The sequence below is a fragment of the uncultured Cardiobacterium sp. genome, assembly GCF_938028825.1.
Lineage (GTDB): Bacteria > Pseudomonadota > Gammaproteobacteria > Cardiobacteriales > Cardiobacteriaceae > Cardiobacterium.
Genome location: NZ_CALIZP010000018.1, coordinates 1 through 57,671, shown reverse-complemented (window position 1 = coordinate 57,671; position 57,671 = coordinate 1). Strand labels below are relative to the sequence as shown.

Here is a 57,671-nt window from a genome sequence, read left to right as displayed (position 1 = left end):
GTAGTTGTGGCCGGTATCGACGTGCAGCAGGGTGAAGGGCAGCTGCAGGGTGCGGCCGGGTATCCGGAAGGCTTTGACGGCAAGCGCGAGCAGGACGACGGAGTCTTTGCCGCCGGAGAAGAGCAGCGCCGGGTTTTTCGCTTCGCTGATGACTTCGCGGATGATGTAGATGGATTCGGCTTCGAGCCGGTCGAGGTGTTGGTTCTGGATGGTCATAAGATTCCTTGGTTAAGCCGGACCCGGAAATCAGGTCGGCAAGGCGGCGTGGCGCAGGCGATACGCTTTTGTACGGCAAGGCACGCCGACACCGCCGGATGGTTTCCCGAGGTCGGCGTCATTTGTGGAGGCCGCATTCTTTGCTGTCGCGACTTTCCCACGCCCAGCGGCCGGAGCGGATGTCGTCGCCCGCTTTCACCGGCACGGTGCAGGGCTCGCAGCCGATGCTGGGATAGCCTTTGTGATACAGCGGGTTGAGCGGGATGTCGTGCGTCTGGACGTAGGTCCACACATCATCGTCTTCCCAGTCGCAGATGGGATTGAATTTGGCGATGTTGCGCGCGCTGTCGTGTTCTTCGTAGGGCAGTTCGTGACGGGTGACGGACTGGCTGCGCCGCTGCCCGGTGAGCCAGGCGGGAGCATCTGCCAGGGCGCGGTTGAGCGGCTCGATTTTGCGGATGTGGCAGCAGAATTTGCGCAGGGCGACGCTTTTGTACATCAGCCCTTCGCCGTGTTCGGCGACCATCGCGGCGGCGGCGTCCGGGTCGGGATAGAAGCGCTCGATGCGGAGGCCGTAGCGGTCTTCGGCCTCCTGAATCAGGGCGACGGTTTCGGCGTGCAGCTTGCCGGTGTCGAGGGTGATGATGCGCAGCGGCAGCCGGGCGGCGGCGATATGCGCGGTGATGATCATGTCCTCGGCGGCGAGGCTGCTCGCCAGCACCGCCTGCGGGTAGTTTGCGGCAATGTCGCGCAGACGCGCGGCGAGCGTCGCACTCTTCTCCGGCAGGCGCGCGGCGGCAGCGGGATCGGGTGGGGGAAGCGTCCAGAATGTTGGTCGCTGTAACATGGATTGCCTCGTGTTTATTGTGATTGCGCCAGGCCGCTATCGTGGCACGGGCGGAGGCAAACGGGAAATAGCGGTTTGTTCTCGGCTTATAACCAATGCGTGGCTATCGCCGCCCGGCGTAATTCATCAGCCACATGCCGGCGACGACCATCGTGCCGCCGACAAGCAGTGAAGCATGCAGCGGTTCATGCAGCCACAGGGTGGCGATGGCAATGCCGAATACGGGGACGAGCGCCATATACGACGTAGCGGTACCGACGCCGAGGTGACGGATACCGTCGAAGTACCACAGGTAGCAAAGCATGGTGCCGCCCAGCGCCAGCGCGGCAAGAATACCCCACGTCCGCGCCGGGGCATTCAGGGCTTGCTGCCGGAAGGCGCTGCCGTCAAAGGCAAGTGCGAGCGCGAGCAGCATCACCGCGCCGATGAGGACGGTTATCGTGGTGGTGGTCAGCGGGCTGATGCCGCGCAGCAGGACGCGGCCGATGAGGGCGTAGCCTGTCCAGCAGAGGACGGTGGCGAGCAGCAGGTATTCGCCCACGCCCACGCCGCCCGCGAAAACGGCAAGCGGGTTGCCGCGTGCGATGGCGGTCAACGCACCGAGGACGGCCAGCACCATGCCGCAGAGAATGCCGCCGTTCAGCTTTTCTTTGAACAGCCACGCGGCAAGCAACAGCGGCGGCACGGGGTTGAGGGCGACGACGGTCGCCGCCTTGCCCGCCGGGACGTATTGCAGCGCCAGCATGAAGAAAACGGCATAACCGCAGACACCACAGGCTGCCGCAGCGGTCAATCCCAGCCATTGCCGTGCATTGAGCTGCATGAGGGGTGCGCGGCCTTCGCGATAGAGCAGCCAGAGGGTGAGCGGCACGGTGGCAAGCAGGAGGCGCAACGCGGCAGCGGTGAGCGGCGGCAGGGTTTGCACGACCGCCCTGCCCCACGACCAGGTCGCGCCCCACAGCAATGCCATGGCGATGAGTTGCAGGTGGCAGCGGATATTGGCGGTCATGCGGTTTCTCCGGTAAAGGGGGGGAAGGGGATATTTTTAGGGGATGGCTTGCCTTCCGCATCATCCGGTGATGAGCGGGTTTCATCCGCAAGAGGGTGATTATGTCGTTCGGCAAGGTTTCCTGCCAGCCGTTATTTCTGCTCACGGCGGACAGCCGACACGTCTTTGACTTGCGCGATGCGGTCAATGACGCGCGAGAGCTGTTCCATGTCGGTAATTTCGAGGGTGAAGGTGCCATAGATACGGTTGCGGTTGTCCTGCCGCATTTTGACGTCGAGGATGGTGATTTTTTCGTTGGCCAGTATCTGGCTGATGTCGCGCAGGAGATGCGGGCGGTCGAAGGCTTCGATGGCGATCGCCACGGTGAAGAGGCCGCCGGCGGTTTCGTTCCAGTGCACGTCGAGGATGCGTTCGGGGTGCGCCGTGGCGAGGTGTTGCAGGTTGGGGCAGTCGGCGCGGTGGATGTTGACGCCGCGCCCCTGGCTGATGAAGCCCTTGATGGCGACGGGCGGCGCGGGCTGGCAGCAGGTGGCGTAGTTGACGAGGAGGTTATCCACGCCGTTGATGTCAATGTTTTGCCGGCTCTGTTTGCGCGGCGCCTTGACCGGGATACGCGCGAGGCGTTCGTCCAGGGTCAGCTGTTCGGCGCTTTTCTGCTGGCGGGCGCTGAGTTCGTGGAGGATGTTAAGGACGCCGATGTCGCCGAAGCCGATGCCGGCGTAGAGGTCGGTGATGCTGTGGACGTTACTTTGCCGCGCGATGTCTTCGAGCATTTTGTTGTCGAGGGTGATGCCGAGGCGGCGGCTTTCGCGTTCGAGCATTTCCTGCCCGGCCTGGACGCTTTTTTCTTTTTCGAGTTTTTTGAAGTAGCTGCGCACTTTGGCTTTGGCGCGGCCGCTTTGCAGGTAGCCGAGGTGGTCGTTCAGCCAGTCGCGGCTGGGGTTGGCTTCTTTTTGGGTGAGGATTTCGACGCTGTCGCCGTTTTTGAGGGCGGTGGTGAGCGGCACGATTTGGCCGTTGATTTTCGCGCCCCGGCAGCGGTGGCCGAGCTGGGTGTGGATGTGGTAGGCGAAATCGAGCGGGGTCGCGCCTTCGGGCAGATCCACGACACGACCCTGCGGCGAGACGACGTACACGCGGTCGCGGAAGGCTTCGTTTTTGAACTGGTCGAAGACGATGTCGCCCCGGCTGTGGTCGCCGCCTTCGATCATGCGGCGCAGCCATTCGATTTGCTGTTCGAACTGTTTGCTGTGGCGGATGCCTTTTTCTTTGTAGAGCCAGTGCGCGGCGACGCCGAGTTCGGCGTGTTCGTGCATTTTGCTGGTGCGGATTTGCACTTCGATGACGCGGTTGTCGGGGCCGATGAGCGAGGTGTGCAGGGACTGGTAGCCGTTGGCTTTGGGGTGGGCGATGTAGTCGTCGAATTCGGCGGCAATCGGTTGCCAGAGGTCGTTGACGACGGAGAGGACGCGGTAGCAGTCCGCTTCGGTCTCGACTTCGACGCGCACGGCGCGGATGTCGTTGAGTTGTTCGAAGCGCAGGCCCTTGCGCTTCATTTTCAGGTAGATGCTGTTGATGTGTTTGACGCGGCCGTAGAGGCGTTTGACGTGGACGCCAGCGTCGGCCAGTTTGTAGCGCAGCAGGTCGATGATGCGGTTGATGTAGCGTTCGCGGTCCACACGTTTGCCTTCGAGTTCGCCGGCGATTTCCTGGTAGATGTCGGGTTCAAGGACGCGCAGGGCACGGTCTTCAAGTTCGCTTTTGAGTTGGGCGATGCCGAGGCGGTTCGCCAGCGGGGCGAGCAGGTCGCGGGTTTGCAGGGCGAAGCGTTGTTGTTCTTGCGCGCTGTATGCGCCGAGGTTGCGCATGAGGACGACTTGCAGCGCCAGTTTGAGGATGACGGCGCGCATGTCGCTCGCCATGGCGAGCAGCATTTTGCGCAGGCGTTCGAGGTCGCTTTGTTCTTGCTCGTGCAGTTGGTCGATAAGGGCGAGGTCGTCAAGGGCTTGCAGGAGGCCGATGACGCTGTGGCAAGGGCTGGCAGCAAGGGCTTCCAGGTCGAGTTGTTTTTTGCGCCACGGTTCGACGAGGAGACCGGCGGCAAGCATGGTGACGTCGCTGCGCAGGTTGAGCAGGAGTTTGACGAGGGTACGGCTGCGTTCGTCAGGTGGGGTGGGCGTGGCCGCCGCGATGGCGTAGGCGGCGCTGAGTTGTTCGCGCGCGCCGCTGTCGGTGTAGTGTTCTTGCGCCTCCCGCAACCATGCGGGTTGCTGGGTGGTATTCATGTCAATCCACGTTGCAGGCGTTCGAGGATTTCGCGCACGTCCACGCTGATGCCGTCCACGGCGGCGAGGCTTTCGAGTTCGGTTTTGACGTGGGTTTTGCGCACGTTGTCCAGGCGGCTGACGATGGCGTAGCCGTTCAGCATCCGCGCCGCCAGTTGCGGGTTGCTGATGAGGACGCGGCGGATTTGCCCGGCGGCAAAGCGGTAACCGCTGCCGTCGGCGGCATGAAAGATGACGGGGTTGGCCTGCATGAGGGTGCCGACGAGGGCGCGGAAGCGGTTGGGATTGTCCACCCGGAAGTCGGGGTGTCCGGCCAGGGCGCTGATGCGTTCAAGCGCGCCTTCGCTTTCGTCTTTGGCCTGGATGGCGAACCATTTGTCCACGACGAGCGGCTGGGCACGGTAGTGGTCGTAGAAGGCGGCCAGCGCGGCTTCGCGGTAGTGGTCGTGCCGGGTGTTGAGTGCGTGCAGGGCGTTGATGCGCACGGTCATGTTGGCGGCGTTGTTGTGGGTATCGAGCAGTTGCTGGCGGTAGGGTTCGTCTTCAAAAAGGGCGAGGGTTTTCGCCGCCAGCCCGCGCAGGCGGCGGATGCCTGCGTCCTTGACGCTGTATTTGGGCGAGGCGGCTTGTGGCGCGGATTCAAGCCAGTCCAGCCAGTCGCGCCGCATTTTCAGCGCGAGGATGCGGGTGATGCGCTCGTAGGCGGCGATGGCGGCGCTCATGTCGATGGGGTCGGGCAGGTTGTTGAGCAGGGTGGCAAGCGTTGGGATGTCGAGTAGCAGAGCTTTTTCGCCTTCGCTGCGTTTGTCGTGCTTGAGGACAGTCTGCATGATGTCGCTCACCGCATTGCTGTTTTCGCGCAGTTCGCGCGGTTTGTACAGCGCCTGTTCGAAGAGGCGGCGGTAGAGGGTCTGCATGGCTTCGAAGCGGGCGAAACCGTCCGGCGCGTGGGCGGCGATGGCGGCGAGTTCGTCGTTGTCGTAGCGGTGCTGGTAGTACACCGGTGCCGAGAAGTTTTCCATCAGCACCGGGATGAGGTCGGCCTCGGCGCGCTCGAAGGTCCAGGTGGCGCTGGTTTTGTGCAGGATGAGGGTTTGTTCGTGGCTGCCGTCGGGGAAGCGGTAGGCGCGGCCGTTTTTGCTGATGAGGGCAAGGCGGATGGGGATGACGAGCGGGCGCGGCGGGTTGACGGCGCCGGTGTCCTGCATGGCGGCGATGGTGATGCTGCGCTCGCGCTGGTTCCAGGAGGAGGTGAAGGTGATTTTCGGCGTGCCTTTGGTGGTGTACCACTGGAAGAACTGGCCGGTAAAGTCGTAATCGCCGCCGTCGCTCATCGCACGGGCGAAGTCTTCGATGCACACGGCCTGGCCGTCATGGCGCTCGATGTAGCGTTTCATGCCGTCCTGAAAGGCTTTTTCACCGAGGATGGTGTGGTACATGCGGATGATTTCCGCGCCTTTTTCGTACACGGTGGCGGTGTAGAAGTTGTCGATGGCGGCATATTCCTGCGGCTGCACGGGGTGCGACATCGGCCCGGCGTCTTCGGGGAATTGCAGGGCGCGCAGGCGGATGACGTCGCCGATGCGTTCGAGCGAGCGCTCGCCCATGTCGGCGGAAAATTCCTGGTCGCGGAAAACGGTCAGCCCTTCTTTCAGCGAGAGCTGGAACCAGTCGCGGCAGGTGATGCGGTTGCCCGTCCAGTTGTGGAAGTATTCGTGGCCGATGACGGCGCGGATGCCGTGGAAGTCTTCGTCGGTGGCAGTGTCGGTGTCGGCGAGGACGAAGCGGGTGTTGAAGATGTTGAGCGATTTGTTCTCCATCGCCCCCATGTTGAAGTCGCTGATGGCGACGATGTTGAACTGCTTGAGGTCGTAGCTGAGGCCGAAGCGTTCTTCGTCCCAGTGGATGGCATCAATCAGGGACTGCATGGCAAAGGCGGTCTGGTTGATGAAGGCGGGTTCGGTGTAGATGCCGAGGCTGATTTTCCGCCCTTTCGGCGTGGTGATGCGGCGGTTGACGTTGGCAAGATTGCCGGCGACGAGGGCGAAGAGGTAGCTCGGCTTGGGGTGCGGGTCGTACCACTGCGCGTAGTGCCGCCCGCCGGGCAGTTCGCCTTGCGCTTCGCGGTTGCCGTTGGAGAGCAGGACAGGGTTGGTTTTCTTGTCGGCTTCGATACGCACGCGGTAGGTGGCGAGCACATCGGGGCGGTCAAGCGTCGGGGTGATGCGGCGGAAGCCTTCGGCTTCGCATTGGGTGCAGTAGATGCCGTTCGAGCGGTAGAGGCCGGAGAGTTCTTTGTTTTCGTCCGGTTTCAGGCGCACGACGGTACGCAGGTTGAAGTTGCTGCCGACGTTTTTCAGGCGCAGCAGCAGGCCGTCGTACTCGTATTGCTCGGCAGCAAGCGGTTTGCCGTCAATTTCGATGCTTTCCAGCGCGAGATGCTCGGCATGCAGGACAACATGCTTGTCTTGCGGCAGTTCCCAGCCGTTTTCGTCGTGGCTGGGCTGGCAGCGCACGATTTTCTGGATGTGGCTGACCAGGACTTCGCCGTTGTTTTGCAGCTCGAATTTGAGTTCGTGGTGCTTGACTGTGAATGCCGACGGGCGGTAGTCCGCCAGCCGGGTGATGTTGAGTGCAGCCGTCATCTCGTGCCGTCCGTGTTGGTAGGGGGTTACAGGGATTTAATACCGCTTTTTGCCATTTGCGCTTCAACGACGGCGATGGCGGCCATGTTGAGGATGCGGCGGGCTGTCGAGTTGTTGGTCAGGACGTGCACCGGCGCATCGACGCCGAGCAGCATCGGCCCGATCATGGTGGCATCGGTCGCGGCTTTCAGCACGTTGAGGCTGATGTTGCCCGCTTCGAGGTCGGGCATGATCAGCAGGTTGGCCATACCGCTCAGGCGGTTGCCGGGATAGACTTCGTCGCGCAGTTGCGGGATCAGCGCGTAGTCCGCCTTCATTTCGCCCTCGATTTCGAGTTCGGGGTACGAGGCGCGGATTTTCGCCAGCGCTTCGCGCATGTTGATGGAGCTGGGCAGATCCATGCGGGTGCCGAAGTTCGATGCCGACAGCAGCGCAATTTTCGGGGTGATGCCGAAGAGTTCGACGGCGCGCGCGGCGCGCAGGGTGATGGCGACGAGCTCGTCGGCGCTGGGGCGTTCGTGCACCTGGGTGTCGGTGATAAAAATCGGGCCTTTCGGGGTCAGCATCAGGCTGAGGGCTGCCGGCTGCTTCATGTCCGGCTGCATGTCGAAGACACCGCGCACGCGGCGCAGGTGGCGGTGATACTGGCCGAGGACGCCGCAGAGCATGGTATCGGCATGGCCGAGCTTGACCAGCATGGACGCCAGCGCGGTGGTGCTGGTGTTCATTTGCAGGCGGGCTTCGGCAGGGTCGATACCTTCCCGCGCGCGCAGCTCGTGGTAAGCGCGCCAGCATTCTTCGTAATGTGGGTTGTTCATCGGTTCGATGATTTCAATGCCCGGCTCAAGTTGCTGCTGGTTTTCCGCCAGACGTTCTTCGATGCGTTTGCGGCGGCCGATCAGGATTGGTTTAGCGATACCTTCCTGCACACAAGCGGTAGCGGCGCGGATGACGCGGATGTCTTCCCCTTCGGCGAAGATGACTTTAAGCGGGTTCGCACGGGCGCGTTCGATGATGGGTTTCATCACGAAGCCGCTCTTGTTGAAGAGGCTAGCCAGCTTGTCGCGATAGGCTTTCAGGTCTGCAATCGGACGGCGGGCGACACCGCTTTCCATGGCTGCTTGGGCGACGGCGACCGGAATGGTGGAAATCAGGCGCGGATCGAACGGTTTGGGGATGACGTAATCCTTGCCGTACACCAGCGACTGTCCGCCGTAAGCGGCCATAACCTCTTCACCCGCCGGAGATTTGGCCAGATCAGCGATGGCGCGCACGGCGGCCATTTTCATCGCTTCATTGATGCTGGTCGCGCCCACATCCAGCGCCCCCCGGAAAAGATAGGGGAAACAGAGGACGTTATTCACCTGGTTCGGGAAATCGGAACGACCGGTGGCAACAATGGCGTCATTGCGCGCCGCATGTACTTCTTCCGGCATGATTTCCGGCACGGGATTAGCCAGAGCCAGCACCAGCGGTTTGTCTGCCATCGTCTTCACCATCTCGCCGCTGAGCAGCCCCGCTTGCGAGACACCGAGGAACACATCTGCGCCGACCAAGGCTTCTGCAAGCGAACGCGCTTCCGTCTTGGCGACAAATTCCGCCTTGCGCCCATCCAGCTTGCCGGGGCGGCCTTCATAAATCGGGCCCTTGGAATCGCAGACGATGATGTTTTCTTTCTTCACGCCGAGGTTGACGAAAAGATCCAGACAGGCCATACCCGCTGCCCCCGCGCCGGAAGCAACCACACGCACCTTGCCAATATCCTTGCCTTGCAGGTTCAGGGCGTTTAACAACGCGGCAGAAGCGATGATGGCGGTGCCGTGCTGGTCATCGTGGAAAACAGGGATATTCATCCGCTCTTTCAGGCGGTTCTCGATTTCAAAACATTCCGGCGCCTTGATGTCTTCGAGGTTGATGCCGCCGAAAGTCGGTTCCAGCGCGGCGACGGCTTCGATGAATTTTTCCGGATCAGTCTGATTGACTTCGATGTCAAACACATCAATGCCGGCAAACTTCTTGAAGAGCACGCCCTTGCCTTCCATGACCGGCTTGCCAGCGAGTGCACCGATATTGCCAAGACCGAGCACAGCGGTGCCGTTGGAAATGACGGCAACCAGATTGGCGCGCGAAGTGAGAAAATCCGCTTGCAGCGGGTCGGCTTCGATGGCCTGACAGGCGTAGGCGACACCGGGGGAGTACGCGAGCGACAAGTCGCGCTGGTTATCGAGGGTCTTGGTCGGGGTTACCGACACCTTACCGGCGGTGGGGAAACTGTGATAACGCAGTGCTTCTTCTTTTAGCGAATCGCTCATGACTGAATACTCCGATTAAGGTTGAGGAAAAGTTGCGGCAGTTTAACAGAATGCCACAGGGGTGGCGTGCCAATTCAGGCAAACAACCGCTGGCGACGCGCTTCAAACAGCATCACGCCGCAAGCAACGGAAACATTCAGGCTTTCCATCGCCGCATCAATCGGGATACGCGCGAGGAAATCGCACTGTTCGCGCAGACCGTGGCGGATGCCTTCTGCTTCATTGCCGACGATGATGGCAAGCGGCAGGTTGAGGTCAGTGGCATAAATCGTTTGCGCCGCTTCGCCCGCACCGCCGACCACCCAAATGCCTTGCCGCTGCATCGCTTCGACTTCGCGGCGCAGGTTGCTGACTTTGTAGATGGGCAGCACGTCCGCCGCACCGCAGGCAACTTTTTCCACCGCCGGGGTGATGTCGGCGGCGCGGTTGTTCGGAATCAGCACGGCGTGCACGCCCGCCGCCAGCGCGCTGCGCAGGCAGGCGCCGAGGTTGTGCGGGTCCTGGATGCTGTCCAGCACGAGGATAAGCGGTTTGTCGATGCCCGCAATGGCGTCCTGCCAGCCTGCCGCCTGTGCCTGGCTTTCGCTGAGGGCGGCGATGCCCTGGTGGCGCACGCCGGGCAGCATCATGTCGATTTCGTAGAGGGCGACGGTTTCCACCGTGACCCCGCGTGCGCGGGCGTCGGCGACCAGCGCGGCGACGTTTTTCGATTTTTTGTTATCGGCGACGAAGAGGCGGCGCACCGCGCCGTCATCAAGGAGTTGCCGCACGGCGTGGACGCCGCCGGTGTATTTTTCGCGAGACATGAATCTGTATCCTGTGAAAGAAAGCCACGCATCATTCAAGGTAAAATCCGTGGCTTTGTGTGGTTTTGCTGTGATTTGCCGTTGTTATTAATCATAACAGTGCGTATTATAACGCCTGCCTGATATTCAGATTACATGGGGTACACAACATGGGAAATTACCAGTCCGAACGCGCATCGACACAACTCGGCGGCAGCAGTGCCGCTTACATTGAAGCGCTTTATGAACAGTATCTGGACGCGCCGGAAAGCGTCAGCGCCGAGTGGCGCGCCTATTTCGACGGCATCCGCGCCGGCGCAAGCGACGAGACGCCGCGCCTGCCGGTGCAGGAGCGCTTTGAGGCGATGGCCGATTTGCCCGACCTGCCGGGCGGCGAGGCCGATCCGGAAGCGATTGCGAAGCAGGTGGCCGTGCTGGGGCTGATTTCCGGCTACCGCACTCGTGGCCACCAGGCCGCCGACCTCTGCCCGATTCACCTGCGCCCGCGCCGCGAAGTGCCGGACATCGATTACCGCTGGCACGGCCTGACCGACGCCGACCTTGACCGCACGTTTAACACCGGCACGCTGTTCAGCGGCGACATGAAGCTGCGCGACATCATCGCTTATCTGGACAAAGCCTATAAACACCACATCGGCGCGGAAATCTCGCACATCCACAACACCGAAGAACGCCGCTGGCTGCAAGAGCGCCTCGAACGGGCGGCGAAGGGCTACGGTTACAGCGATGAACAAAAGCGCATCTTCCTGCAACAGCTGGTCGCTGCCGACGGCCTGGAAAAATACCTGCACAAACGCTTCGTCGGGCAAAAACGCTTCTCGCTGGAAGGTGGCGACGGGCTCATTCCGCTCACCGATGTCCTCATCCGGAAACTCGGCGCGGCGGGCAGCAAGGAAATCGGCATCGCGATGGCGCACCGTGGCCGCCTCAATATGCTCATCAACATCCTCGGCAAGCGCCCTGCCGATCTTTTCGACGAATTTGAAGGCAAATACACCCCGCAGGGCGGGCGCAGCGGCGACGTGAAATACCACATGGGCTTCTCGTCCAGCATCGAAACCGCCGGCGGCCTCGTTGACCTGACGCTGGCCTACAACCCCTCGCACCTCGAATTCGTCAACCCCGTCATGCAGGGCTCGATGCGGGCGCGCATCGAACGGGTGCGGGCGGACGACCCCAACTACGCCGTGCCCATCCAGATTCACGGCGACGCCGCCTTTGCCGGGCAGGGCGTGAACCTCGAAACCCTGCAACTCTCGCAAGTGCGCGGCTACCGCGTCGGCGGCACATTGCACATCATCGTCAACAACCAGATCGGCTTCACCACCTCGAACCCGCTCGACACCCGCTCCGCCATGTACTGCTCGGACGCCGCCAAACTCATCCAGGCACCCGTGCTGCACGTCAACGGCGACGACCCCGAAGCGCTCGCCTTTGCCGGCGAAATCGCCGCCGACTACCTGCGCGCCTTCCACAAAGACATCTTCATCGACATTGTCTGCTACCGCCGCCTCGGCCACAACGAAGCGGATGAACCCGCCGCCACCCAGCCGATGATGTACAAAAAAATCCGCGCCCACGACGTGCCGGCCAAAGTCTATGCTGACCGCCTCGTCGCAGAAGGCGTGATTGCGGCGGGCGACTACGAAAAACTGCAAGACGACTACCGCACCCGCCTCGAAGCGGGCGAAGCCGTGACCCGCAGCCTGCCGCTGCGCGCCGACGACCCGCTGCGCCTCGCCTGGCAGGCACTGTCCAACCAGGACTGGGAGGCCCCGGTGGATACCACCTATCCGGCGAAAGACCTCACCCGCCTCGGCGAAAAACTCTACACCCTGCCCGCCGACTTCGTGGCGCACCCCATCGTCGCCAAACTCATGGCGGCCCGCCTCGACATGGTGCGCGGCAACGCCCCGCTTGACTGGGGCACCGCCGAAAACCTCGCCTACGCCACCCTGCTTGCACAACGCTACAGTGTGCGCGTCTCCGGCGAAGACTGCGGACGCGGCACCTTCTCGCACCGCCACGCCGTCATCCACGACCAGACCACCGGCGACAGCTACACCCCGCTCGCCCACCTCTACGACGGCCAGCCCTCCGTGCGCATCATTGACTCCATCCTCTCTGAATGCGCCGTGCTCGGCTTTGAATACGGCTACAGCACCGCCGAACCGCAAGGCCTCACCGTCTGGGAAGCCCAGTTCGGCGACTTCGCCAACGGCGCGCAAGTCATCATTGACCAGTTCATCACCTCCGGCGAAGCCAAATGGGGCAGATACAGCGGCCTCACCATGCTCCTGCCGCACGGCTACGAAGGCCAGGGTCCGGAACACTCCTCCGCCCGCGTCGAACGCTACCTGCAACTCTGCGCCGACGACAATGTGCAAGTCTGCATCCCGACCACGCCCGCGCAAATCTTCCACCTGCTGCGCCGCCAAGTCTTGCGGAAATTCAGAAAACCGCTCATCACCATCTCGCCTAAATCCCTGCTGCGGCACAAGCTCGCGGTGAGCGACCTCGCCGAACTCGCCGAAGGCCGCTTCCGCCCCATCATCGGCGAACAAGACCCGCTCAAACCCGCCGGCAAAATCCGCCGCGTCATCCTGTGCAGCGGCAAAGTCTATTACGACCTCCTGCAAAAACGCCGTGACGTGGGCATCGACGACATCGCCATTCTGCGCATCGAACAACTCTACCCCTTCCCGGCGGCAGAACTGGCCGAACTGCTCGCGCCCTACACCAACGCCGACATCATCTGGTGCCAGGAAGAACCGCGCAACCAGGGTGCCTGGCGGCAAATCTACGAATGGCTCGCCCCTGCCCTGCCCGCCGATAAAAAACCCCAATACACCGGCCGCGCCGCTTCCGCATCCACCGCCGCCGGCTACCTGAAAATGCACAACGCCGAACAGGCCGCGCTCGTCAGCGAAGCCCTCGGCATCCAGCAAAAACCGTGAGGACACACCATGACAACAGCAGTAACCGTACCCCCCCTTCCCGAATCCGTCGCCGACGCCACCCTCATCAACTGGAACAAAAAACCCGGCGACCCCGTGCGCGCGGGCGAAAATCTTGTTGACCTCGAAACCGACAAAGTCGTCCTCGAAATGCCCGCCCCCGTCAGCGGCATCCTCAAAGAAATCACCGCCCAGGACGGCGCGACCGTCACCGGCGGCGACACCATCGCCTACATCGAAGAAGGCGAAATCGCAGACGCCCCCGCCGAAACCGCTGCCACCGCCGCCCCGGCTGCCGCCGCCAAAACCGCCGCTGCCCCCGCCGACGACAAAACCCTGAGCCCCGCCGCGCGCAAAATCGCCGCTGAAAACGGTATCGCCGCCGCCGATGTGACAGGCAGCGGCAAAGGCGGGCGCATCACCAAAGCCGACATCCGCCAGCATCTTGCCGGCGGCAACCGCCGCCACGAAGAACGCGTGCCCATGACCCGCCTGCGCAAACGCATCGCCGAACGCCTGCTCGACGCCCAGCACAACGCCGCCATGCTCACCACCTTCAACGAAGTGAACATGGCCGCCGTCATGAAACTGCGCAAAAAACACCAGGACGCCTTCGTCGCCAAAAACAGCGTCAAACTCGGCTTCATGTCCTTCTTCGTCAAAGCCGCTGTTGCCGCGCTGAAAAAATACCCGGCGGTGAACGCCTCCATCGACGGCGACGACCTCATCTACCACAACTACTGCGACATCGGCATCGCCGTCTCCTCGCCGCGCGGTCTCGTCGTCCCCATCCTGAGAAACGCCGAACACATGGGCTTTGCCGACATCGAACAGGAAATCATCAACTACGCGGGCAAGGCCAAAGACGGCAGCCTCACCATCGAAGAAATGACCGGCGGCACCTTCACCATCACCAACGGCGGCACCTTCGGCTCCATGATGTCCACCCCCATCATCAACCCGCCGCAAAGCGGCATCCTCGGCATGCACAACATCGTCGAACGCCCGATTGCCGAAAACGGGCAGGTGGTGATTGCGCCGATGATGTACATCGCGCTGTCTTACGACCACCGCATCATCGACGGCCGCGAAGCGGTGGGCTTCCTCGTCGAAATCAAACAACTCATCGAAGACCCGACCCGCCTCGTGCTGGGACTATAAAACCGTGAGGCGGGCTTCGGTCCGCCAAAAAGCCCTTCCCCCGCAGCCGCCCCCCACAAAAACGCTCGCGTTTTTGTGGGGGGGCGGCTGCGGGGTTGGAGACTGGAACAGCTCGCGTCAGCGAGAAAGGGTCAAGAAAAACCGCGCAGCGACAAAACCCCGCCAAGCGGCGTAAACACCGGCTTCCCGCCGCTTGTTACCAAACGGGGCGCCCCCAAAAGAGGAGCCACCATGACCACAACCCTCGAACAAACCCTCAGCGCCCACGATCTGCACCACTACTGGCAAACCGTCAAACCGCTGGTGCGCAACGCCATCACCCTCACCACCCACAAGGCCGGGCACATCCCGCTTGGTGCCTCCCGCCTCGGCGGCGATCCAGACCTGCCGCCGCACATTGACTGGCCCTACAACGGCAAAACCCCGCTCAGTTTCATCGCGCAAATCAACTTTGCCGAGAGCAAACCCCATGACCATGACAACCGCCTGCCTGCCAGCGGCATCCTCTACCTCTTCTACGACTGCGAAGCCGAAAACTGGGGCTTCGATCCCAAAGACAAAAGCGGCTTCAACGTCCTCTACTACGACGGCGCCCCCGCCGCCCTGCAACCACGCCCCGCCCCCAACAGCGATTACAACTTCCCCGCCGCCGCCATCACCTTCGCCAGCCGGGCGGAAATCCCCAACCAGGCAAGCTGGCTGGTGCGCGATTATGAATGGACAGACGAAGAAAGCGACGCCTGGAACGAAGACATCCGCCACAAACTGCTCGGCCATTCCGACAACATCCAGGGCGATATGGAACTCGAATGCCAACTGGTCAGTCACGGCGAATACTGCGGCGACAGCCTCGCCTACGAAAGCGAACACGGCAAAACGCTGGCACCCGGCGCTGCCGACTGGCTACTGCTGCTGCAAATCGATTCTGACGAAGACAACTGCAACATGATGTGGGGCGACAGCGGCCGCCTCTACCTGTGGATACGCAAAAACGACCTCGCCGCCCGCACCTTCGACAAAAGCTGGCTGGTCTTGCAAATGCTACTGATACCAACCACCCGCCAAGCGGAACGCCCCACACGCGACAACCCCACACAAAGCCGGAAAAACACCATGAAAACCATCCCGCTTACTCTATCCCGATTACCGCAGCGGCGGACTGGACACCTACTACTTCGGGGCGCAACTCATGGCGCACATCCTGCCCGCCAACCCGCACCAGCCCCTGCTGAGCGTCAACCTGCCCCGCCTGACGGCAGGCCCGCCCCGTGCATGACGGCATTGCCGCCAAAGAAGAAGTCTTTGCCGGCATCCGCACAGCGGCGGACATCATCCGCGCTGAACAACCCGACAAAATCATCACCATTGGCGGCAACTGCATCGTCTCGCTAGGGTTTGTTGTCATTCGACTTGCACAGCGGATTTTTGCGGCAAAAACGGCAGGTGCAAGGCAAAAAGCGCAGTAAGGTTGGCTACCTTGCGAGCATTTTTAACGCAGCAGATGCCGGATTTTGGCGAAAAAACCGCCGCAATGTTGAGTGTCAACAGACCCTAACCCCTTCGACTACCTGCACGGCCTCTACCGCGCGCGCGGCGAAAGCGTCGGCATCCTCTGGATAGATCCCACCCCGACGTCTCCATTCCGGCAAACGGCTACCCCAACGCCCATGCCATGATCCTCGGCGCCCTGCTGGGGCAGGAGGACAACCCGCTTGCCGCCCTGCGGCAAAACCCCGCCTTCACCGCCGGCCAGGTGCTCTACATCGGCTTGCAGGACCTCCACGATTACCAGGCGGCATACCTCGACCGCATCGGGGTGGATTACCGCATCCAGACCCGGACCTTCATTGACCACGCCGCCATCACCGCCTTCATGCGCCGCTTCGACCATGTGCTGGTGCACCTCGACATTGACGTGCTGGACGCGGCACATTTCCATTCCACCTACTTCGCCAACCCCCCGCATTGCTCGGCGACGGCAGCGGTGCCGGCAGAATGCGCCTGACAGAACTGGGCGACATCCTGCAACACATCTCGGACAACGGCGATATCGTCGGCTTCACCATCGCCGAATACCTGCCGTTCGACGAACACGCCCTGCACGCCCAACTCAAAAAGGTACGCCTGCTGAGTGAATAGCCCGCCGCCAAGCGGGTTAGGGTCTGTTGACGCTCAACATTGCGGCGGCCTTTTCGCCAAAATCCGGCATCTGCTGCGTTAAAAATGCTCGCAAGGTAGTCAACCTTACTGCGCTTTTTGCCTTGCACCTGCCATTTTTGCCGCAAAAATCCGCTGCGCAAGTCGAATGTCAACAGACCCTAGTCTCCCGCTTGTGCGGTGATTTTCCACACGTGGTGGATGTTCGGGTGGCGGGTGTAGTCGAAGTCGATGGTCTCCGCGCTGATGTCTTCGCAGTGGTAGCGCGCGGTGATGGCGGGATCGAGTTTGAAGCTGCGGTAGTTGTTGGAGAAGTAGAGGGTGCCGCCGGGGGCGAGGCGCCGCATGCAGCGTTCGATGAGGGTGACGTGGTCGCGCTGCACGTCGAATACGCGCTGTTCTTTTTTGGTGTTGGAGAAGGTTGGCGGGTCGCAGAGGATGAGGTCGTAGCTGCCGCCGTCTTCTGCCAGCCACGCCATCACGTCGGCGCGGATGAGGCGGTGGCGGCTGTCGAGTTCGTTAGCGTCGTAGTTCTGGTGCGCCCAGTCGAGGTAGGTTTGCGAGAGGTCAACACTGGTGGTGTAGGCTGCGCCGCCGAGGGCTGCCTGCACGCTGGCGCTCGCGGTGTAGCAGAAGAGGTTGAGGAAGCGTTTGCCGGCGGCCTCGTCGTGGATGCGGCGGCGCAGCGGGCGGTGGTCGAGGAAGAGGCCGGTGTCGAGGTAGTCGTGCAGGTTGATGAGGTAGCGCGCCTCGCCTTCGTGCACGGTGCAGGTCATGCCGCGCGCCGCCTGTTTTTGGTACTGGTTCGTGCCGCGCTGGCGTTCGCGGGTTTTGAGGACGAGGTTGGCGGCGGGGATTGCCAGCGCTTGCGGGATGATGTGCAGGGTGTCGAGCAGACGCTTGCGCGCTTTTTCCGGGGCGACGGTTTTCGGCGCGGCGTATTCCTGCACGTGGATGTAGTCGCCGTAGCGGTCCACGGCGATGGCGTATTCGGGCATGTCCCGGTCATAGATGCGGTAGGCGTCGGTATGGACGGCGGCGGCGTGTTTTTGCGCGGCGCGGTGGTTTTTGCGCAGGCGGTTGGCAAACATCCGCGCCTGTTCGTCCACGGGGGCAGCGGGTTCGGCGACGGCATAGTCTTCGCCTTCGCTTTGTTCGGCGCGGTGGTAGAGGGCGATTTGCGCTTCGATGCTGCCGTTGTAGGCCTGATAGTGTTTGTGGCGGGTGAGGCGCAGGCGTTTCAGCATGTCGGTATTGCTGCTGATGACGCCCATTTGCCAATCAGCGGGGAAGGTTTTGAAGGCTTGGCCGAGGGTGTCGTAGGTAGCGACGAGTTCGGCGATTTCGCCCAGTCGCTCGCCGTAGGGCGGGTTGGTGAGGATGAGACCGCGCGCGCCGTAGCCGGGTTGGGCGGTGAAGCGTTCCAGCGGGCGGCGTTCGAGATGCAGGCAGTGGGCGAGGTCGAGGCGGGCGGCATTTTCGCGTGCGGTGGCAAGCGTCGCGGCGTCCTGGTCGTAGCCCCAGACTTTGAGGTCGAGGCGGTTCAGGCCGAGTTCGCGCCGCGTGGCGGCTTCTTCGAGCAGGCGTTTCCACACGGCGGGTTTGTGGCTTTGCCAGTGGGCGAAGCCGAAGCGCTGCCGTTTCAGGGCGGGGGCGATGTCTGCCGCCATGAGCAGGGCTTCGAGGAGGATGGTACCGCTGCCGCAGAGCGGGTCGATGAGGTTGTAGCCGCTGGCGGCGAGTTGCGGCCAGCCGGCGCGGTAGAGCAGGGTCGCGGCGAGGTGTTCTTTCAGGGGGGCGGCACCGTGCGCGAGGCGGTAACCGCGCTGGTGCAGGCCGCCGCCGGAGAGGTCGAGAGCCAGGGTCAGGCGGCCTTTGCGCAGGTGGGCATCGACGCTGATGTCGGGGGTTTTCGCGTCCACGTCGGGGCGGCGGTGCAGGGTGTCGCGCAGGTGGTCGGCGATGGCGTCTTTCACTTTGAGCGCGCCGAACTGGGTGTTGCGGATGCCCTGGCCGATGCCGTTGAAATGCACGGCGAAGGTGTTGTCGGCGCTCAGGTGTTCGTCCCAGGCGATGGCGCGGGTTGCGGCGTAGATGTCATCGGGGTTTGCCACTTCGCTTTCGCCCAATTGCCAGAGGACCCGGCTCGCGACGCGCGACCACAGGCAGAGGCGGTAGGCGGTTTCGAGGTCGCCCATGCCGCTGACGACGGCGACGCCCTGGCGGATGTCGTGCAGGCCGAGGGCTTCGGCTTCCTGGGCGAGGACTTGTTCGCTGCCTTTGGCGCAGGGCAGGACGAGGGGCTGTTGCATGGGGGCTCCTTAAATAAGCGGGGATGGGCGGGCATTATCGCGCAGTCCGCCCGCATCGTGATGCGACAGACATGGCGGTTTTGTGCGGGCGTGCCGTTGCGCAAAGCCCGGGAAACGGCGTAATGTCTGCATTCCCGATGTTTCCGGTTTTTTGTCATGAGCCGCACCCACCGCCTGCTTTCCCTGCTGCAACGCCTGCGCGACAGCCGCCGCGCCATCACCGCACAAGCGCTGGCTGAAGCCCTGGGCGTCAGCCGGCGCACGCTTTATCGCGACATCGAAACCCTGCGCGCCCAGGGGGCGGACATCCGGGGCGGCGCGGGCACGGGCTACATCCTGCACCGCAGCGATTTCCTTTTGCCGCCGCTCTCTTTTGATGCCGCCGAAACTGAGGCGCTGGTTTTCGGCATGCGCAGCGCCGTCGCCCAGGGCGATGAAGACCTGGCGGAAGCCGCCTGGCGCGTCATCAACAAAATCCGCGATGTACTCAGCGAAGAATGGCGCGACCGCCTCGCCGCGCAAGCGGTGTTCCCGATGGTGGCAAAGATGCCGTACCGCGCCGATGAGGCGCGCATTTTGCCGTGTGTGCGCCACGCCCTGCGCGCGGCACGCCGCCTGCACATCGACTACACGGATGCGAAGGGAGAAGAGACCCGCCGCGTCATCTGGCCGCTGGCGCTGGGTTATTCTGATGACACGCGCCTGCTCGCCGCCTGGTGCGAACTGCGCGGCGCTTTCCGCCATTTCCGTTGCGAGCGCATCAGCCGCGCCGAGAGCGGCGAACCGTATCCCGTGCCGCACACCGCCCTGCTGCGCCGCTGGCAGGCGCAGGAGGAAATTGACCTCTTCAAGCGCTACGGGTTTTGACGCAAAAAAACTGCCACGCGGTAAACCGGGTGGCGGTTGGGACAATCTGCGGCTATCAGGCGTTGCCCGCTGCCATTTGTGCCGCCAGTGCCGCATCGAGTTCCTGCGCACGCAGATGCGCGGGGCGGGCGAGGTGGCGGTTCATGTAATCGCTATACACCGCATCAGCGGGCAGCACCTGTACCCTGTGAATCATCCAGGCTAGCAAGCCGCTGTAATAGAGATCCAGCGCGCTGAAACGGTCGCCGAGGAAAAATTCCCGCCCGGCGAGGTGGTTTTTCAGGGTCTTGACGATGGTGGCGAAATCGCCATAGCCGATAGCAAAGCGCTGTTCGTCGTTGTTGCTGATGCCGCGCCATTTATCCACCGCCGCGTATTCGAGGTGCAGGGCGAAGCAAAGCCAGCGGTAATACTCGCCGCGTGCACCGGTACCGACGGCGGGAATCAGCGCTTTCTCCGGATAGAGGTCGGCGAGGTGGGTGAGGATGGCGGCAGTTTCGGTGATGACCGCGTCATCGGCTTTGAGCGCGGGGACTTTGCCCATCGGGTTGATGGCGAGATAGTCGGTCTGCTTCATCGTCGTGCCATAGGCAAGGGCGACGGTCTCGCAACGCGCGCCGCATTCTTCCAGCATCCAGCGGACATTGTGACCGCGTGATTGTGGGTGAGTGTAGAAGGTCAGGTGTGGCATATGTGCTCCGTGGTTGAAATTGCGGCGATGATAGCGGTGTGTTGTGTCAGTTTCCGGCAGTAGTCCGCCGCATGGGGCGGTGTTTTACGGTCGCGGCAAATCGCCGCCTTGTCTCATCCCTGTTTGCAACGGCTACAAAAAAACGGGCATTGCATGCCCGCTTTTTGTTATCTGTTTTCTGTTTATTTGCCGACGACGTCCACGCCTTTGGGCGGGGTGAACTCGAATTGGCTGGCGGGGATACCGACGTTGCGCTTCATGTTGGTGAAGTTGAGGATGGTCTGGCTGCTGCCGCCGTCAATCATCACCGCGCTGATGCTGTTGCCGTCAAGGATGACCCAGAGGGCATCGTATTCTTCCTGGCGGGTTTTCGGTTTCAGGCGGTAGGTAACGCCGTTGCCCACCCATTTTTGCAGGCGCGGCGGGGTGAGGTTTTTCACGACGCGGTCGATGTTGTAATTGCGCGAGATGTTGTCGTCGCCGTTCAGGAGTTCGACGGCGACATCACCGACGAGTTCGTCACGGCCCCGGATGCTGATTTGTTCGAGGTCAATGTCGTAGTGATACACCTTCGTGCCGTTGCTGATGATTTTTTGCGGGTTGGGGCTTTGGTAGTCCCAGTAGAATTTGCCGGGTTTCGCGACCCACATTTGTCCTTTGCTGGTTTCTTCGCCGCGCTTGTTGTACACGGTCTGGGTGAAGTTCGCTTGCAGGTCTTTGGTGCCTTTCATGAAGGTATCCAGCGCGTTACCGCTGCCGGTATTGGTCGCGGCAGCGGCGGGTTTGTCGGCCGGTTTCGCGGCGGTCTCTGCCGGTTTTTTCTCGGCGGCGGGACGGCGCTGGTAGAGGGAGTTGGTGGCGGCCTGTTTGGCAGCGGCAGCATTATCAGCGGATTTTGTCGCCGCTTGCTGACTGTACGCAGGCAGGGCGAGGGCGATAGTGAGGCTAAGGAGCAGGGTCTTTTTCATGGGTTTTCCTTGTGGGTGTGGCGGAGGCGGGATTATGCGGGAGCGGGGTTTACTGCCGCTTTGGCGGCAGGTGACGGGCTTTTAATAGTCGTCGCCGCCTGCGCCGCCGGTGGTGAGAACTTTGCGCACGCCTTTGTGATCCGGCGGGGAGACGAGGCCGGCGCGCTCCATGACGTCCACCATGCGCGCGGCGCGGTTGTAGCCGATGCTGAGGTGGCGTTGCAGGCCGGAGATGGAGGCTTTGCCGGATTCGATGACGACTTGCACGGCCTGGTCGTAGAGCGGGTCGAGTTCGGCGTCGTCGCTATCTTTGCCGCCTGCGCCGCCGTTGCCATTGTTTGCAGCGGCGGGGGCAAGGATGGCGTCTTCGTAGTCGGGCTCGCCCTGGGTTTTGAGGTAGGTGGTGAGGCGGTCCACTTCCTGGTCGTCGATGTAGGCGCCGTGCACACGGCGCGCGCCACCGACGCCGGGCGAGAGGAAGAGCATGTCGCCGTTGCCGAGCAGGGTTTCCGCGCCCTGGCCGTTCAGGATGGTGCGCGAGTCGATTTTGGAGGAAACCTGGAAGGCGATGCGCGTCGGAATGTTGGATTTGATGAGGCCGGTGATGACGTCCACGGAAGGGCGCTGGGTGGCGAGGATGAGGTGGATGCCTGCCGCGCGTGCTTTTTGCGCGATGCGGGCGATGAGTTGTTCGACGTTTTTGCCGGCGACCATCATGAGGTCGGCGAGTTCGTCGATGACGATGACGATGTAGGGCAGGGTTTTCAGCACGGGCGGCTGGTTGGCGAGGCCGATGTAGAGGGCGGGGTCAACGGTTGGGTCGGTGATGTGTTCGCCGCGCGCTTCGGCTTCGCGGATGACTTTGTTGAATTCGTCCATTTTCCGCACTTTGAAGGCGACCATGAGCTGGTAGCGGCGTTCCATTTCGGCCACCGCCCAGCGCAGGGCGTTTTCGGCATCGCTCATGTCGGTAACGACCGGGGTGAGCAGGTGCGGGATGTCGCGGTACATGGCGAGTTCGACGGTTTTCGGGTCGACCAGGATGAGTTTGAGTTCGTCCGGCCTGGATTTGTACAGCATGCTGGCGAGGATGACGTTGATGCCGACGGATTTGCCCGAGCCGGTGGTGCCGGCGACGAGGAGGTGCGGCATTTTGCCGAGGTTGGTGATGACGGGTTTGCCGCTGATGTCGGAACCGAGGACGACGGTGAGCGGCGAGGTTTCTTTCTGGTATTGCGGCGATTCGAGGACGCCGCGCAGCGGCACCATTTCCCGCTTGCGGTTCGGGATTTCGAGGCCGATGAAGGGGCGGCCGGGGATGACTTCGACGACGCGCACGCTGGGCACGGAGAGGAGGCGGGCGATATCGCGGTCGAGGTTGGTGATGGAGCTGACTTTGATGCCCGGCGCAAGCGAGAGTTCGATGCAGGTAACGACGGGGCCAACGGTGATGTTTTCGACGCGCACGCTGAGTTTGTAGTTTTTCAGCGCCTGTTCGACCTGCATCGCCATTTCATCGAGTTCTTCATCGCTGTAATCGGCAACGGCGGTGGTGCCCGGGTTAAGGAGGCTCAGATCGGGCAGTCGGTAGGGTGGTTTGGCAGGCGGGGCGGTGATGGGCGCGGGCGCGGCGCGGTTGGCGGTGAAGGGGATGCCGCTGCCGGCGACACTGTTCAGGCGGACGCGCAGTTGCGGTTCGTGGCGGGTGCCGGCATTTTCTTCCGCTGTGTCTTCGGGCGCGGCGTGGCCGCCGTCTTCATCGAGGGCGGCGAAGTCTTCTTCGTCCATGTCGCCGAGGTCGTCATCGTTGACCGGGTCGTTGACGGCGGCCGGATAGGCGTCGCTTTCTTCGCTGCGCAGCGGCAGGCCCGCATTCTGACGGCGGGCGAAGTAGTCGCTTTTCGGGCGGTATCCGTCTTCTTCTGCGGCGGGTGCGGCGGGCTCTGCGGCGGCGTTCTGCGCCTTGTAATGCGCCCAGCTGATGTTCGGCTCGCTGCGCTGCGGCGGGCTGTCTTCTTCCGGCGGGGTATAGCGCGGCGGGGCGCGGAAGGACGGCGGTTCGTTGTCGTCAAAATGGTTCATGCCGCTCAGGTCGTAAGGATTGTGGTTTTGCGGCGGGCGCGGCGGCACGCTCTGCATCACCGGGGTATGCGGCGCGCGCGCGCTGCGGCGCTGTTTCGCTTTATTGATGACGTTCAGCAGGCGCTCGCGCAACTTGGGCAGGATGGCGGCAGCAGCCGATGCCGCCGTGTCGCCGTCGGATGCTTCGTCATCACGCGGTGAGGCAAACACGCCGGGACGGTATGTGCCTGCCGGGGCGGTTTGGTGCGCGCGGCGGTAACCGTCAATTTTTTGCCGCACCCAGTTATAGAGATTCACGCCCCATTGCCCGACGGTATCGAGCACTTTGGCCCAGTTCAGCTCGGCCAACAGGGTAATGCCGATGAAAAACAGCAGGGTATAGATGCTCATCACCAGTTGCACCGGCCACATTTTCAGCAGCTCGATGGTGATTTTCTGTCCGACCACGCCGCCGCCGGTCATGGCCAGCGAATTGATGGCGACATCGCAATGCAGCGACAGCATCCCGCACAGCGAGACAATGGAAATCACCAGGGCAAAGCATTTCCAAATCATCAATTCGGTATCGAGATGCGCGCGGCACACGCTCTGCCAGCCGATAAGCGCCATGCCGACAGGCAGCAGGTAGGCGGCGTAACCAAGCAGGGAAAGCAGCGCGTCAGCGGTGTACGCGCCGGGCTTGCCGAGGAAATGCAGGGTTTCCTGCGCGTCGCCGGAAGTGCTCCAGCCCGGATCAGTGTTGTGATAGCCGAAGAGCACCAGGAGCAGCACAAACGCGGCGGCAATAGAGAGAATGAACCATAAATCGGAAATGCCACGGCGCAAATGATAACGCCAGCTATCGGTCGGGGTGGGAGAAGACATAAGGCGAGTTAATTTTGCTAAGACGTAATAAAGGACAGCATTGTAAAAAAATACCGGCGGCTTTACCACAGAAAAACCCGCCCGGCGATTGCGGGGCGGGTGCGGGAAAAGCGGCGTTCGTGCCTACATCACCGCATCTTTCATCAACTGAAACGCTTCCGGATTGGCGGTGGGAATCTGTTCACCGTTGGGCAGGCGCATTTCCAGATGATCGGGGTGCACGCGGAAAATCTTGCGCTGCCCCTCGCTGTCGATCGCGATATGGCTGCCGTCCGGCAGCCACTCGAAGCGCCCCTTGCTGGTGCGGTCCTTGTCTTCGACGCCGAGCATGCGGGTGCGGATCTGGTACGACATATCCGGCTTCAAGACGATCATCGTCGCCACGCCCTCGCAGGACGCGCACGGCAGAATACCCTGATACGTCCCCGGCCACTGCACCGTCTGCCGGGCATTCTCGACCACCGCCGTGTCGCCGCGCCTGACCGGGCGCACCATCACATCATCATCCTTTTTGCCCGAAGACGAACAGCCGCTGATGACGGCGAGCAGACACAACAGAAGAAAAAAACGGTTCAGCATGACAAAAAAATCCGAAAAACGACGGCGGCACATAATAAAAAAAAACCGCCGCCGCGCAAGTATCAAAAAGGCCACATCCTGTTGTAAACGCGAAACAAAACCGCCGGAACGGGATGCGTATAATACGCGCCCTTTGACCACGGACAGCCAAGCCGCCATGCACCTCACCGCCATCCGCCTCGCCGGATTCAAATCCTTTGCCGACAACACCACCTTCCCGGTGGACGCGCCCGTGACCGGCATCATCGGCCCGAACGGCTGCGGCAAATCCAACATCATCGACGCCGTGCGCTGGGTGCTGGGCGAAACCGCCGCCAAACAACTGCGCGGCCAGGCGATGACCGACATCATCTTTGCCGGCGCGGCGAACCGGCGGGCGGCGGGCATGGCGAGCGTCGCCCTGCATTTCGACAACAGCGACGGCAGTGCGGGCGGCGCCTTTGCCGACTACGCCGAACTCGTCATCGCGCGCAAAGTCGGCAGCGACGGCCAGTCCCAATACCTCATCAACAACAAACGCGTCAGGCGGCGCGACATCGTCGAACTCCTGCAAGGCACCGGCGTCGGCGCGCGCAGCTACGCCGTCATCGAACAGGGCATGATCAGCCGCATCATCGAAGCCAAACCCGAAGAACTGCGCAGCTACATCGAAGAAGCGGCGGGCATCGCCCACTACAAAACGCGGCGCAAAGAAAGCGAAGCGCGCATGAACGACGTGCGCGAACACCTCACCCGCCACGACGACCGCCTGCAACAACTCGGCAAACAGCGCGACAAACTCGCGCAAGAAGCCGCCACCGCCCGGCAGTGGCGCGACCTCAACCAGCAACAGCAACACCTCGCGCACCGCCTGCAAAGCTGGCAATACCACCAAACCCAACGTCAGCTGGACGCCGCTCAAACCCAATACCAAGAAGACCGCGCCGCCCTCGAAGACCTCTTCGCCCACAGCGGCATCGACGAAACCCGCCTCGCCGCCCTCGAACAACAACACACCGCCGCCAAAGAAGCACACAAAAACGCCGAAAACGCCGCCCTGCAAAGCGCCGCCCAACTCGCGCAACTGCGCCGCACCCTCGAAACAGACCGCCAGAGCCAACAGCACCTCGCGCAAAACGCGCGCGAACACGAAACCCGCCTCGCCCGCCTGCGCCAACAAAGCGGCGAAGACCACGACCAGCAACAACAGCATCGCAGCGAAATCGCACGCCTCGAAGCCCAACTCACCGCCGAACGCCCCGCCCACGACAGCGCCCGCGCCGCCCTCGACAGCGCCCGTGCCGCCACCGAAACCCTGCGCCACAAACTCGACGCCGCCCGCGAAACCCGTCACCACGCCGAAAACCGCCACTACACCGCCGAACACCGCCTGCACGACGCCGAAAACCAATACCGCCGCCTCGAACAACGCCGCGCCGAACCCGTCGAACCAACCGGCGAAGACGACAACGAGCCAGGCGAAACCCTCGCCCTCGAACAAGAAACCCTCGCCATCGCCCTCGAAACCACCGCCGAAACCCTCGCCGCCGCCGCAGACGCCGTCGAAACCGCGCAAGCGGCATACGACCACGGCGAACAACAACTGCGCCAGCAACACACCCAGCGCGAACGCCAACAAACCGAACTCGACACCCTGCGCCGCCTGCAACCGCCGCCCGCCGCCGACGGCGGCGCCCCCGGTGTCCCGCATCTCGGCGACCACCTGCGCGTCGAACCCGCCTGGCAAACCGCCATCGGCCGCCACCTCGGCGACCGCCTGCATGCCAGCATCGGCGCCGCCCACTGGCAACACGCCCTCACCCACGGCCACCCCCAACTGAGCGGCGGCGGTGTCCCCGCCGCCTGGCAACCCTACCTCGCCAGCGACGCCGACCTGCACCCCTGGCTCGGCCACCTGCAACCACTCGCCAAACACGACCGCGACATCCAGCCGGACGACCTCGCCGACGGCATCCAATACCTCACCCTCGACGGCAGCAGCATCAGCCGCAGCAGCGTCCAGCCCGCCCCCGCCGCCGACGACCGGCTCGCCCGGCAAAACCGCATCAACACCCTCGAAGCCGCCCTCGCCGCCGGCGAAACCGCCCTGCGCACCCTCGAAACCGCGCATCAGGCGCACCGCGACACCCTCGCCGCCGCCACCGCCCGCCTCGACACCCTCCGCCAACAGCACCAGCAACAAAAACAACAACAACACGACCTCGCCCACCGCCTCGCCCTCAGCCGCCAGCAACAACAACACCGCGCCACCCTGCGCGCCCAGCAACAACGCGCCGCCGCCACCCTCGCCGAAGACATCGCCGCCGCCGCGCAAAACCTCGCCCAAGCCCAGGAAGAACACCGGCAGGCCCAACGCGCCCTCGCCGCCCTGCCGCCCATCCACGAACTCGAAAACGAATACCGGGCGCTGCACGCCCACTACCAGCAAACCGCGCGCACCGCCCAGCAACACGAAGAAAACCGCCGCGCCGCCGAAACCGCCCTCGAACAACACCGCGCCCACCTCGCCGCCGGCGAAAAACAGCAAACCCGCCTCGCCGAAGACATCGCCGCCAGCGAAACCGCCCTCGCCACACTACACGAACAACTCGAAACCCTCGCCCTCACCCTCGAAGAAAACCACCTCAGCCTCGAAACCCACGAACAAACCCACGCCGCAAACGAACAACAGCGCGCCGAAGCCGCACAAGCCCTCGAAAAAACCGCCCACGAACTGCACCACGAACAAGAAGCCCGGCGCGAACGCGACCACCGCCGCCAACTCGCCGAAGAACGCCTGCAACACCACCAACAACAAATCGAACAACTGCACCAGCAACAACAGCGCATCATCGCCGAACTTCTCAGCGACAACCACGAACCCCTGCCGGAAGCCGCCGAAGACGAAGCCGCGCTCAACGCCGACATCCGCGCCCTCAAACAACAAAAAGAAGCACTCGGCGCGGTCAACCTCGCCGCCATCACCGACTACGACAGCGCCGAAAACGAATACAGCGCGCTTGCCGCCCAATGCCGCGACCTGCGCGACACCCTGGCGCTGCTCGCAGAAGCCATTGACAAACTCGACGACGAAACCCGCAGCCGCCTGCAAGAAACCCTGGACATCGTCAACCGCCATTTCGCCAACCTCTTCCCCATCCTCTTTCGCGGCGGCGAAGCCGAACTCGCCTGGACGGAAGGCGACATACTGGATGCCGGCATCACCATCGCCGTGCGCCCGCCCGGCAAAAAAGTCAAAAACCTGAGCGTCCTCTCCGGCGGCGAAAAAGCCCTCACCGCCCTCGCCCTCGTCTTCGCCCTCTTCCGCCTGAACCCCGCGCCCTTCTGCCTCCTGGACGAAGTGGACGCGCCGCTCGATGATGCGAACGTTGGCCGCCTCAGCAACCTCCTGCGCGACATGGCGGCGCAGACCCAATTCATCGTTATCACCCACCGCAAACGCACCATGCAAACCTGCGACCACCTCATCGGCGTCACCATGAGCGAACCGGGCGTCTCCCGCCTCGTCGCCGTGCAATTCGCCGAATGACGCCGGATTTCTGTGGGCGCACCGCTTGCCGAGTTCGTCCTGTGCCTTTCCTTTATTGATGAACCCCGTTCATAAGCCCTAGCGATGCCGCCTGCTTTTTCCGCCCGCCGCATCCGCCTACAATTCCCGCCGGACCCGCCGATGGAGCCGTTCATCCCATGTCCCGACAACGCATTTTCATCCCCGGTGCAGGCGGCAGTCTCGCCCGCGCCGTCATTCCCGTGCTGCTCGCCGAAACCGATGCCCACCTCACCCTGTATTTGCGCAATGCCGCCCGCCTTGCCCATCCCGCCTCCGACCGCGTCACTGTCAGCGAGGGCGATGTGCTTGATACGGCGCACCTCACCGCCGCGCTTGCCGGGCAGACCCTGGTCTATGCCAACCTCGCGGGCGTTCTCGAAGCCCTCGCCCGCAGCACCGTTGCCGCGATGGACGCGGCGGGGGTCAAGCGGCTGGTTTGGGTCAGTTCGATGGGCATTTATAACGAGACGGGCGAGAAGCACGGCGCGGTGCTTGATCCTTACAGGCAAAGCGCGGCGATTGTCGAAGCCTCCGGTCTTGATTACACCATCATCCGCCCGGGCCGGTTTACCAACAGCCCCGCCGTGGATTACCGCTTGACGCAGAAGGGCGAGGCGTTTCGCGGGCACGAGGTCAGCCGCCGCAGCATCGCCGATCTCATCAGCAAAATCGCGCAAAATCCCGCATTGCACCGCCGTGAAAGTCTCGGCATCGCGCGGGTGTAGCCATGTTTGCCCGGCTGCAACGCCTTACCGCCGCCCGCCTCGGTGAATGGCGCGCCCTGCTCTGGGCGTTCCTTTATGTGCTGGCGCTGTTCCTCGCCTATTACGTGCTGCGCCCTATTCGTGACGAGTTCGGCGCATCCGGCGGCACGCGCAATCTGCCGTGGCTGTTCACTGCCACTCTCGGCGCGATGCTCACCCTCACCCCGCTCTATGGACATCTGGTCAAACGCTTTCCGCGCGAACGCTTCATCGCGCTCGCCTACCGCTTTTTCATGCTGAACCTGCTCGTCTTCGCCGCGCTGCTTTACAAGGGCGGCGACCAGGTGCTGCTGTGGACGGGACGGGTATTCTTCGTCTGGCTGTCGGTGTTCAACCTCTTCGTCGTCTCGGTGTTCTGGTCGCTGGCGGTTGATGTCTTCGACGGCGAACAGGGCAAACGCCTCTTCGGTTATCTCGCCGCCGGGGCGACGCTGGGCGGCTTGCTGGGCTCGGCGCTGGTCAGCCGGTTTTCCCACGAGGTCAGCCCCTATGCCCTGCTGCTGCTCGCCACCCTGCTGCTGGAAGTGGCGGTGCAGGCGGCGCGACGCCTGTCGCGAGAAAACGTGCGCACACAAGCCGCCGCCCCGCCTGCGGAAAACATCGGCGGCAGCGTCTGGGCGGGATTGCACAACACCGTGCGCTCGCCCTATCTGCTCGGCATCGCCGCCTTCATCCTGCTTTATTCCGTCACCTCCACCATCCTCTACTTCCAGCAGGCGGAGATCGTCAACGCCCATTACAGCGAGCGCGCCGCGCGCACCGCCTTTTTCGCCAACATCGATCTGTGGGTGAACAGCCTCACCCTCGCCTGCCAATTGCTGCTCACCGGGCAACTGGCGCGCCGCCTCGGCGTCATCGCCGTGCTGATCATCCTGCCGCTGACCGGCGCCATCGGCTTTGCCGCCCTCGCCCTCACACCGACGGTTGCCGTCTTCGTCGCCGTGCAGGTGGCGCGGCGGGTCAGCAACTTCGCCCTCGCCCGTCCGGCGCGGGAAATCCTTTACACCCGCCTCTCGCGCGAAGACCGCTACAAGGCGAAGAACTTCATCAACACCGTCGTGTACCGCAGCGGCGACCAGATTGGCAGCTGGGGCTACGCCGGTTTGCAGGCGCTGCACCTCGGCCTCGCGCAGATAGCGTGGCTGGCCGTGCCGCTGTGCCTCGCTTGGGCGGGACTCAGCGTGTGTGGCTGGGAAAGCCATTTACCAAATCCTCGCGCGCGGGTGAGGCATGAAAATAAAGCCTCCCCACAGAGGCGTTACTTGCCCGACGACGTTCCCGCAGGGCGGCATCAGCCCGCCACATCCGTATTCATGACGAACCGGAAGCCGACATTATGGAGAAACCCGGCATTGACGCCGCCGGGTGGATTTCGCCGCTGACGCGGCGCTACGCGCCCTTTACGCCGCCCGGCGGCTTTTTATCGCTCGCAACCGCGATTGATGAAAACACTTCATAAGCCCTAGCGACGCCGCCGCCTTTATCCCCCGCTGCGCCGCCCCTACCATGACGCCATCCACCCACAACACCGGAGATACACATGAACATGAACCGTCGCACCCTGCTCGGCACCCTCGCCGCCGCATCCGCCCTTGCCGTCCTGCCGCTGGGCAGCCTCGCCGCGCCGAACCCGACCAAACGCCCGCTGAAAATCGGCATCATCGGCGCGGGCTGGCTCGGCGGCACTGTGGGCCGCGCCTGGGTCGCCGCCGGCCACGAGGTGATGTTCTCGGCGCGCGACCTCGACAAACTGCGCCGCGAAAACGGCCACCTCGGCGAGCGCGCAAAAATCGGTACACCCGCCGAAGCGGCGCAATTCGGCGACGTCTTGCTCTTCGCCCTGCCGTATGACGTCCTGCCGGAAGTCGGGCAGCAACTCGCCCCTTACATCCGGGGCAAAATCGTGCTCGATGCGATGAACCCCTCCGGCGGCAGCGCCCTCGAACAGCGCGCCAAAAAAGAAACCGGCGGCTCCATCGGCCTGCTCACCGCCAAACTGCTGCCCGGCGCGCGCGTTGCCCGCGTCTTCAGCTCGGTCGATGCCACGCAAATCGAATCCTCCGCCAACAGCACGGCGCACGCGCTGGCGGTGCCGCTTACCGCCGACGATCCGGAAGCACTGACGACCGCCGAACAACTGGTGCGGGATGCGGGCTGCGACCCCGTCGTCGTCGGCAAACTGAGCGAATCCACCCGCTACCAGCGCGACGGTTACGCCTTCCGCGTCCACACCGACGCCGCCGATATGCGCCGCCACCTGAAACTGTAAGCCGATGAAACCCCTCGCGACCCTCCTCCTCGCCGCCCTGCTTGCGGGCGGCACCCCGGCCACCGCCGCCCCACCACCGGAAACCGCCATGCCGAGCCAAACCGCCGCCGACCGGGAACTCACCGCGCTCTACCGCGCCTTCAACCAAGCGATGACCGCCGCCGACACCGTGACGCTGGACGCGATGCTCACCCCTGACTTCACCCTGACCCACATGACCGGCTACATCCAGCCCCGCGCCGAATGGCTGGAACACATCCGCAGCGGACAAATGCGCTACCGGCAGATAGACGAAGTGAGCGTTCAGGCGGAAGCCGACGGCGCGTCCGGCCGCATCATCGGCCGGGCCTGGAACACCGCCCACATCTGGGGCATGGAAGGCCGCTGGCCGCTGCAACTGGACATCACCGTCATCAAAGAAAACGGCCAGTGGAAAATCGCCAAAGCCGTCGCCAGCACCTTCTGACCACGCCGCTTGGCGGCCATCCAGGAACCCCGTATCTGTCCCGCTTGTCGCAAGCGGCACAGACCAACCGCAGCAGCGACAAAACCCATCCCACCCACAGGAGCCCGCCATGAAAAGACGACCCGCCACTCTGCTCATCGTCCTCGGCCTCGGCAGCGCCGCCCTCGCGCAGACCGTCCCGACCGCCGCGACGGAAAACAAAGCCCCGGCCTTCAACCCCGGCAGCCGCAGCGTCACCCTCAACGACGGCCACACCATGCCCATCATCGGCCTCGGCGTCTTCACCCTCAGCGACGCCGACGCCGAAGCCGCCGTTCTCGCCGCGCTCAAAGACGGCTACCGCCTCATCGACACCGCCCACATCTACGGCAACGAAGAAGCCGTCGGCCGCGCCATCAAAAAATCCGGCGTACCGCGCGCGAACATCTTCCTCACCAGCAAACTGTGGACGGACGACTTCGCCAACGCCCCCGCCGAAATCAACGCCATGCTGAAACGCTCGACACCGACTACATCGACCTCGTGCTGCTGCACCATCCCGCGCCGCACGACAGCGATGCCTACACGGCGATGGAAAACGCCGTCAAAGCGGGCAAAATCCGCTCCATCGGCCTCTCCAACTACTACGAAAAAGAAATCGCCGCCATCATGAAAAACGCGACCATCCCGCCCGCCGTCGTGCAAAACGAAACCCATCCCTACAACCAGTGGCGCGCCCTCAAACCCACCCTCGCGCGCTACGGCACCGTGCTGGAAACCTGGTACCCGCTCGGCGGCCGCAACCGCTATGGCAAAGGCGGCACACAAACCCTGTTCAAAGACCCGGTCATCGCCGCGCTGGCAGAAAACACGGCAAAACCCCGGCACAAATCATCCTGCGCTGGCACATCCAGGACGGCAACATCGCCATCCCCGGCTCGCGCAACCCGAAACACATCAAAGAAAACATCGACATCTTCGACTTCAGCCTGAGCGACGACATGGCAAAAATCCGTGCCCTGGACAAAGCCGAACGCTTTTCGACCTTCTAGGGGCAGTTGACATTCGACCTGCGCAGCGGATTTTTGCGGCAAAAACGGCAGATGCAAGGCAAAAAGCGCAGTAAGGTTGGACACCTTGCGCGCATTTGTAACGCGGCAGCTGCCGGATTTTGGCCGAAAAGCCGCCGCAACGTTGAGTGTCAACAAACCCTAATACCAAAATCAAAAAATAACTTGCCATATGGCGGGCTTCAGCCCGCCGAAACCATGCGGATGGTGGGCTGAAACCCGCCCTGCGAACGTCGTTTTATTTCTTGGGATTAGTATGACAGAGGCCGGGCGGCGCAAATACCGGGCCCGTCATCAAAGGATAACGCCGTATTGAGCGATGAAGCATTGCTTGCCGAATTGGCGGATATACGGCAGGATGCCGGGGATGATATTACCCGCCTGACCCATGTCCGTCCCTATCATGCACCGGAATTTATTGCCGAAAGGCAGCCGTGTCGGGATTTCGATTTATTCGCCCCGCTCTTTGCCGCTGTGCGCCGGGATTTGCAGGATGGCGTGCGGGCTGCCAAACCGTTCAAGAAGGATGCCGGCATTCGGGTGCGCATCGAGCAGGGGGATTTTTTTATCCTCAGCGGGCAAATGGCTTATGTTGCCGCCGTCGGCGAGATTTTTGAAAATCAGAGCGGCCATGAGGATGCCCGCCTGCGGGTGATTTTTGATAACCGGACGGAAAGCGCCATGCTGCGGCGTTCGTTGCAGCGTGCTTTATATAAGGATGACGGCGGACGCCGTATTGCTATGCGCGGGGATGATGGCGCGCTGTTTGGCGATAGTGCGGAAGATGAAGATGTGGCGAGCGGTACGATTTATGTCTTGCGCAGTTTGTCCACAGATGCCTATATTGCGAAAAACCGGGAATTGATTCACAAGATTGGCGTGACCGGTGGCGAGGTCAAAACGCGTATTGCCCATGCCGGGCATGATGCCACTTTTTTGTTGGCGGATGTGGAAATCGTCGCCGAGTATCGGTTGGCCAATATCAATCCGTGGCGGCTGGAAAAATTATTGCATCAGGTATTTGCCGCCGCACAACTCGATATTGCGATTAGCGACCGCTTCGGCAATCCGGTGCAGCCCAAAGAATGGTTTCTCGTGCCGCTGCCGATGATTCATGAAGCGGTGCAAAGAATCCGCGACGGCAGTATTACCAAAGTGCGCTACGACCCGGCCAGCGCCGCGTTTGTCTGATGCGCCCTGCCCCGCTATATAATCGCGCCCTGTTTTTCCTGCGGGCGACCGCTTTATTCTGCATAACGAGGCGATGATATGAACTGGTTCCAATTGGTACGCGAGGATTTTTCCGTGGTGTTCGCGCGTGATCCGGCGGTGCGCAGCCGCTGGGCGGTGCTGACCCTGCATTCGGGTTTCCGCGCCGTGGTGCATTACCGCATGCAGCACGCGCTGTGGGGGCTCGGCCTGCACTGGCTGGCGCGCTGGCTGTCGCTGTGGTCGCGCTGGACGACGGGGGTGGAGATTCATCCGGCGGTGCGCGTCGGGCGGCGTTTTTTTATTGATCACGGCATGGGCATCGTCATCGGCGAGACGGCGGAGCTTGGCGACGATGTCAGTATGTATCAGGGGGTAACGCTCGGCGGCACGACCTGGAACGAAGGCAAGCGTCACCCCACCATTGGCTCGAATGTCATCCTCGGCGCGGGTGCGAAGGTGCTCGGCGCGGTTACGGTGCATGATCATGCCCGCGTTGGCAGCAACGCAGTGGTGGTGAAGGATGTGGAGTCGTACACGACGGTGGTCGGCGTCCCCGCGCGGGCGGTGCGCATCCGTAATGAAGACGGCGAGAAGTTTGAGGCTTATGCGGTCGGGCATGATGCGCCCGATCCGGTGATGACGATGCTGGAGCAGTTAAGCGAGCGCGTGGCGAAGCTGGAAGCGGAAAACGCGGCGTTGAGGCAGGGCCATGGCCGCAATTGACGGCAGCCTTGACGGCTGGGCGTATTTTGATTTTGCCGCGACGGTGCCGGTGACTGAGGCAGCGCTCGCGGTATTCGTCGAGACGTTATCCCGCTTCCCTGCCAACACCGGCGCGACTTATGCCCCCGGCCTTGCCGCCAGACAGGCGCTGGAAGCGGCGCGGGCGCAGTTTGCAGCGGTCATCCATGCCGACCCGCGCGAGGTGGTCTTCACCAGCGGCGCAACGGAGGCGGATAACCTCGCCCTGAAAGGCGCGCTGTGGTACCACGGCGTCAAGCAGCCGCATCTGCTCACGGTGCAGACGGAGCACAAGGCGGTGCTGGATACGGCGGCAGCGTTGGCGAAAACAGCGAAGGTGACGGTGCTGCCGGTGCAGCGCGACGGTCTGCTGGATATGGACGCCCTCAATGCCGCCTTGCAAACCGCGCCGACGCTGGTTAGCGTCATGGCCGTGAATAATGAAACGGGCGTGGTGCAGCCACTTGCCGCGATTGCCGCCCGTGTCCATGCGGCGGGGGCGAAATTCCATGTGGACGCGGCGCAGGCGCTGGGCAAGTTGCCGGTGGACGTGCGCGCCTGGGATGCCGACCTGGTCAGCTTTTCCGGGCACAAATGCGGCGCGCCGCAGGGTATCGGTGCGCTCTTTGTGCGCCGCCTGCCGAAAATGCGTTTGCAGGCGCTGGCTCACGGCGGCGGGCAGGAACGCAGCCGCCGCAGCGGCACATCACCGCTGGCGTTGATACGCGCCTTTGTCGCTGCTGCCGCGCAGGCGGAAGCAGGACGCGAGGCGAACGGGGCAACGGTTGCCGCCAGGCGCGCGCAACTGCTCGCCGCCCTACCGGCGTTCATGCACGTGAACGTGCCGCCGCAGACGCCGCAAGTGCCGCATATCGTGAATCTCTTTACCGGTGTACCCTCAGGCGAGGCGCTGCGTCAGGCGGATGCGGCGCAGATTGCGCTGGCAGCGGGCTCGGCCTGCACTTCTGCCGCAGAAGGGTCACACGTCTTGCAGGCGATGGGGCTGCATGACGCAGCGGCGCACAGCCTGCGCATCAGCCTGTCGCATACCACATCAAGCGGGGATGTGTCCCGCCTGATGGCGTTTTTGGAGGCACTTGCCCATGATCATTCTTGATGAAGAGGCGCAGCACGACGTGACCCGCCTGTGCATTCAGGCGGCGCTGCTGCTCCTGCAATACGGCGCGGAAAGCAAGGTGGTGGTCGATGTTTCGACCCGCCTCGGCTACGCGCTGGGGGCGACGCGCGTCGATTGCGCGCTTACCGCCAATTCCATCGTTTTCACCACCCTGTTCAACCACTTCTGCATCACCACCGCGCGGCGCAATGTTGATCGCGGCGTGAACATGACCGTGGTCAGCGAGGTGCAGCGCATCATGCTCGCCGCCGAAAACGGCGAGATGGACCGCGCCGCCGTGCACGATGCGCTCACCAGTCTGCAACCGCGCAGCTACCCGCCGCAGCTCGTGCTTTTCATGGTGGCGCTGTCCTGCGCCTGCTTCGCACGGCTCTCCGGCGGCGACTGGGCGGTGTGCGGCCTCACCTTCGCCGCCAGCCTGTGCGGGATGCGGCTGCGGCAATGGCTGGCCGGGCTGCATTTCAACATGGCGCTGGTCTTCATGGCGACCGCCTTCCTCACCAGCCTGATTGCCGGCCTCGGCGTGCGTTACCACATCGGCAACGACCCGCATATCGCGATGGCCGCTGCCGTACTGATGCTCGTTCCCGGCTTCCCGCTGATCAACTCGCTTTCCGACGTGCTGAAAGGCTACATGAACATGGGCATCGGCCGCTGGGCGCTCGCCACCGTGCTCACCCTCGGCACCTGCCTCGGCATCGTCTCGGCGCTGGCGCTGCTCGGTATCGACAACTGGAGCGGCGGCGTATGATGGACGGCATGAACCCGCTGGAAATCCTCCTTCTGCTCGTAAACGACGCCTGCTTTGCCGCCGTGCCGGCGGTCGGCTTCGCCCTGCTCTTCAACGTGCCGCTGCGCGCGCTCAAATTCTGTGCCGCCCTCGGTGCACTCGGCCACAGCACGCGCACCGCGCTGCAACTGCTCGACGTCAGCCCCATCTTCGCCACCTTCTTCGCCGCCTCGCTGATTGGCGCGCTCGGCGTGTGGCTGGCGCGCAGATACCACCGAGCCCACCCCAAAGTGTTCACCGTCGCCGCCGTCATCCCGATGTTCCCCGGCCTCTCCGCCTACCGCGCCATGCTGGCGCTGGTGCTCATCGAAAAAGAAGGCTACTCGCCGGAACGCTTCGCGACGATGGTCGAACAATTCGTGCAAACCGGCTTCCTGCTCGCCGCGCTCGTCTTCGGCCTGGCGTTGCCGGGGCTACTGTACTACCGCCAAAAACCCGTTGTCTAACCAACCCTCAGGAGATCCTATGAAACCACGCAACCCCAACAGCATTTTCGCCCTGCCGCCGGAGGCGACAAAGCGCATCTTCCTCTTCGCCGCCTCGCTCGCCATCGCCCTCGTGCTGATGCTTGTGACCGCCGGCGACAATTTCACCTACGCGCAGCACTGCGTGCTCTTCCTGCTCTACTTCGCCGTGCTGCTGTGGGTGACAGAGGCGGCCGCGCCGTTTGCCGTCGGCATCTTCATCGTCGGCTTCCTCGTCTTCGCCCTCGGCAAAGAAGACGGCATCAACGTCGATATTTACGTGCGCAAATGGTCGGACAGCATCATCATCCTCTTCCTCGGCGGCTTCTTCCTCGCCGAAGGCATGAAAAAAACCCGCCTCGACTACAAACTGCTGCAAAAACTCCTGCCGCATTTCGGGCGGCAATCGCGCTACGTCCTGCTCGGCCTCATGCTCGCCACCGCCTGCATCTCCATGCTGATGAGCAACACCGCCACCACCGCGATGATGATCGCAACCGCCGCCCCCCTCTACACCAATGCCAAGAGCAACTTCGCCCGCGCCCTGCTGCTCGGCATCCCCGCCGCCGCCTCCATCGGCGGCATCGGCACCCCGGTCGGCTCGCCGCCAAACGCCATCACCATGGGCGCGCTGGCCGGACAGGGCATCCACATCTCCTTCCCCGGCTGGATGCTCGTTGGCATGCCGCTTGCCATCGTCCTCACCCTCGTCTTCTGGCGCATCCTCGTCAGCGCCTACCAGGTCGGCAGCGAAAAACTCGACACCGCCTTCCTCTACGCCGAACCCGACGCGCCGCGTGAAGTCAGCAAACTGCAAGAAATCATCACCCTCATCATCCTCGTGCTGACCCTGTTCCTGTGGCTGGCAGGCAAAAAATTCGGCATCCCTGTCGCCGTTGCCTCCGGCATCCCGATTGCCGGCCTGACGCTCACCGGCGTCCTCACCGGCAAAGACGTGCGCGCCCTGCCGTGGGACACCCTGATGCTGGTCGCCGGCGGCCTCGCTCTGGGCCTTGCCATCGAAGAACACCATCTCGCCAACTACTACGTCGAAAAACTGCAACACATCCACGTCAATTTCTACCTGCTCGTCATCCTCTTCGCCCTCGTCACCGTCGGCCTCTCCAACTTCATGAGCAACACGGCGGCGACCGCTATCCTCGTCCCCGTCGCCCTCTCCTCGGCGGCCATCGCCGGCAACGCCAACCCGCTCATCCTGCCGCTGGTCATCGGCCTCTCGGCATCGTGTGCGCTGTTCCTGCCGGTCTCCACCCCGCCGAACGCCATCGCTTACAGCACCGGATTGCTCAAACAGTCCGAATTCCGCCTGGGCGGTATCAGCATCGGCCTGATCGGCCCCGTCCTCATCATCCTCTGGGTCTTCGCCACCGTGCACTGGCTGTAAACGCGTGACAAAAAACCGCGCCCCGGCGCGGTTTTTTCCTTCGCCCTTGCCCAGGAACAACGCCCGGCGGAATGACCGCGCACTTCCCCGTTTTTGCGACGTTGCAGGCAACGTCTCCACAAAAGCCGGAAATTCAGTACCGCCGCTGCGGCAGGCCGTAAAAATTCGTCCGCCGACACCTGCCACAAAAATTTGCGCCCCATCACCGCGCGCGTTACCGTGCCGCCCATAACAACGCACCCGCAACCGCCATCATGAAAACCAACGACCCCTACCGGGCGGCACTCGCCGCCATCCTTCCCCGGCAAACCACCAACATCGCCCGCCATACCCTTGCCAGCGGTGAAACCGTCTGGGTACGTAAAGCAGGGAAAAGTATCCCGCAGTGGCGCTATACCCTGATCGGCTACTTCGCCGCCATTTTCCACCTCAATGCGCTCAAACCCGTGCCCAATCCCGGTGGCCGCGCCGTCATCGCGACCGAGGCCGGGCGGCTGCAAACCCTGGAAGCGCACGGTATCCACGTGCCGCATCTGCTCGCGCGCACGGCGGACGGCATCATGTTCACCCACCTCGGCGAACACACCCTGCTGGAGCGCATCGAACACGAAGCCGACGACCTCGCCCGCTGGCAACAGGGTCTCGCCGCCATCCGCGCCGTGCATGAACGCGGGCAATACCTGAGCGAACCCTTTGCGCGCAACATCATCGCCTGCCCCGACGGCACCACCGGCTTCATCGACTTTGAAGAAGACCCCGGACAGTACCTGCCCTTCACCGCCTGCGAAAGCCGCGACTACCTCTGCTACCTGCAATCCACCGCCATCATCCTCAAACAGCGCGGCCACCTCGACGCCGCCGTCCGCCTCTGGCACGAACACAGCCTGAGCCTGCCGCCCGCCGTCGTGCACGACATCCACGCCGCCGTGCGCCCGCTCCTGTGGATGCGCTGCCTGCATCACCCCCGCTGGGGCAAAGACCCGCTGCGCCTCGCGGCGCTTGCCGAACTCTTCCACCACGAACATCAAACATACGCCTGACCGTCTGTGCGGCGAAGAGAGAAAACCACCGGAAAAGACAGTTAAACTAGCGCCGCAACAACACCAACAAACCCTGGACTTGCCAATGAAAAAATTACACAACATTTTGGATGGCATGGGCATTCTCGGAGAAATCCTGACCCGGCCACCGACATACCCCGATTTTCGCAACGGTTTCGACAAAGACCGCGCTGCCCTGCGGCAGGATATGCAGCAAATTGTGCGTGAGATGAACCGGCAGATACACAAATCCTATGGCAAATAAAAATACCCGCCTTGAAGCACGTAACCGACAGGGAAATGAGCTGCGAGTATCACATACAGAATTAGACAGCCCGGTTTTAGACGTCAATGCGTTAGAGCGATTGCATCAATTTCGGCCTGACATTGTGGATTTCGTCATCGAACAAACCAAGGCGGAAGCCGAATTTCGCCGCAAACAGGAAGGACGTATGCTTTGGCTGACATTCATTGAGCGTATGAGCGGTATTCTGCTTGCCGCCTCCGTATGCGCAGGCGGCATCATCGGCGCATTCTTTGCAGCACAATATCAGCATGAAAAACTTGCTATCTCCATTGTCGTCAGTTGCATAGGAACGCTTGCGGTCGCTTCCTTGCGTCGCAAACACTGAATCCATCCCCCGAAACCCAAAGAGAGGCTCCCATGACCCACCGCATCTACAACTTCACCGCCGGACCCTGCACCCTGCCGCTGGCCGTCCTCGAAGCCGCCCAGGCCGAACTGCTCGACTTCCAGGGCTGCGGCATGTCCGTGCTGGAAATCAGCCACCGCAGCAAACGTTTCGAAGCCGTGCACGAAGAAACCCTGGCGCTCGCGCAAGAACTCATCGCTGCGCCCGCCGACTTCCAGCCGTTGTTACTGCCCGGCGGCGCGCACCAACAATTCGACATGATCCCGCTCAACCTGCTCGCCGACGGCGGCTGCGCCGCCTACATCAACAGCGGCATCTGGGCGGAAAAAGCACTGAAAGAAGCGCAGCGTGTTGGCGATGCCCGCGAAATCTGGACGGGGCGCGCGAACGGTTTCACCACCCTGCCGGATGCCCTGCCGCCGCTGCCCGCCGATTGCCGCTACCTCTACCTCACCAGCAACGAAACCATCAGCGGCGTGCAATACCGCGACTACCCGACCGCCACCGTGCCGCTGGTTATCGACGCCTCCTCCGACTACTACACCCGCGCCATCCCTTGGGAGCGCTGCGCCATCGTCTATGGCGGCGTGCAGAAAAACCTCGCCCCGGCAGGTCTCGCCCTCGTTTTCGTCCGCCGCGACCTCATCAAAGACCACCCGCGTGTACCCAAATTCCTCACCTACGCGGCGCATGCGGCGGCGAACAGCCTGTTCAATACCCCGCCGACCTGGCAAATCTACATGCTGAACAAAGTCCTGCACTGGATTAAAGATAGTGGCGGCATCGCCCACTTTGAAGCGGAAAGCATCGCCAAATCCGGCCTGCTTTACGCCTATATCGACCAAAGCGGCTACTACCGCAACGACATACCGCCCGCCTGCCGCTCGCGCACCAACGTGACCTTCCGCACACCCTCGCCCGAACTCGACACCCGCTTCTGGCAAGAAGCCGAAGCACAAGGCTTCGCCGGGCTGAAAGGCCACAAACTGCTCGGCGGCCTGCGCGCCAGCCTCTACAACGCCATGCCCATCGAAGGCGTGCGGGCGCTCATCGGCTACATGCAAACCTTCGCGGAGAAGAACGCGTAAAGATAAAAGATAAAGCCCCCTTCCCCCGCTTGCGAGGGAAGAGGCTTCCCTTTGCAGAGTAGAGATTTCTCCGCTTGCCAAAACATGCCGCCCCATGCCCCGGCGGCAAAACCCGGCAACCACGCCGCCTGAACGCTACCGCATCCGTCCCCGGGCGGCATCATCCACACAGGAAACCTCATGAACCCCTACCACCTCGCCCGCCCGCTCCTCTTCCGCCTCGACCCCGAAAAAGCGCACGACCTCACCCTCGCCGCGCTTGCCCGCTTCCCGACCATCATGCCGAAAGGACAAGGCGGCCAGCCTGTCGAACTGCTGGGGCTGACCTTCCCGAACCGCCTCGGTCTCGCCGCCGGGCTGGATAAAAACGGCGTCGCCATCAGCGCCTTTGACCGCGCCGGCCTCGGCTTCATCGAAATCGGCACCGTCACCCCGCGCCCACAGCCGGGCAATGACCGCCCACGCCTCTACCGCCTGCCCGAACATCAGGCCATCATCAACCGCATGGGTTTCAACAACGACGGTATCGACGCCCTCATCGCGCGCGTTACCGCCACGCCGCGTCCACGTGCCATCCTCGGCATCAACCTCGGCAAAAACAAAAACACCCCGAACGAACAGGCGCTCTCTGACTACCTCATCGGCATCCAGAAAGCCTGGGCACATGCCGACTACCTCGCCATCAACATCTCCTCGCCGAACACCGCCGGCCTGCGCGACCTGCAACACGGCGCTGCCCTGCGTACCCTGCTGACAGGCATCAAGAGTGAACAACAGCGCCTTGCCGCATCCACACAAAAACACGTCCCCATCGTCGTCAAAATCGCCCCCGACCTCGATGACGACGCGCTCAACGACCTGCTCGACACCATCGCCGCCTGCGGCATCGATGGCATCATCGCTACCAACACCACCCTCGACAAAAGCACCGTCGCCAGCCACCCGCACGGCAGCGAACAAGGAGGGCTGTCCGGTGCGCCGCTCACCGCCAAATCCACCGCCATCCTCACCAAAATCCGCGCCCGCCTGCCGGAAATCCCACTCATCGCCGCCGGCGGGGTGATGAACGCCGCCGATATGCAGGCCAAACTCGATGCCGGCGCTGACCTCGTGCAAATCTACACCGGCCTTATCTACCACGGCCCGCAGCTTATCCGCGACTGCCTGCGCCAACTCGGTTAAAAGACGCCCATAAACGCCGCCGACTTCGCCCGCTATTGCTACCTCGAAAAACAGCGCATGACGCAGGAAACCTTCGCCGAGGGCCCCTGCCCCAGCGCAGTGAATGCCAAAATTCGCGCCCTCCGCCTGGACGACAGGCAAACCGCGCTCCGCAAAGAAGCCGTATCCCTGCTGCTGACCGATGCCTACTACACCCTCCTGCCGGGGCTGGACGGCAGCTGCCCCATTGGCGATGCCGAACAGCAAACCTACCGGCTCTACGACGAAGCAGATAACCTGCTGAGGGAGACGGCGACCTGGAAGCCGCCGCTTACGCCTACTTTCATGAAGGGCAATATGAAGAAGAGAACCCGCCTTGCGGGGCTGATGGATGACCGCAAACAGCAACGGCCCTTGCGGGCCGTTTTTTGTTCAGGAAAATGCGTTACAGGCGGAAATCATCCCGCCAGGCCGGGAAATCGCGGCGGAATTTGTCGCTCTTCACCTGCGGGCAGGCTTCGGCGACGTTGTAGATGCCGCTTACCGTGCCGTCCAGCGCCAGCAGGGCAGCGTAGGCGGCGGCGTCTGTGTGCAGCGGCGGCAGGCCGGGCGGCACGGCCGCGATACCGGAGGCACCGCCGTAGAGCATGCCGTAACGCAGGATGATGCCGGGGTTGCCGCCTGCCAGCACCCGGGTTTCGAGGCTGTGCACGGCGCGGGCGGTTTCGCCGTAGGCGGGATCGGTGAAATCCAGCAGCGGCGCGGTTTCGTCATGCGGTTCGTTGCCCGCCGCATAAACGAAGGCGATGCTCTGCGCAATGATTTTTTTGACGCCCGCCGCCCGGGCGGCGCGGACGAGGTTGCGCGTGCCTTCGTCGCGGATGCGGGCGTTGCGCACGAGGGCGGCTTCCATTTCGGCGGGATTCAGGCCGTCGGGCAGGTCGGTGAGCTGGTGCAGCACGGTGTCGGGTTTGGCGGCGGCAACGGCGGCTTCCAGACGTCCGGCGTCGAAGACGTCCACGATGACGGGTTTGACGCCGAGGGCGGCGAGGCGCCCGGCTTTGTCGGCACTGCGGGTGGTGCCGTACACGATGTGGCCTGCATCCAGCAGCAGTTTGCACAGGGCAGACCGATGACGCCGCCGGCGCCAGCGAAAAAGAGGGTTTGTTTCATAGTGTGTTTCTTTGTCGGGGAGAGGGGGATGGGCAGGCCTTTCCCGCCCTGCCCGCCCGCTTCATGCGGGCCGGCTTCAGGCCGCGCCTTTGCCCATGTCGATGACGTAGCGGTAGCGGGCTTTTTGGCAATCACGTCCTGCCAGCGTTGACCGATGTCTTCGGGTTTGACGAGTTCGATAGCGGCCTGGATGTTGTTGGCGGCGCAGTAGTCGATGACTTCCTGCATTTCCTTGACCGAGCCGACCAGCGAACCGCTGAAATTGACGCGGTTGAGCGAAGTGGTCAGGACGTTAATCTGGTTCGGCTTTTCAAAGTCGCCGACGCCGATAAGGCACAGGGTGCCTTAGCGTTTCAGGGTGCTCAGGACGCCGTCCATTTCGAACTGGTAGGGGACGGTGGCGAGGATGAAGTCGAAGTGGCGGAAGTGCCTGGTGATGGCGTCGGGGTCGAAGTTGAGGATGACTTCGCGCGCACCGAAGCGTTTGGCGTCTTCGATTTTTTCCGGCGAGGTGGTGAAGACGGTCACATCCGCGCCCATCGCGGTGGCGAGTTGCACGGCGTTGTGCCCGACGCCGCCCATGCCGACGACGCCGACTTTGCTGCCTTTGCCCACTTTCCAGTTGACGAGCGGCGAATAGGCGGTAACGGCGGAGCACATTATCGGCGCGGCGACGGCCAGCGGCATGGTATCGGGGATGCGGATAACGAAGCGGTCCTTGACGACGATGACGTCGGAATAACCGCCCTGGGTGTAGCCGCCGGGGTCGCGCGCTTCCGAGGTCGGCTGGCCGTAGGTGAAGACGGCGCCGCCGGGTGTTTCGCAATATTGCTCGTGCCCGCCCCGACACTCGCGGCAATGGCCGCAGGAATCGACGAAACAGCCGACGCCGACGCGATCGCCCACCTTGAATTTCGTAACGTTCTTGCCGACGGCGGTCACGAGCCCGGCGATTTCATGCCCGGTAACCTGCGGCACTTTCTGCTCGCGCGCCCAGTGTCCGAGGCCGGTATGCGCATCGCTGTGGCAAATGCCGCAGTAATGGATGTCGATGGCGACATCATCATCGGCCAGCGCGCGGCGCTTGAAATCGAGCGGCGCGAGTTTGCCGGAAAAGTCGCTGAATGCGTAGCCATGTGCGGGAATCGGCTTGCTGTAATCGTAGGTGCGGTAATCGGTCTTGCCGGACACGAGAACGTTCAGCGGCAGCAATGCCGCCAGCGCGCGCAGCGGGCGGAAGCTGATGACGGCGGCGATACTGCTCAGGCGGCGGCGGGACGTGTTGACATCATCGTGCGGGGGTCTCTTGCATGACTATCCTTAAAAAAATAATGGAATGAGGCGTTCGCGCGGGCTTCTCGTGCCGCGAAAACGCGGGCATCATACGGGATTTCCCCGGAGGACAAACCATGCAAGCTCCCCACTCCCGCTACGCCGCGCCGCTGCTGCTCATCGGCTGCGTCATCTTCGGCCTCGGCAGCCTGATTGTGAAATTCGTCGCCGTCGGCTCCTATGCCATCGCCTTCTGGCGGCTTGCCATCGCCGCCGTCATCTTCTACATCCTCGCGCGCCTCTTCCATCACGCCTTCCCGCAGAGTCGCCGCGCCATCGCCACCGCGCTGCTCTCCGGCGTCTTCCTCGCCTTCGACCTCGCCCTGTGGCACGAAAGCATCCACGCCGTCGGCCCCGGCATTTCCACCCTCCTGAACAGCCTGCAAATCTTCTTCCTCACCGCCATCGGCATTGCCTGCTTCGGCGAACGGCCAAGCGCCCTGCAAAACCTCAGCCTGCTGCTTGCCATCGGCGGCGTGGCACTCATCGGCAGCCCCGAATTCGGGCATAACGGCAACGCGGTGTGGGGCTTTATCAGCGGTACGGCCTCAGGCGCGCTGCTGGCGCTTTCCATGCTCTGCGTGCGCAAGACGCATCAAATCGAAAAAACCAGTCTCTTCCCGCTGATGATGATTTTGAGCCTGGGCGGCGCGCTGGCGCTGATCATGCCCGCGCTCTTCTTCAACCGGGGCGCACTCTACCCGACGACACTGCACGACATCACGCTGGTGTTCATCTACGGCGCGGTGATGCAGTGCTTCGCCTGGGGGCTGATTGCCTATGCCATCCCGCTGCTGACCCTGTCGCTGACCGGCCTGCTGCTGCTTTCCGAACCGGTCGCAGCGCTGATCATCGACTACTTCTGGCTGCACAAACCCATCAGCGCCGTGCAGTGGGGCGGGGCGGCGCTGACGCTGGCCGCCATTTATCTCGGCTCGCTTCAGCGTTCCAGCACGTAGCCGTAACCGCGCCGGGTGCGGATGGGGTCGGCGTCCGGCGCGATGGCGCGCAGTTTTTGCCGCAGCGTCTTGATGTGGCTGTCCACGGTGCGGTTGTCGATATGGTCAGGGTGGTCCCACAGCGTGTTAACGAGCCGGTCGCGGTCGAACGTCTGCCCGGCGTGGGTGAGCAGGTGGCGCAGCAGGCGGTATTCATAGCGGGTGAGATCCAGCGTCTGCCCGTGGTAGCTGATGGTCTGCGCGTCTTCGTTCACCTGCCAGACATCAGCCGCCCTGCCCTGCCCTTCACTGCGGCGGCACACCGCCTTGATGCGCGAAATCAGCTCGCGGCTGCTGAACGGCTTGCCGCAATAATCATCCGCGCCGAGTTCGAGGCCGACGATGCGGTCCACCTCTTCATTGCGTGCGGTGAGGAAAATCAGCGGCGTCGCCCGGTCGCGGCGGATGCGGCGGCAGAGTTCAAAGCCGTCCGTATCCGGCAGGCCGACATCAAGAATGATGCAGTCAAACGCCTGCTGTTGCAGGGCTTCGAGGGCGGCAATGCCGGTGTCGCGCCAGACGACCTGCCAGTGCTCGCGGGCAAGGGCATAAGCGAGCGGGTCGGCAATGGCGGGATCGTCTTCAATCAAAAGAATCTGTTTCATGGCCGGATTATAACGTGGCGTTAAGCGCGCGTTCAGGGCGGGGGGCTAAGATAGGCCGCGTCTGCATCCCGGCAGGCGACAACCAGAGAGGTACACATGAAAAAAACATTTTTGCCACTGTTACTCGCCCTCGGCGCGCCCGCGCTGGCCTTTAACGACAACGCCGTGGACATGGCCGAGCCGACCCCGCCCTCGAAAGTGACGACCACATCGACGGTAACGACCAGCCGCACCGTCGGCGTGGGGGAAAGCGCCACCACCACGCAGGAAACCGCCGCGCCGGTTACTGACGTACAGGAAGCCGTCGCCACCGACAAACTGCCTGCGCCGCAAAAATACGATGATGCCAACGCGCAGCAGACCATGAAACTGCTCAACAAAAACTTCCGCGCCCTGCAACAGGCGAAAACCGTAGAAGAAATGGCCGAACCGCTGCATCTCCTCTCCGCCTACGCCGACCAAGCGCAAGTGCTGGGGCTCGGCCGCGACGTGCCGAACAGCCGGCAGCAAGCCTATGTGGACGAACTGGCGCAATTCCGCCAGGCGATAGCCGTGCTGCGCGGCCATGTCGAAGCGGGCGATTACGACGCCGCCAAGGCGCAGTTGCAGACCCTCGACGGCTTGCGGCAAAGCGGCAGCAAAATGTTCCGCCTGGAATAACCGCTGCATGACCTCCCCAAAAAAGCCCCTTACGGGGCTTTTTTATCAATAAAACACCCAATATTTCGCCGCTTCGCCTTCGCCTTCCTGAATAATCATCAGCCAGTCCACATCGCCCTTCTCGGCAATATAAACATCGCGGTGAATGGACTGCTGAATCGGCGAATTGTGGCGGATGGCCTCCTCCACCCGCTCCACCATGCCGCTATAAGCACGCGGTGTGAGCGTGGCGGCAGAATAAGCGATGATTTTCGGACGCGGGCACTTGTTGATCAGCGACAACACGGTAATCAGCGCCGCGTTGGAACTGAGCAGATTGCCAATCTTGCCGAACAACTCCTGCTTCTCATAAACGGCTGTACTGGTGACGGTTTTCAGATAATCGGCCAGATGCTTCATGATGACTCCTGTTGACACACGGGGTTAAGACCTGTGAATTATAAGCCCTTTTCCGCAGTATCATTGTGGTTTATCCGGGGATTGTGCTGTGGATTTTTGTGAATAGACGACAGCAACAAATCACCCCTCCCCGCCGGAAGCCATCGCCACCAACAACTCGACCGCCTGCAATAACAACTGCCGCTGCGGCGCATCCAGCCGCGCCAGCAACCCTTGCAGCCGCAGCGCCGGTTTTTTGTCGGCGGTGTTTAGTTGTCTTCCGTGCCGCTGCCGCTGCCCATGCTGTGCACGATGGCGTCGTTGTCGCGCCAGTTGTCTTTGACTTTGACGTGGTTGCGCAGCATCACTTTTTTTTCCAGCATTTGTTCGAGTTCTTCGCGCGCGCGCTGGCCGATGAGGCGCAGGGTCTGGCCGCCTTTGCCGATGACGATGCCTTTCTGGCTGGCGCGTTCGACAAGGATGGTGGCGTCAATGTCCACCAGGCGTTCGTTTTCTTGGTATTGGTCGATGATGACGCCGAGGGCGTAGGGGATTTCCTGGTGCAGGTAACGGAAGATTTTTTCGCGGATGATTTCCGCCGCCATGAAGCGCATCCCCGCCGTGGTGATGTGGTCTTCGGGGTAGATCCACGGCTGTTCGGGCAGGAGCGGGATGAGCGTTTTTTCGAGATCGGCGAGATTTTGTTCGTGCAGGGCGGAGACGGGGATGATGGCCTGCCAGTTGCCGCGTTCATGGATGCGGGCAAGTTCGGGCATCAGCGCGCTTTTGTCGCGCAGACGGTCGATTTTGTTGAGGATTTGCAACGCAGGTTTGTCCTGTTTTTGCAGGGCGTCGGCGATGCGGTCGTCTTCGTCCGTCCAGTTCCCCGCTTCGCTGACGTGCAGGATAAGGTCAACGTAGTCCATGCTTTGCCAGGCAGTGCGGTTCATGTGGCGGTTGATGGCTTTGTCGCGTTTCTGGTGAATGCCGGGGGTATCGACGAAGATAAGCTGGTTGTCGCCGCTGGTGTGGATGCCGAGCAGGGCGTGCCGCGTGGTTTGCGGTTTGCGGCTGGTGATAGCGATTTTCTGGCCGATGAGGTGGTTGATGAGGGTGGATTTGCCGACGTTGGGACGGCCGACGACGGCGATGTGTCCGGCGCGCGTGTTCATGGGGTTTCCTGGTTGGGGGGTTAGGGGATGGGGGGGCGCTTCGCGGTTGGTTTACTGCTCTCCTGGGTTCCCATGAAAAGGCAGACGCTTTTTTCATGGGGAGCCCCGTCCCTCCCCCACGGGGGAGGGGCTTTGGAGGGCATCATTTACATTCACCTGAGCGCTCGAGGTGTATCTAAACGGGCTGGCTCGGGCAGGTCGGTGGCGGTTCTGTCGTGGTTGTGCCGATTGAGGTCGTTGTTGTGCAGCAGATGTTGTTTGATGTCGTTCCGGCGGGCGAGGGCGGCGTCAATGCTCTGGCGGCGCGCGGCCTGTTGTCCGGCCGGGGTGTTGTTGAGGCTGCTCCAGCTGTGGCTGGAGATGATGTCACCGCTTTGGTCACTCTGCCAGGCGAGGAGCGGGGTGCCGTCCGGGGCGTAGAGGCTTTCGCCTTCTTCGCAGTAGAAGGCGGTGTAGCAGCTGCCAATGCGCCCATGTTGGTATTCAAGGGCGAGGATGTGGCCGTCGTCGTAGTAGTAGCGTGTGCCTGCGGTGGCGTTGCCGCCGATGGCGTAGTAATCGTTGTCGCTGCCGGGGCGGGGTTTTTGCGCGATGAGGCGGCCTTTGCGGTAGTAGCTCAGGTATCCGGCAGGCTGGCCGTCATGGTAGTGCTGGATGGCGTACACGCTGCCGTCCTGGTTGTACCAGACGAGTTTGCTGTCGGCGTTGATGATGATGGTGGCTCGCGGGTCGCCGTAGCGGTTGAGGATGTATGGCGCGGTGCGTGGGCGGTCGCTGTTTTGGTAGTAGTCCTGGATAACCAGGCGGCCATCGGCGGTTTCGCCAAGGATTTTGCGGTGGCCGTTGTTGGCCGGGATGTCTTTAGCGGGGTGGTAGGGGGTGTAGGTGATGTCGGTTTTGGCAGCCGTGGCGGCGTCGTATGTGCTGGCGGGCTGCGGCAGCAGGGCGGGCGGGGCGTCCATGCTGTCGGGTTCAGGGGCGGCGCTGCTCAAGGTGCGCAGGTTGTAGCCGATGTAGGGGTTGGAAGCGGGTTCGCTGTTCGGGTCTGTGAAGGTGGGCAGGTTGTAGTGGTTGTAGGGGTGGGTGGCGGGTTCGCTGTTCGGTTTGGCAAAGGTGGGCAGGTTGGCAGCGAGGGCGAGCAGGAGGGGGATGGCGATGTGTTTGTGGTTCATGGGGGTTATTTGTGGTTTTGGTATTGGGCGAGCAGTGCGGCGGCAGCCTGCTGTTCGGCTTTTTTACGGCTGCTGCCGCTGGCTTCGGCAATGTATTCGCCGCTGCTGGCGCGAATTTGGAATTCACGCGCATGTTCGGGGCCGCTTTCGCTGATGATTTGGTAGTCCGGCAGCGGCAGGCCGCGGCCTTGCAGGTATTCTTGCAGTTGCGTCTTGGGGTCTTTGAGCGGGGTGGCGGTCTGCGGCAGGGCGACGAGTTCCGGGGCGATCAGCGCGAGGGTGACGCTTTCGCAGGTGGGGTAGTCGCTATCAAGGTACACGGCGGCGATGAGCGCTTCGACGGCGTCAGCGAGGATGGAGGCGCGCCGTGCGCCGCCGGTTTTGAGTTCGCCCGAGCCAAGGCGCAGGTGTTCGCCGAGGTTGAGGCGGCGGGCGACGCCGACCAGGCTGTCTTCTTTGACGATGGTGGCGCGCAAGCGGGTGAGGTCGCCTTCGGGGACGGCGGGGCGGTTGTTGTAGATCCAGATGCTGCTGATGGTTTCCAGCAGGGCGTCGCCGAGGTATTCGAGGCGTTCGTTGTGTTTGGCGCTGTGGCTGCGGTGGGTCAGGGCGCGGGTGAGGTGGTCAGGGTCACGGAAGGTGTAGCCGAGCGCTTTTTCGATGGGATGCATGGTTAGTGAATGGTTTTGCCGATGTGGTTGCACTCACCCTTGCCAAGCAGGCAGTTGCTGTTCATCCAGATAATGGTCGCTTTGCCGACGAGGTTGGCTTCGGGGACGAAGCCCCAGGCGCGGCTGTCTTCGCTGTCGTCGCGGTTATCGCCCATGACGAAGTAGTGGCCTTCGGGCACGGTGAGGCTGCCTTCGACCATGCCAGGGCGGGTGTTGGGGTTTTGCGGGTAGAGCTGGGCGAGGTGGTCGCGACCGCCGAGGGTTTCTTTGTAGGTGACGGCGGGGATGGTGATTTTCAGGCCGCCTTCGTATTCACGGGTGATTTCGCGGGTTTCGCCGACGGGTTCGAGCGGCTGTGCTTCGCCGTTGATCCAGACGCGGTCGTGGTCGTAGCGGATGTGGTCGCCGGGCAGGCCGATGACGCGTTTGATGTAGTGCAGCGAGGGGTTTTGCGGGTAGCGGAAGACGATGACGTCGCCACGCTGCACGCTGCCGGTCGGGATGATGGTGCTGCGCAGTACGGGCAGTTTGATGCCGTAGCTGTATTTGCTGGTAAGGATGAAGTCGCCGTCGTAGAGGTTCGGCTCCATCGAGCCGGAGGGGATGCGGAAGGGTTCCCAGAGGAAGGAGCGGATGAACCACACGGCGAAGAGTACCCAGAACATGCCGCCGAAGAATTCGATGAATTTTTCCTGCGGGTAAACGGGGTGTTTCAGCCAGTAGAGTTCGCCGCCGCTGAGCGGCTCGCCGTTCGTGAGTTTGTTTTGCGCACTGTCGAAGGCTTTTTGGTGTTTGCGCGGCACACCGCGACGGCTTTGCAGCACGGTGGCGAGGCGGTTGGCATAGGCAAGGCGGTCTTCGGGGCTGATGTCATCCCGCTTGAAGGCGCGATAGAGGCGTTTGCGCGTTTTGCGGTAGCTGTGGCCGTCGATGAGGTAGAAGATGAAGCAGACGAGAACGGTGATGGTGAGGATCAGCTCGAAGTGGGTCATGAAGGCGCCCAGTATCTGCTGGATGTAGTTCATTGTGGGTTTCCTTGTTTAGTTGCTGTTGGTATCGACTTTGAGGACGGCGAGGAAGGCTTCTTGCGGGATTTCCACGCTGCCGACCTGTTTCATCCGTTTTTTGCCCGCTTTTTGTTTTTCGAGCAGTTTGCGTTTGCGGGTCACGTCGCCGCCGTAACATTTGGCGAGCACGTTTTTCCGCAGCGCTTTCACGGTCGAGCGGGCGATAATCTGGTTGCCGATGGCCGCCTGGATGGCGACTTCAAACATTTGCCGGGGGATGAGGTCGCGCATCCGTTCCACCAGCTCGCGGCCACGTGTCTGCGCGTGTTCGCGGTGGATGATGATGGAAAGGGAATCGACTTTGTCGCCGTTAATCAGCACATCGAGGCGGACGAGGTTGGCGGGCTCGAAGCGGCGGAATTCGTAGTCAAAGGAAGCAAAGCCGCGCGAGACGGATTTGAGGCGGTCGAAGAAATCAAGCACCACTTCGCTCATCGGCATTTCAAAGTGCAGTTGCACCTGCTGCCCTGCGAACTGCATGTCCTTCTGCACGCCGCGTTTTTCGATGCACAGACCGATGACCGCGCCGAGATAGTCTTTCGGCACGAGGATGTTGGCGATGATAATCGGCTCGCGGATTTCGGCGATGTGGTTGGTCGGCGGCAGTTTGCTGGGGTTGTCGATGTGGATGGTTTCTCCGGCGGTGGTTTCGACTTCATAAACGACCGTCGGCGCGGTGGTGATGAGGTCGAGGTCGTATTCGCGTTCGAGGCGTTCCTGCACGATTTCCATGTGCAGCATCCCCAGAAAACCGCAGCGGAAGCCGAAGCCCAGCGCCTGCGAGGTTTCCGGTTCGTAGAAGAGCGAGGCGTCGTTCAGGCGCAGTTTCGCCAGCGCCTCGCGCAGGTCTTCGTAATCATCCGACTCGACCGGAAACAGCCCGGCGAAGACGCGCGGCTGCACCTTCTGGAAGCCGGGCAGACGTTCGGCGGTGGGGCGGGCGGCATCGGTCAGGGTATCGCCGACGGGCGCGCCGTTGATGTCCTTGATACCGGCGATGACGAAGCCGACTTCACCCGCGCGCAGTTCCGTGCGGTCCTGCGCCTTCGGGGTGAAAATGCCGAGCTTGGTGATGAGGTGTTCGTCGCCGCTGCTCATCACCTGCATCTTCTGCCGCACTTTCAGCGTGCCGTCAAAAACGCGCACCAGCGACACCACGCCGACATAACTGTCAAACCACGAATCAATGATGAGCGCCTTCACCGGCGCACCGGGGTCGCCCTGCGGCGCGGGGATTTTCTCGATGATCTGTTCCATAAGGTCCTCGATGCCCTCGCCCGTTTTCGCGCTGACTTTCAGCGTTTCCGCCGTATCCAGACCGATGATTTCCTCAATTTCCTCCATGACGCGCTCCGGCTCGGCGCTGGGCAGATCGATTTTATTGAGGACGGGCAGCACTTCCAGATTCTGCTCGATGGCGGTGTAACAGTTGGCGACCGACTGCGCCTCCACGCCCTGCGCCGCATCCACCACCAACAGCGCGCCCTCGCAGGCATAAAGCGAGCGCGAAACTTCATAAGAAAAATCCACGTGGCCGGGGGTGTCGATGAAATTGAACTGATAGGTCTGCCCGTCCTTCTTCGAGGTGTAATTGAGCGAGACGCTTTGCGCCTTGATAGTGATGCCGCGTTCCCGTTCCAAATCCATGGAATCAAGGACTTGCGCTTCCATTTCACGCTCGGACAAGCCGCCGCACATCTGGATGAAACGGTCGGAAAGCGTGGATTTGCCGTGATCGATATGGGCGATGATGGAAAAATTGCGGATGCGCTCAAGCATGGGCGTAGTTGTCCGGGTAAATGGGAAGGGGCGGCATTATATAGCGCTTTTTACGGCGCGGAACCTTCACCGGACAGGGTACAGAGGCTTTGCACGCTACGCTTATGCCCGCGTTGAGCCCGGCATTTATCCCGCTTGACGGCATTTTGGACAGCACGATAATGCTACGGCAGAGAGAAAAATGTAGAGACGTTGCCGGCAACGTCTCAAAAACGAAAGACGCAGCGACAAAATCCAGTATTTACGCTGCTTGGCACCTGTTCAAGCATCCACCGCAAAGCGCGCAAAATCCGCCAGTTTTTTCGCTTCATTGACTTCATCATGCGCAATCAGGAGATAGCGCCACGGTTTGCCGCCGTGTGTCCGGGCGTATGCAGCGGCGTGTTTGCACCATTCGACGGCAGCGGCGCTTTTCGCCCGCACTTCCGGCGTTTCCATATCCGCGCGCGCTTTGATTTCTGCAAGCCAGACGGCGTCAGCGGTTTCCACGACGAAATCGGGGATGTATTCGCGGTTTTCCGTGCCGAGCTGGTAATAGATCTGGAATTGTCCTTTGGCGGGTTTGAACCATTTTTCGGCGTCGCGTTCCAAAATGACGGCGAAGCGGCGTTCGGTATCGGAATCGAATTTCTGCCGGGGGTACAGGCATTTTTGGAAATCGCCGAATAGCATTTGCCGGATGCGGTTCACGTCTTTCGGCGTTTCCCGTACAGGATGGACGGGCTCACCGGCATTCACGGTGTAATGGCAGGGTTTCAAGGCGCTAAATCCCCGGCTGACTTTCACTTCATAAGCCGTCGCCTTTTCCCAGAAATGCGCCATCATTTGTGCGTGGATATGTTTGGCAATCAGGCGGCGGTTTTTATCGAGCACGTCCAGCGCCTCGTCTGCGGAGAGATAGCTGTGCAAATGCGCCACCATTTGTCCGGCCAGGTCATAAAGCAGTTCGGACTGGCTGAAATAATCGATATCGTCAAAATCCATCAGGGCATGGACGATATAGTCTTCGGGGCGCTTCTCTTTTATCCCCAATCCGGCAGAGAGGCTGCTTTGTGCGTTGGTATGCAGATTCTGAATCAGGATTTCCCGCTCGCCCGGTTGCAGATGCAGGCCGCTGGTATCGAGGGTGAAGGGATAAAAGCCGCTGCTGACTTCACCGCCGGGCTGCACGGTAATGCGCGGGATGTCGATGGTGTTATCGACCAGGATTTGCGTCGCCTGCGCGACGAAGGCGGCAATATCCGGAGGGTCAGCGGGTAATAATTCGCCCTGCGCGGCTTGCAGGCTTTGCTGCACATTCGCGGTGATTTGCGCCTGAATTTCGGGCTTGAGCAAAGCTTGGGATGTCGGCACTTCTTGCGGCCTGTATTCATATTGGCCTATGGCTTCCATTACGGCGCGGGCAACCGGTAACGCATCACCCGTCATTGCCCCATCGTTCCCGGTGAGCAGGGTTTCGGCATTGCTGGTGATTTGTACGCTGGCTTTATGCTCATTGGCGCTGGGGGCATCGAGGATGACCTGTTTCAGTTGCAAGACGGAATCGCCCCGGTTGGCCTCGTCAATAATTTCCTGAAAGCGGTCATGCGCGACGATACTCAGCAAATCCACCGCTTCCACGCCGGTGCGTTTGCCATAAGGCAGGCGCAGGCCGCGCCCGATGGATTGCTCTATCAGGGTGCGGGCATTGGCGGCGCGCAATGGCACGATGGTGTAGAGATTGGTAACGTCCCAGCCTTCTTTGAGCTTATTGACGTGAATGACGATTTCCGTCGGTTCATCCACGCTTTCCACGGCAAGCAGCCGCGCAATCATTTCCTCTTCTTCTTTGCCCGATTTGCTGGAATCCACTTGAATGACTTTGCCTTGATAGCGCCCGCCATAGAAATCTCCCGATTCCAGCAAGGCCAATAATTGCGCGGCGTGGGTCGTATCGAGGGCTATCACCAGCATAAAGGGTTTAATGACGGCAACGCCGTTTGCATGGGCATAGGTTTGCAATTCCGCTTTGGTGTTTTCATGCAGGCGGACGCCGTCTTCCAGTTTGATTTTCTCGATTTCTGCCGACGTGTAATTATCGGTATTGAAATCGCGCTGGGTGACAGCGGCGGGCATTTTTACAAAGCCGTCGTGCATGGCCTGCGCCAGCGGGTAATTCATTACCACGTTCTGGAAAGGAACCGGCCCTTTATGGGATTCGGTGAAGGGTGTGGCGGTGAGTTCCAGACCAAAAAGCGGGTTTAATTCATTAATGGCGCGCATGCCCGCCTGGGCGCGGTAGCGGTGCGATTCGTCCATCAGCAGCACCAAATCGGGCAGATTGGCGAGATAGTTAAAATAACTGTCGCCCAGGACTTCACGCATCCGCTTGATGCGCGGTTCCTTGCCGCCGCGTACTTCACTGTTAATTTTGGATATATTAAAAACATTGATGCGAATGTCATGCAAAAATCCTTGTGGCAAACTGTCTGTTAATGCTGCACCTTCATTCTCGTAAGTATCACCAGTAATGACGATAGGCCTATTCAGAGAAAATTTACTGATGCCCTTGAATACATATTTCGGTGTATTCGGGGTGAAATCGGCAATTAATTTATTATAGATAGTGAGATTCGGCGCAAGGACAAAGAAATTGCTGATGCCATGCGCCAAATGCAGATAAGCGATGAAAGCGCCCATCAAGCGGGTTTTGCCGACGCCGGTCGCCAGGGCAAAACACAGGGACGGAAATTCCCGCTCGAAATCGCGCAAATCCGGAAACTCGGCTTTGAGTTTTGCCAGCACCGCCGCGACATCCCGCTTTTTCTTCAGCATTTCCGGCGCGGCATCCAATGCCTGTTTCAGCTTCGCCAAACTTTCCGCTTGCGGTGCACGCAAAGACAAACGCCCGTTGATGTAGTTTTGAGTTCTGATGCTCATTATTCTTCCCTTTGTTTACTTTGTTTCAGCAAGCGGTCAAAGTCGCTTTCAAACAATCTGTCCTGCACAATACGGTATTTTTCAAATTCGCTTTCGGCGTGTGCTTTAGCGATTTCTGCCGTAACCTTGCCCGCATCTTGCAACACTTCACGGTCGGTAGCATCGATAAAACGGTTCAGACGGGTTTCCCAATCCTGCATTGTCATCGGGATATGGCGTTTTGCCATATCTTCGGCAATTTCCAAATAAGCATTTACCAAACGGGAAAGTTGAGCCATTTCATCTTCGTTTAAATAATTTTTGGCAACAGATACATCAAATTTCTGAATTTTCCCATGCGGCGCATCTTTCCAAGTTTGCAAGCCCATATGCGGCTTATCGGCGTCGGCGCGGTGGTAAACCACTTCGGCGGCAGTTTGCCCGTGAATCGCCCAATGCAGCTTATTTTGCACCGTCGCAAAAAAGCGTTTGGTTGCCTTGGCGGTAACGTCATAATCGATAGCCGTCGCATAAATATCAGTAATCTTTTGATAGAACTTGCGTTCAGATAAACGGATTTCGCGAATCCGTTGCAGTTGCTCTTCAAAATAATCTTCCGTAAAAACAGAACCGCCGTTTTTCAAACGCTCATCGTCCATCACATAGGCTTTGATGGTGAAACTTTCGACAATTCCAGTCGCCCATTTGCGAAACTGCACCGCCCGCTCAGAATTGACCTTGTAACCCACGGCAATAATGGCGGAGAGATTGTAATGTTTGGTGTTGTAGTTTTTGCCGTCATCGGCAGTTATCCGAAAATTTCGGATAACTGAATTTTCTTCTAACTCACTGTCTAAAAATATTTTTTTTAGATGATAATTGATCGTTCGTACATCAATATCATACAGCGCAGCCATCATTTTCTGCGTCAACCAAACATTTTCATCGGCATACACCGCCTGCACGCCGTTTTCGCGGTTTGCCGCCACAAAGGTCAGATACTCCGCTGCCGACGAACGGGTAATGGATATTTCATGCTTTTTAGTCATTGTTTTCCCTCGTCATCAATCATCCAACAACCTGTTGGACAATTTCTGCAATTTGTGCAGCAGGTTGCTGCACAAATAAGGTTTCGGCTCGGAATGGGTAGGTCGAAGCCTTCACCAGCCATTGCCCATAGTCGGCGGGCATCATCAGGGTTTCCTCACGCATCGCCAT

General features: G+C 61.7%; 50 protein-coding genes and 1 pseudogene (1 of these 51 running past the window's edge). 28 read left to right on the top strand and 23 right to left on the bottom strand.

Going from position 1 to position 57,671, the window contains the following annotated elements:
• From cysD to rlmB, 7 genes are all read right to left on the bottom strand, one after another.
• A protein-coding gene (cysD, locus tag Q0562_RS02600; RefSeq protein ID WP_298640742.1) for a sulfate adenylyltransferase subunit CysD crosses the window boundary here: on the bottom strand, positions 1–216 show its 5' end (the start). Its footprint begins 699 nt before the window's first position; 216 of the gene's 915 nt are visible here — the first part of the coding sequence; it begins with the start codon at positions 214–216; its stop codon lies off the left edge, out of view.
• 118 nt (positions 217–334) lie between these two features.
• On the bottom strand, positions 335–1,063 hold the full coding sequence (locus tag Q0562_RS02595; protein WP_298640739.1) for a phosphoadenylyl-sulfate reductase: 729 nt from the start codon (positions 1,061–1,063) through the stop codon (positions 335–337).
• A gap of 103 nt (positions 1,064–1,166) precedes the next feature.
• Positions 1,167–2,072 carry a DMT family transporter gene (locus tag Q0562_RS02590; RefSeq protein ID WP_298640736.1) on the bottom strand — a complete coding sequence of 302 codons (906 nt, stop codon included), beginning with the start codon at positions 2,070–2,072 and terminating at the stop codon, positions 1,167–1,169.
• Between the two features lie 131 nt (positions 2,073–2,203).
• Positions 2,204–4,357: a RelA/SpoT family protein gene (locus Q0562_RS02585; protein WP_298640734.1), complete on the bottom strand. Its 2,154-nt coding sequence runs from the start codon at positions 4,355–4,357 to the stop codon at positions 2,204–2,206.
• Complete coding sequence (pepN, locus tag Q0562_RS02580; protein ID WP_298640731.1) at positions 4,354–7,002, bottom strand: aminopeptidase N; 2,649 nt, start codon at positions 7,000–7,002, stop codon at positions 4,354–4,356. The genes Q0562_RS02585 and pepN overlap by 4 nt, the downstream gene beginning before the upstream one ends.
• A gap of 26 nt (positions 7,003–7,028) precedes the next feature.
• Positions 7,029–9,314 (bottom strand): NADP-dependent malic enzyme, encoded by a 2,286-nt coding sequence (locus tag Q0562_RS02575; RefSeq protein WP_298640729.1) that lies wholly within the window; start codon positions 9,312–9,314, stop codon positions 7,029–7,031.
• Between the two features lie 74 nt (positions 9,315–9,388).
• Positions 9,389–10,120, bottom strand: a complete 732-nt coding sequence (gene rlmB / locus Q0562_RS02570; protein ID WP_298640727.1) for a 23S rRNA (guanosine(2251)-2'-O)-methyltransferase RlmB — start codon at positions 10,118–10,120, stop codon at positions 9,389–9,391.
• 149 nt (positions 10,121–10,269) lie between these two features.
• Here rlmB and Q0562_RS02565 point away from each other — a divergent pair, with 149 nt between their 5' ends.
• The 6 genes from Q0562_RS02565 (at position 10,270) to Q0562_RS02540 (ending at position 16,377) form a co-directional block, all read left to right on the top strand.
• A complete protein-coding gene (locus tag Q0562_RS02565; RefSeq protein ID WP_298640725.1) occupies positions 10,270–13,077 on the top strand; it encodes a 2-oxoglutarate dehydrogenase E1 component in 2,808 nt (935 codons plus the stop codon).
• Between the two features lie 9 nt (positions 13,078–13,086).
• Positions 13,087–14,238, top strand: coding sequence for a 2-oxoglutarate dehydrogenase complex dihydrolipoyllysine-residue succinyltransferase (odhB, locus tag Q0562_RS02560; RefSeq protein WP_298640722.1), 1,152 nt, complete (start codon positions 13,087–13,089; stop codon positions 14,236–14,238).
• A gap of 231 nt (positions 14,239–14,469) precedes the next feature.
• A complete protein-coding gene (locus tag Q0562_RS02555) occupies positions 14,470–15,630 on the top strand; it encodes a YwqG family protein (protein ID WP_298640719.1) in 1,161 nt (386 codons plus the stop codon).
• A gap of 146 nt (positions 15,631–15,776) precedes the next feature.
• On the top strand, positions 15,777–15,914 hold the full coding sequence (locus tag Q0562_RS02550) for a hypothetical protein (RefSeq protein WP_298640716.1): 138 nt from the start codon (positions 15,777–15,779) through the stop codon (positions 15,912–15,914).
• Positions 15,911–16,243: a hypothetical protein gene (locus Q0562_RS02545; RefSeq protein ID WP_298640714.1), complete on the top strand. Its 333-nt coding sequence runs from the start codon at positions 15,911–15,913 to the stop codon at positions 16,241–16,243. Before Q0562_RS02550 ends, Q0562_RS02545 begins: the two co-directional genes overlap by 4 nt.
• Positions 16,234–16,377, top strand: a complete 144-nt coding sequence (locus Q0562_RS02540; RefSeq protein ID WP_298640711.1) for a hypothetical protein — start codon at positions 16,234–16,236, stop codon at positions 16,375–16,377. Before Q0562_RS02545 ends, Q0562_RS02540 begins: the two co-directional genes overlap by 10 nt.
• 179 nt (positions 16,378–16,556) lie before the next feature.
• Here Q0562_RS02540 and rlmKL read toward each other — a convergent pair whose 3' ends face one another.
• Positions 16,557–18,707 (bottom strand): bifunctional 23S rRNA (guanine(2069)-N(7))-methyltransferase RlmK/23S rRNA (guanine(2445)-N(2))-methyltransferase RlmL, encoded by a 2,151-nt coding sequence (gene rlmKL / locus Q0562_RS02535; protein ID WP_298640708.1) that lies wholly within the window; start codon positions 18,705–18,707, stop codon positions 16,557–16,559.
• Between the two features lie 156 nt (positions 18,708–18,863).
• Here rlmKL and Q0562_RS02530 point away from each other — a divergent pair, with 156 nt between their 5' ends.
• Complete coding sequence (locus tag Q0562_RS02530; protein WP_298640705.1) at positions 18,864–19,574, top strand: YafY family protein; 711 nt, start codon at positions 18,864–18,866, stop codon at positions 19,572–19,574.
• A gap of 55 nt (positions 19,575–19,629) precedes the next feature.
• Here the strand turns inward: Q0562_RS02530 and Q0562_RS02525 are convergent, their stop codons facing one another.
• From Q0562_RS02525 to Q0562_RS02510, 4 genes are all read right to left on the bottom strand, one after another.
• Entirely contained in the window at positions 19,630–20,265 is a 636-nt protein-coding gene (locus Q0562_RS02525; protein ID WP_298640702.1) for a glutathione S-transferase family protein, read from the bottom strand.
• A gap of 182 nt (positions 20,266–20,447) precedes the next feature.
• Complete coding sequence (locus tag Q0562_RS02520) at positions 20,448–21,233, bottom strand: outer-membrane lipoprotein carrier protein LolA (protein WP_298640700.1); 786 nt, start codon at positions 21,231–21,233, stop codon at positions 20,448–20,450.
• Between the two features lie 81 nt (positions 21,234–21,314).
• Positions 21,315–24,179, bottom strand: coding sequence for a DNA translocase FtsK (locus Q0562_RS02515; protein ID WP_298640698.1), 2,865 nt, complete (start codon positions 24,177–24,179; stop codon positions 21,315–21,317).
• Between the two features lie 123 nt (positions 24,180–24,302).
• A complete protein-coding gene (locus Q0562_RS02510; protein WP_298640696.1) occupies positions 24,303–24,917 on the bottom strand; it encodes a copper resistance protein NlpE in 615 nt (204 codons plus the stop codon).
• On the opposite strand from Q0562_RS02510, the gene Q0562_RS02505 reads away from it, so the two are divergent.
• The 19 genes and pseudogenes from Q0562_RS02505 (at position 24,916) to Q0562_RS02415 (ending at position 42,569) form a co-directional block, all read left to right on the top strand.
• Positions 24,916–28,287: an AAA family ATPase gene (locus Q0562_RS02505; protein WP_298640694.1), complete on the top strand. Its 3,372-nt coding sequence runs from the start codon at positions 24,916–24,918 to the stop codon at positions 28,285–28,287. The genes Q0562_RS02510 and Q0562_RS02505 overlap by 2 nt on opposite strands.
• Before the next feature lie 158 nt (positions 28,288–28,445).
• Positions 28,446–29,033: an NAD(P)H-binding protein gene (locus Q0562_RS02500; protein WP_298640691.1), complete on the top strand. Its 588-nt coding sequence runs from the start codon at positions 28,446–28,448 to the stop codon at positions 29,031–29,033.
• Between the two features lie 2 nt (positions 29,034–29,035).
• Entirely contained in the window at positions 29,036–30,454 is a 1,419-nt protein-coding gene (locus Q0562_RS02495) for an MFS transporter (RefSeq protein WP_298640689.1), read from the top strand.
• Positions 30,455–30,612: 158 nt separating this feature from the next.
• A complete protein-coding gene (locus Q0562_RS02490) occupies positions 30,613–31,341 on the top strand; it encodes an NAD(P)-binding domain-containing protein (RefSeq protein WP_298640688.1) in 729 nt (242 codons plus the stop codon).
• A 4-nt stretch (positions 31,342–31,345) separates the two neighbouring features.
• Positions 31,346–31,807: a nuclear transport factor 2 family protein gene (locus tag Q0562_RS02485; RefSeq protein ID WP_298640685.1), complete on the top strand. Its 462-nt coding sequence runs from the start codon at positions 31,346–31,348 to the stop codon at positions 31,805–31,807.
• A 109-nt stretch (positions 31,808–31,916) separates the two neighbouring features.
• Positions 31,917–32,524: pseudogene (locus tag Q0562_RS13705) on the top strand (aldo/keto reductase); the annotation flags it as partial.
• Positions 32,515–32,838, top strand: coding sequence for an aldo/keto reductase (locus Q0562_RS13700; protein WP_366144679.1), 324 nt, complete (start codon positions 32,515–32,517; stop codon positions 32,836–32,838). The pseudogene Q0562_RS13705 and the gene Q0562_RS13700, both read left to right, overlap by 10 nt.
• 6 nt (positions 32,839–32,844) lie before the next feature.
• Positions 32,845–33,072 (top strand): hypothetical protein, encoded by a 228-nt coding sequence (locus Q0562_RS02470; protein ID WP_298640682.1) that lies wholly within the window; start codon positions 32,845–32,847, stop codon positions 33,070–33,072.
• 96 nt (positions 33,073–33,168) lie between these two features.
• On the top strand, positions 33,169–34,047 hold the full coding sequence (locus Q0562_RS02465) for a GIY-YIG nuclease family protein (protein ID WP_298640679.1): 879 nt from the start codon (positions 33,169–33,171) through the stop codon (positions 34,045–34,047).
• A gap of 78 nt (positions 34,048–34,125) precedes the next feature.
• Positions 34,126–34,791, top strand: coding sequence for a serine O-acetyltransferase (cysE, locus tag Q0562_RS02460; RefSeq protein WP_298640677.1), 666 nt, complete (start codon positions 34,126–34,128; stop codon positions 34,789–34,791).
• The gene (locus Q0562_RS02455) at positions 34,778–35,926 is read left to right on the top strand and encodes an aminotransferase class V-fold PLP-dependent enzyme (RefSeq protein WP_298640675.1); all 1,149 of its coding nucleotides are present in this window, start codon (positions 34,778–34,780) and stop codon (positions 35,924–35,926) included. Before cysE ends, Q0562_RS02455 begins: the two co-directional genes overlap by 14 nt.
• Positions 35,913–36,698 carry a threonine/serine exporter family protein gene (locus Q0562_RS02450; RefSeq protein ID WP_298640673.1) on the top strand — a complete coding sequence of 262 codons (786 nt, stop codon included), beginning with the start codon at positions 35,913–35,915 and terminating at the stop codon, positions 36,696–36,698. The genes Q0562_RS02455 and Q0562_RS02450 overlap by 14 nt, the downstream gene beginning before the upstream one ends.
• Positions 36,699–36,715: 17 nt before the next feature.
• Positions 36,716–37,183: a threonine/serine exporter family protein gene (locus tag Q0562_RS02445; protein WP_366144678.1), complete on the top strand. Its 468-nt coding sequence runs from the start codon at positions 36,716–36,718 to the stop codon at positions 37,181–37,183.
• Positions 37,184–37,202: 19 nt separating this feature from the next.
• On the top strand, positions 37,203–38,606 hold the full coding sequence (locus tag Q0562_RS02440; RefSeq protein ID WP_298640670.1) for a DASS family sodium-coupled anion symporter: 1,404 nt from the start codon (positions 37,203–37,205) through the stop codon (positions 38,604–38,606).
• A gap of 254 nt (positions 38,607–38,860) precedes the next feature.
• Complete coding sequence (locus Q0562_RS02435) at positions 38,861–39,646, top strand: hypothetical protein (RefSeq protein ID WP_298640668.1); 786 nt, start codon at positions 38,861–38,863, stop codon at positions 39,644–39,646.
• Positions 39,606–39,911, top strand: a complete 306-nt coding sequence (locus Q0562_RS02430) for a hypothetical protein (RefSeq protein ID WP_298640784.1) — start codon at positions 39,606–39,608, stop codon at positions 39,909–39,911. The genes Q0562_RS02435 and Q0562_RS02430 overlap by 41 nt, the downstream gene beginning before the upstream one ends.
• On the top strand, positions 39,901–40,278 hold the full coding sequence (locus Q0562_RS02425) for a hypothetical protein (RefSeq protein WP_298640666.1): 378 nt from the start codon (positions 39,901–39,903) through the stop codon (positions 40,276–40,278). Before Q0562_RS02430 ends, Q0562_RS02425 begins: the two co-directional genes overlap by 11 nt.
• Positions 40,279–40,310: 32 nt before the next feature.
• Positions 40,311–41,387 carry a 3-phosphoserine/phosphohydroxythreonine transaminase gene (gene serC, locus Q0562_RS02420; RefSeq protein WP_298640663.1) on the top strand — a complete coding sequence of 359 codons (1,077 nt, stop codon included), beginning with the start codon at positions 40,311–40,313 and terminating at the stop codon, positions 41,385–41,387.
• A 180-nt stretch (positions 41,388–41,567) separates the two neighbouring features.
• A complete protein-coding gene (locus Q0562_RS02415; RefSeq protein WP_298640661.1) occupies positions 41,568–42,569 on the top strand; it encodes a quinone-dependent dihydroorotate dehydrogenase in 1,002 nt (333 codons plus the stop codon).
• A 424-nt stretch (positions 42,570–42,993) separates the two neighbouring features.
• Here Q0562_RS02415 and Q0562_RS02410 read toward each other — a convergent pair whose 3' ends face one another.
• Complete coding sequence (locus tag Q0562_RS02410) at positions 42,994–43,638, bottom strand: NAD-dependent epimerase/dehydratase family protein (protein ID WP_366144675.1); 645 nt, start codon at positions 43,636–43,638, stop codon at positions 42,994–42,996.
• A 428-nt stretch (positions 43,639–44,066) separates the two neighbouring features.
• Positions 44,067–44,912, bottom strand: coding sequence for an NAD(P)-dependent alcohol dehydrogenase (locus tag Q0562_RS02405; RefSeq protein ID WP_298640659.1), 846 nt, complete (start codon positions 44,910–44,912; stop codon positions 44,067–44,069).
• Between the two features lie 218 nt (positions 44,913–45,130).
• On the opposite strand from Q0562_RS02405, the gene Q0562_RS02400 reads away from it, so the two are divergent.
• A complete protein-coding gene (locus Q0562_RS02400; protein WP_298640657.1) occupies positions 45,131–46,012 on the top strand; it encodes a DMT family transporter in 882 nt (293 codons plus the stop codon).
• Here Q0562_RS02400 and creB read toward each other — a convergent pair.
• Positions 45,994–46,656: a two-component system response regulator CreB gene (gene creB, locus Q0562_RS02395; RefSeq protein WP_298640655.1), complete on the bottom strand. Its 663-nt coding sequence runs from the start codon at positions 46,654–46,656 to the stop codon at positions 45,994–45,996. The genes Q0562_RS02400 and creB overlap by 19 nt on opposite strands.
• Positions 46,657–46,752: 96 nt before the next feature.
• On the opposite strand from creB, the gene Q0562_RS02390 reads away from it, so the two are divergent.
• On the top strand, positions 46,753–47,316 hold the full coding sequence (locus Q0562_RS02390) for a cytochrome b562 (protein WP_298640653.1): 564 nt from the start codon (positions 46,753–46,755) through the stop codon (positions 47,314–47,316).
• A 45-nt stretch (positions 47,317–47,361) separates the two neighbouring features.
• Here the strand turns inward: Q0562_RS02390 and Q0562_RS02385 are convergent, their stop codons facing one another.
• From Q0562_RS02385 to Q0562_RS02350, 8 genes are all read right to left on the bottom strand, one after another.
• Positions 47,362–47,715: a hypothetical protein gene (locus tag Q0562_RS02385; RefSeq protein ID WP_298640651.1), complete on the bottom strand. Its 354-nt coding sequence runs from the start codon at positions 47,713–47,715 to the stop codon at positions 47,362–47,364.
• A gap of 248 nt (positions 47,716–47,963) precedes the next feature.
• Positions 47,964–48,866, bottom strand: coding sequence for a GTPase Era (gene era / locus Q0562_RS02380; RefSeq protein ID WP_298640650.1), 903 nt, complete (start codon positions 48,864–48,866; stop codon positions 47,964–47,966).
• A 152-nt stretch (positions 48,867–49,018) separates the two neighbouring features.
• Positions 49,019–50,038, bottom strand: a complete 1,020-nt coding sequence (locus tag Q0562_RS02375; protein WP_298640648.1) for a hypothetical protein — start codon at positions 50,036–50,038, stop codon at positions 49,019–49,021.
• 5 nt (positions 50,039–50,043) lie between these two features.
• On the bottom strand, positions 50,044–50,709 hold the full coding sequence (gene rnc, locus Q0562_RS02370) for a ribonuclease III (RefSeq protein WP_298640646.1): 666 nt from the start codon (positions 50,707–50,709) through the stop codon (positions 50,044–50,046).
• A 2-nt stretch (positions 50,710–50,711) separates the two neighbouring features.
• Positions 50,712–51,734: a signal peptidase I gene (gene lepB, locus Q0562_RS02365; RefSeq protein ID WP_298640644.1), complete on the bottom strand. Its 1,023-nt coding sequence runs from the start codon at positions 51,732–51,734 to the stop codon at positions 50,712–50,714.
• A gap of 15 nt (positions 51,735–51,749) precedes the next feature.
• Positions 51,750–53,555 carry a translation elongation factor 4 gene (gene lepA / locus Q0562_RS02360; RefSeq protein ID WP_298640642.1) on the bottom strand — a complete coding sequence of 602 codons (1,806 nt, stop codon included), beginning with the start codon at positions 53,553–53,555 and terminating at the stop codon, positions 51,750–51,752.
• Positions 53,556–53,816: 261 nt separating this feature from the next.
• The gene (locus Q0562_RS02355) at positions 53,817–56,474 is read right to left on the bottom strand and encodes a DEAD/DEAH box helicase family protein (RefSeq protein ID WP_298640640.1); all 2,658 of its coding nucleotides are present in this window, start codon (positions 56,472–56,474) and stop codon (positions 53,817–53,819) included.
• Positions 56,474–57,502, bottom strand: a complete 1,029-nt coding sequence (locus tag Q0562_RS02350) for a virulence RhuM family protein (RefSeq protein ID WP_298640638.1) — start codon at positions 57,500–57,502, stop codon at positions 56,474–56,476. The genes Q0562_RS02355 and Q0562_RS02350 overlap by 1 nt, the downstream gene beginning before the upstream one ends.
• Positions 57,503–57,671: the final 169 nt, after the last annotated feature.

Coding starts and splice junctions, on each gene's coding strand:
- Q0562_RS02505 (WP_298640694.1), top strand. CDS start 24,916: ATGCACCTCACCGCCATCCGCCTCGCCGGATTCAAATCCTTTGCCGAC.
- Q0562_RS02555 (WP_298640719.1), top strand. CDS start 14,470: ATGACCACAACCCTCGAACAAACCCTCAGCGCCCACGATCTGCACCAC.
- Q0562_RS02515 (WP_298640698.1), bottom strand. CDS start 24,179: ATGTCTTCTCCCACCCCGACCGATAGCTGGCGTTATCATTTGCGCCGT.
- Q0562_RS02390 (WP_298640653.1), top strand. CDS start 46,753: ATGAAAAAAACATTTTTGCCACTGTTACTCGCCCTCGGCGCGCCCGCG.
- rnc (WP_298640646.1), bottom strand. CDS start 50,709: ATGCATCCCATCGAAAAAGCGCTCGGCTACACCTTCCGTGACCCTGAC.
- Q0562_RS02590 (WP_298640736.1), bottom strand. CDS start 2,072: ATGACCGCCAATATCCGCTGCCACCTGCAACTCATCGCCATGGCATTG.
- Q0562_RS02415 (WP_298640661.1), top strand. CDS start 41,568: ATGAACCCCTACCACCTCGCCCGCCCGCTCCTCTTCCGCCTCGACCCC.
- Q0562_RS02455 (WP_298640675.1), top strand. CDS start 34,778: ATGGCCGCAATTGACGGCAGCCTTGACGGCTGGGCGTATTTTGATTTT.
- Q0562_RS02435 (WP_298640668.1), top strand. CDS start 38,861: ATGAAAACCAACGACCCCTACCGGGCGGCACTCGCCGCCATCCTTCCC.
- rlmB (WP_298640727.1), bottom strand. CDS start 10,120: ATGTCTCGCGAAAAATACACCGGCGGCGTCCACGCCGTGCGGCAACTC.
- Q0562_RS02545 (WP_298640714.1), top strand. CDS start 15,911: ATGATCCTCGGCGCCCTGCTGGGGCAGGAGGACAACCCGCTTGCCGCC.
- Q0562_RS02450 (WP_298640673.1), top strand. CDS start 35,913: ATGATCATTCTTGATGAAGAGGCGCAGCACGACGTGACCCGCCTGTGC.
- serC (WP_298640663.1), top strand. CDS start 40,311: ATGACCCACCGCATCTACAACTTCACCGCCGGACCCTGCACCCTGCCG.
- Q0562_RS02575 (WP_298640729.1), bottom strand. CDS start 9,314: ATGAGCGATTCGCTAAAAGAAGAAGCACTGCGTTATCACAGTTTCCCC.
- Q0562_RS02375 (WP_298640648.1), bottom strand. CDS start 50,038: ATGAACCACAAACACATCGCCATCCCCCTCCTGCTCGCCCTCGCTGCC.
- pepN (WP_298640731.1), bottom strand. CDS start 7,002: ATGACGGCTGCACTCAACATCACCCGGCTGGCGGACTACCGCCCGTCG.
- lepA (WP_298640642.1), bottom strand. CDS start 53,555: ATGCTTGAGCGCATCCGCAATTTTTCCATCATCGCCCATATCGATCAC.
- Q0562_RS02425 (WP_298640666.1), top strand. CDS start 39,901: ATGGCAAATAAAAATACCCGCCTTGAAGCACGTAACCGACAGGGAAAT.
- creB (WP_298640655.1), bottom strand. CDS start 46,656: ATGAAACAGATTCTTTTGATTGAAGACGATCCCGCCATTGCCGACCCG.
- Q0562_RS02585 (WP_298640734.1), bottom strand. CDS start 4,357: ATGAATACCACCCAGCAACCCGCATGGTTGCGGGAGGCGCAAGAACAC.
- Q0562_RS02520 (WP_298640700.1), bottom strand. CDS start 21,233: ATGAAAAAGACCCTGCTCCTTAGCCTCACTATCGCCCTCGCCCTGCCT.
- Q0562_RS02490 (WP_298640688.1), top strand. CDS start 30,613: ATGAACATGAACCGTCGCACCCTGCTCGGCACCCTCGCCGCCGCATCC.
- Q0562_RS02540 (WP_298640711.1), top strand. CDS start 16,234: ATGCGCCTGACAGAACTGGGCGACATCCTGCAACACATCTCGGACAAC.
- Q0562_RS02355 (WP_298640640.1), bottom strand. CDS start 56,474: ATGAGCATCAGAACTCAAAACTACATCAACGGGCGTTTGTCTTTGCGT.
- rlmKL (WP_298640708.1), bottom strand. CDS start 18,707: ATGCAACAGCCCCTCGTCCTGCCCTGCGCCAAAGGCAGCGAACAAGTC.
- Q0562_RS02565 (WP_298640725.1), top strand. CDS start 10,270: ATGGGAAATTACCAGTCCGAACGCGCATCGACACAACTCGGCGGCAGC.
- lepB (WP_298640644.1), bottom strand. CDS start 51,734: ATGAACTACATCCAGCAGATACTGGGCGCCTTCATGACCCACTTCGAG.
- Q0562_RS02530 (WP_298640705.1), top strand. CDS start 18,864: ATGAGCCGCACCCACCGCCTGCTTTCCCTGCTGCAACGCCTGCGCGAC.
- Q0562_RS02440 (WP_298640670.1), top strand. CDS start 37,203: ATGAAACCACGCAACCCCAACAGCATTTTCGCCCTGCCGCCGGAGGCG.
- Q0562_RS02485 (WP_298640685.1), top strand. CDS start 31,346: ATGAAACCCCTCGCGACCCTCCTCCTCGCCGCCCTGCTTGCGGGCGGC.
- cysE (WP_298640677.1), top strand. CDS start 34,126: ATGAACTGGTTCCAATTGGTACGCGAGGATTTTTCCGTGGTGTTCGCG.
- Q0562_RS02525 (WP_298640702.1), bottom strand. CDS start 20,265: ATGCCACACCTGACCTTCTACACTCACCCACAATCACGCGGTCACAAT.
- Q0562_RS02350 (WP_298640638.1), bottom strand. CDS start 57,502: ATGACTAAAAAGCATGAAATATCCATTACCCGTTCGTCGGCAGCGGAG.
- odhB (WP_298640722.1), top strand. CDS start 13,087: ATGACAACAGCAGTAACCGTACCCCCCCTTCCCGAATCCGTCGCCGAC.
- Q0562_RS02385 (WP_298640651.1), bottom strand. CDS start 47,715: ATGAAGCATCTGGCCGATTATCTGAAAACCGTCACCAGTACAGCCGTT.
- era (WP_298640650.1), bottom strand. CDS start 48,866: ATGAACACGCGCGCCGGACACATCGCCGTCGTCGGCCGTCCCAACGTC.
- Q0562_RS02510 (WP_298640696.1), bottom strand. CDS start 24,917: ATGGCGGCTTGGCTGTCCGTGGTCAAAGGGCGCGTATTATACGCATCC.
- Q0562_RS02595 (WP_298640739.1), bottom strand. CDS start 1,063: ATGTTACAGCGACCAACATTCTGGACGCTTCCCCCACCCGATCCCGCT.
- Q0562_RS02400 (WP_298640657.1), top strand. CDS start 45,131: ATGCAAGCTCCCCACTCCCGCTACGCCGCGCCGCTGCTGCTCATCGGC.
- Q0562_RS02500 (WP_298640691.1), top strand. CDS start 28,446: ATGTCCCGACAACGCATTTTCATCCCCGGTGCAGGCGGCAGTCTCGCC.
- Q0562_RS02495 (WP_298640689.1), top strand. CDS start 29,036: ATGTTTGCCCGGCTGCAACGCCTTACCGCCGCCCGCCTCGGTGAATGG.